The 52988-nt window shown below is 72.0% G+C and carries 55 protein-coding genes and 2 tRNA genes; 28 read left to right on the plus strand and 29 right to left on the minus strand.

All coding sequences use genetic code 11. The features are described 5' to 3' along the window. From PV410_RS39620 to PV410_RS39630, 3 genes are all read left to right on the plus strand, one after another. Positions 1-682 (plus strand): RDD family protein (locus PV410_RS39620; RefSeq protein WP_500331274.1); only part of this gene is annotated, 682 nt, incomplete at its 5' end. Between the two features lie 56 nt (positions 683-738). Continuing rightward, entirely contained in the window at positions 739-1422 is a 684-nt protein-coding gene (locus PV410_RS39625) for an RDD family protein (protein WP_500331276.1), read from the plus strand. Positions 1423-1502: 80 nt separating this feature from the next. After that, the gene (locus PV410_RS39630; protein ID WP_499512090.1) at positions 1503-2138 is read left to right on the plus strand and encodes an RDD family protein; all 636 of its coding nucleotides are present in this window, start codon (positions 1503-1505) and stop codon (positions 2136-2138) included. A gap of 75 nt (positions 2139-2213) precedes the next feature. On the opposite strand, the gene PV410_RS39635 is transcribed toward PV410_RS39630, so the two are convergent. After that, positions 2214-2495, minus strand: a complete 282-nt coding sequence (locus tag PV410_RS39635) for a hypothetical protein (protein WP_499512089.1) — start codon at positions 2493-2495, stop codon at positions 2214-2216. 356 nt (positions 2496-2851) lie between these two features. Between PV410_RS39635 and PV410_RS39640 the strand changes: the two genes are divergently transcribed. After that, complete coding sequence (locus PV410_RS39640) at positions 2852-5173, plus strand: immune inhibitor A domain-containing protein (RefSeq protein WP_500331278.1); 2322 nt, start codon at positions 2852-2854, stop codon at positions 5171-5173. Between the two features lie 75 nt (positions 5174-5248). Beyond that, on the plus strand, positions 5249-5566 hold the full coding sequence (locus tag PV410_RS39645; RefSeq protein WP_499512087.1) for a hypothetical protein: 318 nt from the start codon (positions 5249-5251) through the stop codon (positions 5564-5566). A 43-nt stretch (positions 5567-5609) separates the two neighbouring features. Here the strand turns inward: PV410_RS39645 and PV410_RS39650 are convergent, their stop codons facing one another. Both PV410_RS39650 and PV410_RS39655 read right to left on the minus strand, forming a co-directional pair. Continuing rightward, complete coding sequence (locus PV410_RS39650; protein ID WP_500331281.1) at positions 5610-6206, minus strand: isochorismatase family protein; 597 nt, start codon at positions 6204-6206, stop codon at positions 5610-5612. Between the two features lie 78 nt (positions 6207-6284). Next, positions 6285-7619, minus strand: coding sequence for a nicotinate phosphoribosyltransferase (locus tag PV410_RS39655; protein WP_499512085.1), 1335 nt, complete (start codon positions 7617-7619; stop codon positions 6285-6287). Positions 7620-7703: 84 nt separating this feature from the next. Here PV410_RS39655 and clpS point away from each other — a divergent pair, with 84 nt between their 5' ends. The 8 genes from clpS (at position 7704) to PV410_RS39695 (ending at position 13344) form a co-directional block, all read left to right on the plus strand. Next, positions 7704-8015 (plus strand): ATP-dependent Clp protease adaptor ClpS, encoded by a 312-nt coding sequence (gene clpS / locus PV410_RS39660; RefSeq protein WP_499512084.1) that lies wholly within the window; start codon positions 7704-7706, stop codon positions 8013-8015. A gap of 55 nt (positions 8016-8070) precedes the next feature. Beyond that, positions 8071-8637 (plus strand): DUF2017 domain-containing protein, encoded by a 567-nt coding sequence (locus PV410_RS39665; RefSeq protein WP_499512083.1) that lies wholly within the window; start codon positions 8071-8073, stop codon positions 8635-8637. A gap of 303 nt (positions 8638-8940) precedes the next feature. Further along, complete coding sequence (locus PV410_RS39670) at positions 8941-10377, plus strand: amino acid permease (RefSeq protein WP_500331283.1); 1437 nt, start codon at positions 8941-8943, stop codon at positions 10375-10377. A gap of 72 nt (positions 10378-10449) precedes the next feature. Further along, positions 10450-10875, plus strand: coding sequence for a M67 family metallopeptidase (locus tag PV410_RS39675; protein WP_500331285.1), 426 nt, complete (start codon positions 10450-10452; stop codon positions 10873-10875). A gap of 66 nt (positions 10876-10941) precedes the next feature. After that, positions 10942-11046 (plus strand): putative leader peptide, encoded by a 105-nt coding sequence (locus PV410_RS39680; protein WP_500331287.1) that lies wholly within the window; start codon positions 10942-10944, stop codon positions 11044-11046. Between the two features lie 61 nt (positions 11047-11107). Continuing rightward, on the plus strand, positions 11108-11413 hold the full coding sequence (locus tag PV410_RS39685; RefSeq protein WP_500331289.1) for a MoaD/ThiS family protein: 306 nt from the start codon (positions 11108-11110) through the stop codon (positions 11411-11413). Then, on the plus strand, positions 11413-12363 hold the full coding sequence (locus PV410_RS39690) for a PLP-dependent cysteine synthase family protein (RefSeq protein WP_499512078.1): 951 nt from the start codon (positions 11413-11415) through the stop codon (positions 12361-12363). Before PV410_RS39685 ends, PV410_RS39690 begins: the two co-directional genes overlap by 1 nt. 228 nt (positions 12364-12591) lie before the next feature. Further along, positions 12592-13344 (plus strand): MBL fold metallo-hydrolase, encoded by a 753-nt coding sequence (locus PV410_RS39695; RefSeq protein WP_500331291.1) that lies wholly within the window; start codon positions 12592-12594, stop codon positions 13342-13344. Between the two features lie 80 nt (positions 13345-13424). Here the strand turns inward: PV410_RS39695 and PV410_RS39700 are convergent, their stop codons facing one another. Next, positions 13425-14678 carry a PTS transporter subunit EIIC gene (locus PV410_RS39700; RefSeq protein ID WP_500331293.1) on the minus strand — a complete coding sequence of 418 codons (1254 nt, stop codon included), beginning with the start codon at positions 14676-14678 and terminating at the stop codon, positions 13425-13427. A 119-nt stretch (positions 14679-14797) separates the two neighbouring features. Continuing rightward, on the minus strand, positions 14798-16129 hold the full coding sequence (locus tag PV410_RS39705; RefSeq protein ID WP_500331294.1) for a PTS transporter subunit EIIC: 1332 nt from the start codon (positions 16127-16129) through the stop codon (positions 14798-14800). Between the two features lie 139 nt (positions 16130-16268). Between PV410_RS39705 and PV410_RS39710 the strand changes: the two genes are divergently transcribed. The 4 genes from PV410_RS39710 (at position 16269) to rdgB (ending at position 18424) form a co-directional block, all read left to right on the plus strand. Continuing rightward, positions 16269-16502, plus strand: coding sequence for a PTS sugar transporter subunit IIB (locus tag PV410_RS39710; protein ID WP_499512074.1), 234 nt, complete (start codon positions 16269-16271; stop codon positions 16500-16502). A gap of 99 nt (positions 16503-16601) precedes the next feature. Continuing rightward, entirely contained in the window at positions 16602-17348 is a 747-nt protein-coding gene (gene rph, locus PV410_RS39715; protein ID WP_500331297.1) for a ribonuclease PH, read from the plus strand. Between the two features lie 56 nt (positions 17349-17404). Beyond that, positions 17405-17800, plus strand: a complete 396-nt coding sequence (locus PV410_RS39720) for a hypothetical protein (RefSeq protein WP_500331299.1) — start codon at positions 17405-17407, stop codon at positions 17798-17800. Between the two features lie 15 nt (positions 17801-17815). Then, entirely contained in the window at positions 17816-18424 is a 609-nt protein-coding gene (gene rdgB, locus PV410_RS39725; RefSeq protein ID WP_500331301.1) for an RdgB/HAM1 family non-canonical purine NTP pyrophosphatase, read from the plus strand. 45 nt (positions 18425-18469) lie between these two features. Here the strand turns inward: rdgB and PV410_RS39730 are convergent. The 8 genes from PV410_RS39730 to PV410_RS39765 all read right to left on the minus strand — a co-directional run bounded on the left by PV410_RS39730 (position 18470) and on the right by PV410_RS39765 (position 24397). Continuing rightward, positions 18470-18545, minus strand: a tRNA-Leu gene (locus PV410_RS39730). 11 nt (positions 18546-18556) lie between these two features. Next, a complete protein-coding gene (locus tag PV410_RS39735) occupies positions 18557-19435 on the minus strand; it encodes an HNH endonuclease signature motif containing protein (RefSeq protein WP_500331303.1) in 879 nt (292 codons plus the stop codon). Beyond that, on the minus strand, positions 19436-20068 hold the full coding sequence (locus PV410_RS39740) for an HNH endonuclease signature motif containing protein (protein WP_500331305.1): 633 nt from the start codon (positions 20066-20068) through the stop codon (positions 19436-19438). It abuts the gene before it with no gap. Between the two features lie 134 nt (positions 20069-20202). After that, entirely contained in the window at positions 20203-21060 is an 858-nt protein-coding gene (locus tag PV410_RS39745; RefSeq protein WP_500331307.1) for a fumarylacetoacetate hydrolase family protein, read from the minus strand. A 55-nt stretch (positions 21061-21115) separates the two neighbouring features. Then, complete coding sequence (locus PV410_RS39750; protein ID WP_500331308.1) at positions 21116-21787, minus strand: YidC/Oxa1 family membrane protein insertase; 672 nt, start codon at positions 21785-21787, stop codon at positions 21116-21118. A gap of 101 nt (positions 21788-21888) precedes the next feature. Then, positions 21889-22197, minus strand: a complete 309-nt coding sequence (locus PV410_RS39755) for a DUF6412 domain-containing protein (protein ID WP_500331351.1) — start codon at positions 22195-22197, stop codon at positions 21889-21891. Positions 22198-22247: 50 nt separating this feature from the next. Beyond that, positions 22248-23015, minus strand: coding sequence for a class E sortase (locus PV410_RS39760; protein ID WP_500331309.1), 768 nt, complete (start codon positions 23013-23015; stop codon positions 22248-22250). Between the two features lie 74 nt (positions 23016-23089). Next, the gene (locus tag PV410_RS39765) at positions 23090-24397 is read right to left on the minus strand and encodes a DUF445 domain-containing protein (protein ID WP_500331311.1); all 1308 of its coding nucleotides are present in this window, start codon (positions 24395-24397) and stop codon (positions 23090-23092) included. A gap of 173 nt (positions 24398-24570) precedes the next feature. Between PV410_RS39765 and PV410_RS39770 the strand changes: the two genes are divergently transcribed. Then, positions 24571-25896, plus strand: a complete 1326-nt coding sequence (locus PV410_RS39770) for an SGNH/GDSL hydrolase family protein (RefSeq protein WP_500331313.1) — start codon at positions 24571-24573, stop codon at positions 25894-25896. A 25-nt stretch (positions 25897-25921) separates the two neighbouring features. Then, on the plus strand, positions 25922-27034 hold the full coding sequence (locus PV410_RS39775; RefSeq protein ID WP_500331315.1) for an aminotransferase class V-fold PLP-dependent enzyme: 1113 nt from the start codon (positions 25922-25924) through the stop codon (positions 27032-27034). Positions 27035-27121: 87 nt separating this feature from the next. Here PV410_RS39775 and PV410_RS39780 read toward each other — a convergent pair whose 3' ends face one another. Continuing rightward, positions 27122-27274 (minus strand): hypothetical protein, encoded by a 153-nt coding sequence (locus PV410_RS39780; protein ID WP_500331316.1) that lies wholly within the window; start codon positions 27272-27274, stop codon positions 27122-27124. A gap of 239 nt (positions 27275-27513) precedes the next feature. Here PV410_RS39780 and PV410_RS39785 point away from each other — a divergent pair, with 239 nt between their 5' ends. After that, on the plus strand, positions 27514-29745 hold the full coding sequence (locus tag PV410_RS39785) for a transglycosylase domain-containing protein (protein ID WP_500331318.1): 2232 nt from the start codon (positions 27514-27516) through the stop codon (positions 29743-29745). A gap of 73 nt (positions 29746-29818) precedes the next feature. Here the strand turns inward: PV410_RS39785 and PV410_RS39790 are convergent, their stop codons facing one another. From PV410_RS39790 to PV410_RS39800, 3 genes are all read right to left on the minus strand, one after another. Next, positions 29819-30139, minus strand: coding sequence for a DMT family transporter (locus PV410_RS39790; protein ID WP_089225959.1), 321 nt, complete (start codon positions 30137-30139; stop codon positions 29819-29821). Between the two features lie 100 nt (positions 30140-30239). Continuing rightward, positions 30240-30578, minus strand: a complete 339-nt coding sequence (locus tag PV410_RS39795) for a GroES family chaperonin (protein ID WP_026251892.1) — start codon at positions 30576-30578, stop codon at positions 30240-30242. Between the two features lie 10 nt (positions 30579-30588). Next, positions 30589-30912 carry a DUF3618 domain-containing protein gene (locus PV410_RS39800; RefSeq protein ID WP_361801395.1) on the minus strand — a complete coding sequence of 108 codons (324 nt, stop codon included), beginning with the start codon at positions 30910-30912 and terminating at the stop codon, positions 30589-30591. A 100-nt stretch (positions 30913-31012) separates the two neighbouring features. On the opposite strand from PV410_RS39800, the gene bcp reads away from it, so the two are divergent. Then, on the plus strand, positions 31013-31480 hold the full coding sequence (gene bcp / locus PV410_RS39805; RefSeq protein WP_500331320.1) for a thioredoxin-dependent thiol peroxidase: 468 nt from the start codon (positions 31013-31015) through the stop codon (positions 31478-31480). A 22-nt stretch (positions 31481-31502) separates the two neighbouring features. On the opposite strand, the gene PV410_RS39810 is transcribed toward bcp, so the two are convergent. Continuing rightward, entirely contained in the window at positions 31503-32150 is a 648-nt protein-coding gene (locus PV410_RS39810; protein ID WP_500331322.1) for a class F sortase, read from the minus strand. A gap of 4 nt (positions 32151-32154) precedes the next feature. Next, the gene (locus PV410_RS39815; protein WP_500331323.1) at positions 32155-33189 is read right to left on the minus strand and encodes a hypothetical protein; all 1035 of its coding nucleotides are present in this window, start codon (positions 33187-33189) and stop codon (positions 32155-32157) included. Positions 33190-33380: 191 nt separating this feature from the next. On the opposite strand from PV410_RS39815, the gene PV410_RS39820 reads away from it, so the two are divergent. After that, positions 33381-34160, plus strand: coding sequence for an HAD-IIA family hydrolase (locus PV410_RS39820; RefSeq protein ID WP_499512058.1), 780 nt, complete (start codon positions 33381-33383; stop codon positions 34158-34160). Between the two features lie 186 nt (positions 34161-34346). Further along, positions 34347-35753, plus strand: coding sequence for a hypothetical protein (locus PV410_RS39825; RefSeq protein WP_500331324.1), 1407 nt, complete (start codon positions 34347-34349; stop codon positions 35751-35753). Here PV410_RS39825 and PV410_RS39830 read toward each other — a convergent pair. Both PV410_RS39830 and PV410_RS39835 read right to left on the minus strand, forming a co-directional pair. Beyond that, a complete protein-coding gene (locus PV410_RS39830) occupies positions 35737-36687 on the minus strand; it encodes a hypothetical protein (RefSeq protein ID WP_500331326.1) in 951 nt (316 codons plus the stop codon). The two genes, PV410_RS39825 and PV410_RS39830, sit on opposite strands and share 17 nt — an antisense overlap. An 80-nt stretch (positions 36688-36767) precedes the next feature. Further along, entirely contained in the window at positions 36768-37952 is a 1185-nt protein-coding gene (locus PV410_RS39835) for an ROK family transcriptional regulator (protein ID WP_500331328.1), read from the minus strand. A gap of 47 nt (positions 37953-37999) precedes the next feature. On the opposite strand from PV410_RS39835, the gene PV410_RS39840 reads away from it, so the two are divergent. Next, positions 38000-39070 carry a Gfo/Idh/MocA family oxidoreductase gene (locus tag PV410_RS39840; protein WP_500331330.1) on the plus strand — a complete coding sequence of 357 codons (1071 nt, stop codon included), beginning with the start codon at positions 38000-38002 and terminating at the stop codon, positions 39068-39070. A gap of 75 nt (positions 39071-39145) precedes the next feature. Here PV410_RS39840 and PV410_RS39845 read toward each other — a convergent pair whose 3' ends face one another. The 3 genes from PV410_RS39845 to PV410_RS39855 form a co-directional block, all read right to left on the minus strand. After that, entirely contained in the window at positions 39146-39436 is a 291-nt protein-coding gene (locus tag PV410_RS39845; protein WP_500331332.1) for a hypothetical protein, read from the minus strand. Positions 39437-39564: 128 nt separating this feature from the next. Continuing rightward, positions 39565-39918 (minus strand): STAS domain-containing protein, encoded by a 354-nt coding sequence (locus PV410_RS39850; RefSeq protein WP_500331334.1) that lies wholly within the window; start codon positions 39916-39918, stop codon positions 39565-39567. Between the two features lie 155 nt (positions 39919-40073). Next, on the minus strand, positions 40074-40814 hold the full coding sequence (locus PV410_RS39855) for a GAF and ANTAR domain-containing protein (RefSeq protein ID WP_500331335.1): 741 nt from the start codon (positions 40812-40814) through the stop codon (positions 40074-40076). A 172-nt stretch (positions 40815-40986) separates the two neighbouring features. Here PV410_RS39855 and PV410_RS39860 point away from each other — a divergent pair, with 172 nt between their 5' ends. Beyond that, a complete protein-coding gene (locus tag PV410_RS39860) occupies positions 40987-42018 on the plus strand; it encodes a glycoside hydrolase family 6 protein (protein ID WP_500331337.1) in 1032 nt (343 codons plus the stop codon). Between the two features lie 21 nt (positions 42019-42039). Here the strand turns inward: PV410_RS39860 and glxA are convergent, their stop codons facing one another. The 5 genes from glxA to PV410_RS39885 form a co-directional block, all read right to left on the minus strand. Next, the gene (gene glxA / locus PV410_RS39865; protein WP_500331339.1) at positions 42040-43968 is read right to left on the minus strand and encodes a radical copper oxidase GlxA; all 1929 of its coding nucleotides are present in this window, start codon (positions 43966-43968) and stop codon (positions 42040-42042) included. Then, the gene (locus tag PV410_RS39870; protein WP_500331340.1) at positions 43965-45767 is read right to left on the minus strand and encodes a glycosyltransferase family 2 protein; all 1803 of its coding nucleotides are present in this window, start codon (positions 45765-45767) and stop codon (positions 43965-43967) included. The genes glxA and PV410_RS39870 overlap by 4 nt, the downstream gene beginning before the upstream one ends. Before the next feature lie 377 nt (positions 45768-46144). Further along, entirely contained in the window at positions 46145-48259 is a 2115-nt protein-coding gene (locus tag PV410_RS39875) for a SpoIIE family protein phosphatase (RefSeq protein WP_500331342.1), read from the minus strand. A 135-nt stretch (positions 48260-48394) separates the two neighbouring features. Continuing rightward, positions 48395-48467 (minus strand) — tRNA-Lys (locus PV410_RS39880). Continuing rightward, on the minus strand, positions 48430-48753 hold the full coding sequence (locus PV410_RS39885) for a LuxR C-terminal-related transcriptional regulator (protein WP_500331353.1): 324 nt from the start codon (positions 48751-48753) through the stop codon (positions 48430-48432). Before PV410_RS39885 ends, PV410_RS39880 begins: the two co-directional genes overlap by 38 nt. Between PV410_RS39885 and PV410_RS39890 the strand changes: the two genes are divergently transcribed. From PV410_RS39890 to PV410_RS39900, 3 genes are all read left to right on the plus strand, one after another. Next, complete coding sequence (locus PV410_RS39890) at positions 48665-48964, plus strand: hypothetical protein (RefSeq protein ID WP_500331344.1); 300 nt, start codon at positions 48665-48667, stop codon at positions 48962-48964. The genes PV410_RS39885 and PV410_RS39890 overlap by 89 nt on opposite strands. Before the next feature lie 246 nt (positions 48965-49210). Further along, on the plus strand, positions 49211-49495 hold the full coding sequence (locus PV410_RS39895) for a hypothetical protein (RefSeq protein ID WP_500331346.1): 285 nt from the start codon (positions 49211-49213) through the stop codon (positions 49493-49495). Between the two features lie 648 nt (positions 49496-50143). Next, positions 50144-52897 carry a S8 family peptidase gene (locus PV410_RS39900; RefSeq protein WP_500331348.1) on the plus strand — a complete coding sequence of 918 codons (2754 nt, stop codon included), beginning with the start codon at positions 50144-50146 and terminating at the stop codon, positions 52895-52897. The last annotated feature ends 91 nt before the right edge of the window (positions 52898-52988 follow it).

Below are 52988 nucleotides of genomic sequence, written 5' to 3' on the forward strand. Positions count from 1 at the left end.
CCCGCGCGCGCCGGATCCGGCACTGGACGCGCCGCGCCAGCGTGAGCTGTGCGGGCCGCAGCGGCCCGCTCCCGTCCCGGGGGCGCAGCAGGTGGACGACCTGGCCCGTCAGGTCCCGCCGCAGGGCGGGGAGGCCGCCGCCCCCGGGTCATGGCGGCCGGCGGCCGACGACCCGTCGGCCCCCGCGCGGCGGCAGGCGCGCCCCGCGTCGCCGGGGAGGCGCCTGGTGGCCCGGCTGATCGACAGCGCGGTGGTGGGCGCGGTCGTCGCGGCCGCCGCTCTGCCGCTGGGCACGGCGGCGTACGAGCACCTGCGCGACAAGGTGGACGCCGCCCGGCTGACCGGCGAGGAGGTGACGGTCTGGCTGGTCGACGGCACGACGGGGGTGCAACTGGGCATCCTCGCCGCCGTCGCGCTCGTCACCGGAGTGCTGTACGAGGTGCTGCCCACCGCCAAGTGGGGCCGCACCCTGGGCAAGAAGCTGCTCGGCCTGCGCGTGGTGGACGTCGAGAGCCGGTACGAGCCCGGCTTCGGGCAGGCGCTGCTGCGCTGGCTCACCCACACGGTGCTGGACGCGCTCGTGATCGGCCTCCTCGGGCTGGTGTGGTGCCTGTTCGACCGGCCGTGGCGGCAGTGCTGGCACGACAAGGCGGCACGCACCTTCGTGGCCCGCGACAGCTGACACCCGAACGGCCCCCGCCGGAGGCGCGGCCGAATCGTCCGGGTTTCACTCGGGGCATGAGCACCGACCAGCCCGAGGACCCGTTCGCCAAGCCGCCCCGGGAGCCGTCCGGGCCCGCGCAGCCGCCGCCCGGGCAGTCACCGCCGCCTGCGGAGCAGCAGCCGCCGCCCGGGCAGCAGCCTTACCCGCCGCCCCCGTACCAGCCCCCGCCCGGCGGCTCGCCCTACGACCAGCCGCCCCCGGGCTACGGCGGCGACCCCTACGCCAGTGGCCCGTACGGAGCGGGCGAGCCCGATCCCCTGGCCGGGATGCCCCCGCTGGCGCACCGGGGGCGCAGGCTGCTCGCGCGCATCGTCGACGGGCTGATCATCGGCATCCCGGTCTACGGCCTCACCGGGCTGATCTGGGACTACGACTACAACGCCACCGGCGCGGTGTTCTCCCAGGGCGTCATCTACGCCGTGATCTACCTGGCCTACCAGGTGTTCATGCTCACCCGTTCCGGGCAGAGCCTCGGCAAGAAGCTGCTCAAGGTGCGCGTCGGCATGCTCGCCGACGGCACCAATCCGACGGCCCCGGCGGCGCTGAAGCGGGAGTCGGTCTACTCCCTGGTGCCGATCATCCCGTGCTGTGGTGAGATCTTCTGGATCATCGAAGTGCTCTGGTGCACCTGGGACAAGCCGTACCGTCAGTGCCTGCACGACAAAGCGGGGCAAACCGTGGTGGTTTCGGTGGAGTAAGGCACGCTGTGGGGTGATCGTCGCAGGGCCGTGACCATCACCGTCTATGCGCCGTCATGCCCGGCTGATTTACTCACTCCATGAGTTCGAATCAACCGCCCGGCTACGGTTACCCGCAGGGCGGCTCGGGGGGCCAGGACCCGTACGGGCAGAACCCGTACGGACAGCAGCCGCACCCCCAGGGCCAGAACCCTTACGACCAGCAGCCGTTCCCGCAGCAGCAGTCGCCCTACGCCTATCCGCAGCAGGGGCCCGGATACGGCCAGATGCCGACGGACCCGGCCCTGGCGGGCATGCCCCCGCTGGCCGGCAGCGGCCAGCGCTTCCTCGCCCGGCTCATCGACGGCGGCATCTTCCTCGTCGCGCTCATCATCCTGATGGTCGCCACGAGCACCTCCTTCACGGACACCGGCGCGTTCCTCGGCATCGAGCTGCTCGTCTTCGCGGGCGCGTTCGCGTACGAGGGCCTGATGCTCCAGTCGACGGGTCAGACCATCGGCAAGAAGGTCATGAAGATCCGCGTCGCCAAGCTGGCCGACGGCAGCCCGCCCGGCAGTGCCGCCTGGGGCCGCGCGGCGGTCTACTCCTTCATCGGCATCGTGCCGTGCGTGGGCTCCATCCTGTCGCTGCTCAACGTCCTGTGGCACCTGTGGGACAAGCCGTACCGCCAGTGCTGGCACGACAAGGCGGCCAAGACCGTCGTCGTCCAGGCCTGACACCCGCACTGACGAAGACGACGGCCCCGGAGCGGATGCTCCGGGGCCGTCGGCGTGATCTGCGGGGGTGCGGGTTCAGCGCCGCAGCGAGTGCTCCCCCAGCCGGGGTTCGGCGGCGCCGCGGACGCGGGGTCGTGGCACCGGCTGCTGTACGGCGGGCAGTTCGCGCCTCGTGCGGCGCGTGCCGGCCGGGATCGCCGCCGTCACGGCGACCAGGACACCGAGCGTCAGTCCTGCCGCGGCGATGACCGCCACCGCGACGCCCGATCTCGCCTCGGAGAGCAGCAGCATCGCGAGGGTGGAGAGCACCACGGTCGCGGAACCGTAGGTCAGCTGGGCGGGGGTGGGACGTGGCATGGCTGATCCGTCCTCATATACGACGATTGTGGCGGAGCGTCGGCCAGGGCCGTCTTCCCGGTGGTTCAGACGTGGCACGCCAACCACCGACTCTACGGTGCGAGATGCCCGCACGGAACGCCCGGTAAGCGTGACCTAACCCACGGTGCGGAAGCACGGGGGGCGCACGGGGTCGCATCGCGATCTTCCCCGGGACGCAACGAACCTGCGGCGAAATGGAGTTGCGCAGACCGATGTGTCCGCTATGTGCAACGGATCGGTCGCTCACCGTACTTGTCGGTCATGGCCAAGTCAAGATCTGTCTTTTCATCCGTCACTCCGGTGCAATGGCTTCACCCTAGGGAGGTCAATACATCGTGATAAGCCAACGACGGACCATCAGATCCGCCGCTCTGGCCGTGGCGATCGCCGCAATAGGCGCCACCGCCTTCCCCGTCGCGGCAGCCCAGGCCGACCCGCAGGCCGGTCGCGTCGTGCGGCACGACCCGGCGAAGGCGGAGCGCGTCGAGCACGATCTGAAGGGCCCGCTGAGCGAGCGCCAGTCCGCCCAGCGCCAGCAGGCGATCGAGCAGGTCATCTCGGGCAAGTCCAAGGTCGAGGACCGCGGTGCCTCGGACGTGGTCAAGCTCGGCAAGAACAAGTACGTCGAACTCGGGCGCGAGAAGACCGACAAGATCTTCGTGATCCTCGCCGAGTTCGGGACCAAGACCGACCCGCAGTACGGCGGTACGGCCGGTCCCGCGCACAACCAGATAGCCAAGCCCGACCGCCGCAAGGACAACAGCACGGCGTGGCAGGCGGACTACAACAAGCAGCACTTCCAGGACCTGTACTTCTCCAAGGCCTCCGGCAAGGAGTCGATGGCGAAGTACTACGAGAAGCAGTCCTCCGGCCGCTACTCGGTCGCCGGCGAGGTCGCCGACTGGGTCAAGGTCGACTGGAACGAGGCGCGGTACGGCAGCAACAAGTGCGACACCTGCACCTGGAACCTCGTCGCGGACGCGGTGAACAAGTGGGTCGACGCGCGCAAGGCCGCCGGTGACTCCGCCGCCACGATCAAGGCGAAGCTGGCCGAGTACGACCAGTGGGACCGCTACGACTACGACGGCGACGGCAACTTCAACGAGTCCGACGGCTACATCGACCACTTCCAGATCGTGCACGCCGGTGAGGACGAGTCCGCCGGCGGCGGCGCCCAGGGCGAGGACGCGATCTGGGCCCACCGCTGGTACGCGTTCGGCACGGACGCCGGCGCCACCGGCCCGGCGGGCAACCTGCTCGGTGGCACCCAGATCGGCGACACCGGCGTCTGGGTCGGCGACTACACCGTCCAGCCGGAGAACGGCGGCCTCGGGGTCTTCGCCCACGAGTTCGGTCACGACCTCGGTCTGCCGGACCACTACGACACCACCAACACCGCCGAGAACTCCACCGGCTTCTGGACGCTGATGTCGTCCGGTTCCTGGCTCGGCACCGGCAAGGACACCATCGGCGACCTGCCCGGCGACATGACCGCCTGGGACAAGCTGCAGCTGGGCTGGCTGAACTACAGCACCGCCAAGGCCGGCAAGGTCGGGATCAGCACCCTCGGCGTCGCGGAGTACAACACCGCGAGGAAGCAGGGCCTGGTCGTCACGCTGCCGAAGAAGACCGTGACCACCGAGCTGGCGACCCCGGCCGAGGGCGCGAAGCAGTGGTGGAGCGGCAGCGGTGACAACCTGAGCAACACCCTCACCCGTGACGTCGACCTCACGGGCAAGACCTCGGCGAGCCTGTCCCTCAAGGGCTGGTACGACATCGAGGAGAACTACGACTACCTCTACACCGAGGTGTCCACCGACGGCGGCGCCAACTGGACCGCGATCGACGGCACCATCGGCGGCGCCCCGCTCCCGCGCGACGCCAGCGACAAGCCGGCCCTGACCGGCACCGCGGCCTCCTACCAGGACATGGTGCTCCCGCTGGACGCCTACGCGGGCACGTCGGTCAAGCTCCGCTTCCGCTACCAGTCCGACGGTGGCGTGGCCCAGAAGGGCTTCCTCGCCGACGCGATCACCCTGACCGCCGACGGGGCGACCCTGCTCAGCGACGGCGCCGAAGCCGGTGACAACGGCTGGACCGCGAACGGCTTCACGGTCAAGGGCTCCACGTTCTCCGAGGACTACGCGCAGTACTACATCGCGGAGAACCGGCAGTACGTCTCGTACGACACGACCCTGAAGGTCGGCCCCTACAACTTCGGCTGGGGTACCACCAAGGAGAACTGGGTCGAGCACTACGCGTACCAGAACGGCCTGCTGATCTGGCTGTGGGACACCTCGATGAACGACAACAACGTCAGCGCGCACCCGGGCGCCGGTCGGATCCTGCCGATCGACGCCCACCCCAAGGCGCTGAAGTGGAGCGACGGCACGCTGCAGCGCAACCGCGTGCAGTCCTACGACTCCACGTTCACCAAGGCCCGCACCGACGCCATCACCCTGCACAAGAACGGCGTCGCCACCAAGCTCCCGAGCCTGCCCGGCAACACGGTCTTCGACGACAAGAACTCCTACTGGTCCTCGGAGAACCCCACGGGCAGCGTGAAGGTGGCCCCGAGCAACACCAGCATCACGATCCTCCACGAGGCCCGGGACGGCAGCACCATCACCGTCCGGGTGGGTCCCTCCAAGAAGTGATCACGCTCCGCACGAAGTGACCTGATCGGCCCCCGTCCCCTGGTGGACGGGGGCCGATCTGCCGATCATGTGCTTATGGCCAGCGGCGGTTTCACCAGGCTTCCGAGCGGCGACGTCGTCGTGGCCCTCCGGTTGCCCTCGCCCGGCGGGGCCCCGGACGAGTACATCAGGGTCCTCGTCGTCTCGGCCAACCGCCAGCGCGCACTGACCCGCCTGCGGAACCTGGGCTTCCGGACCGTCCGTCTCGTCGGCAACATGGAGCCCCCCACGTCCGACGAGATCAACGCCGTCCTCCACCACCCCGACGGCCTCGTCTGGCGCCGCATCCCCTCGGCCCCCGCCGCCCCCTGGCAGTCCATCGCGGCGCTGCTGGGCCCGACGGTGCGCCGCTGAACCCGGGGTGCGGCCCCGGGGGCCGTCCTCCCGCCACCGGCCGTCAGGCCTGTCCGCGGACGACCGGCTTTCCGGACAGTTCGGCGCCGGCGGCGCGCAGCTCGTCCAGCGCCGACTCGGTCGTCCTCGCCATGACGCCCGCCGTCAGGTCGAGCAGCACCCGGGTGCGGAACCCCTCCCGCACGGCGTCCAGTGCGGTCGCCCGCACGCAGTGGTCGGTGGCGATGCCGACCACGTCGACCTCCGCCACCCCGCGCTCGCGCAGCCACCGGGCCAGCCCGGTGCCGTTCTCGTCGGCACCCTCGAAGCCGCTGTAAGCACCCGCGTACGCGCCCTTGTCGAAGACCGCCTCCACCGCGCCCGAGGCGACCGCCGGAGCGAAGTTGGGGTGGAAGCCGACGCCCTCGGTGCCGGCGGCGCAGTGCACCGGCCAGGTGTGGACGTAGTCGGGGTGGTCGGAGAAGTGGTCGCCGGGGGAGACGTGGTGGTCGCGGGTGGCCACGACATGCCGGTAGCCGGCCGTGGCGTCCCCGATGAGGTCGGTGATGGCGGCGGCGACCTCGGAGCCGCCGGCGACCGCCAGGCTGCCGCCCTCGCAGAAGTCGTTCTGCACGTCCACGACGATCAGTGCGCGGTGCATGGTGGTCGGTCCCTTCCGGTCGCTGTCGCTTCGACTGTAGTGAGCGGCGGCCCTGCCGCGGCAGGGCGCCCCGGCCGATCAGTGGGTGATGTACTCGGTGTGCAGCGCCGGCTCGCCGCGCGACAGCTGGGTCGCGGACAGCGGCAGGGCGGCGCGCGCCTCGATGTGGCGGGTGCGGGCCGCGTCCAGCGGCTCCCGGTGCACGGTCTCGCCGCCCAGCACCAGCGGCACCAGCAACTGCCGGTCCGCCAGCGGTCCCGGGACCGGTCCGGTGCCGATCACCTCGGCCTCGGCGACCCCGTCGGCGTCCAGCCGCCGGGCCGCCCACTTGCGTCCGCCGATGCTGGTCTTGCCGCCCATGGACTTCTTGGCGACGGGCACCAGGGGCGCGCCCGGGTCGTCGGAGGTGGCCCGGGCGACCAGCTTGTAGACCATCGAGCAGGTCGGCTGCCCGCTGCCGGTCACCAGGGAGGTGCCGACCCCGTACGCGTCGACCGGCGCCGCGGCCAGCGAGGCGATCGCGTACTCGTCCAGGTCCGAGGTCACCACGATCCGGGTGTCCTTCGCCCCCAGGTCGTCCAGCTGCTGCCGCACCCGGTGGGCGAGCAGCAGCAGGTCCCCGGAGTCGATGCGCACCGCGCCGAGCTCGGGCCCGGCGATCTCCACGGCGGCCCGGACGGCCGTCGCCACGTCGAAGGTGTCGACCAGCAAGGTGGTGCCCCGGCCGAGCGACTCGACCTGGGCGGTGAAGGCGTCCCGCTCGTCGTCGTGGAGCAGGGTGAAGGCGTGCGCGCTGGTGCCGATGGTCGGCAGGCCGTAGCGGAACCCTGCGGCGAGGTTGCTGGAGGAGGCGAAGCCCCCGACGTAGGCGGCGCGGGAGGCCGCCACCGCCGCCAGTTCGTGGGTGCGGCGGGCGCCCATCTCCATCAGCGGGCGGCCCCCGGCGGCCACGGCCATCCGGGAGGCGGCGGCCGCGATCGCGGAGTCGTGGTTGAGGATCGACAGCACCACCGTCTCCAGCAGAACCGCCTCGGCGAAGGTGCCCTCGATCCGCATGACCGGCGAGCCGGGGAAGTACACCTCGCCCTCGGGGTAGCCGAGGACGTCGCCGCGGAAGCGGTAGCCAGCCAGCCATTCCAGGGTGGGCGCGTCCACGACGCGCTCCCGTTCCAGGAAGGCCAGGATGCGGTCGTCGAAGCGGAAGTTCTCCACGGCGTCCAGTACCCGTCCGGTGCCGCACACCACCCCGTACCGGCGCCCCTCGGGCAGCCGGCGGGTGAACACCTCGAACACCGAACGACGGTGGGCGGCGCCGCTGCGCAGCGCGGCCTGCAGCATGGTCAGCTCGTACCGGTCGGTGAACAGCGCGGTGGAGGGGACGGTGACGGGCAGCCCCAGGTCTGCAGTGCTCATGTCCGAGGATGCTACCCCCAACTCTCGTCAGAGTGACGATTTCTCGGAGGGCCGGTTTCCCTGTCGGCACGGTCTGGTGACAGCATGGGTCCCGTGAGTGTCGCCCCCGCAGAGATCGAACGGACCGAGTCGAGCGAGGCCCCCTTCGAGGTGCCGTCCCCGGACGTTCCCTGGGTGACTGTCGTCCACAACGACCCGGTCAATCTGATGAGCTACGTGACCTACGTCTTCCAGGCGTACTTCGGTTATCCGAAGGACAAGGCCACCAAACTCATGCTCGACGTGCACCACAAGGGCCGCGCCGTGGTCTCCAGCGGCACCCGCGAGGAGATGGAGCGCGACGTGCAGGCCATGCACGGCTACGGGCTGTGGGCCACCCTGACGCAGGACCGCTGAGGCCGCGAGACCACCGAGAAGACCACCGAGCCCCTGAGGGACGGCTGATACCGACATGCCCGGCTACTTCCAGACCGCCGCCGCAGGCGGCGCCGCCGTCGCGCTCGACGAGGTCGAGATCTCCATCCTGCGCAGCCTGGCCGTGCAGCTCCTGGAGCTGATCGGCCCCGGCGACGCCGCCGACGGCGCCGAACCGGCCGACCCACTGGCCGAGCTGTTCGCCGAGGGCCCCACCCGGCCCCCGCAGGACCCGGCGCTCGCCCGGCTCTTCCCCGACGCCTACGAGGAGGAGGCGGACTCCTCGGACTTCCGCCGCTACACCGAGAACGACCTGCGCACCCGCAAGCGCGGCGACGCGCTCGCCGTCGTCCGCAGCCTCGACGCGCTGACCCCCGGCGGTGACGGGGGAGCGGTGCTCAGCCTCGACGCGGAGCAGGCGCGCCGGTGGCTCGGCACCCTCAACGACCTGCGGCTGACCATGGGGACCCGGCTGGAGGTCAGCGAGGACGAGGACAGCGAGCTGTACCGGCTGCCGGACTCCGACCCGCGCAAACCGCTCGTCATGGCCTACCTCTGGCTCGGGGCGCTCCAGGAGAGCCTCGTGGAGACCCTCATGCCGTGATCCGGGGGGCGTCCGTTCGCTCAGACGACGCTCAATTCCGGATAACGATCACGTCACCGCAGCGGACCGCATTCCCATTCGGCGCACCTTTTGTCCGCTTCTTCCTGTGCCATGTGCCACATTTGCGCTGCGTGCCCGGCGCACACCCCGTGATACGAATCCTCGACCACCGGCCGTGACGCCACCCCTGTCCCGGTCGGTCGCGTGGCCGGCTGACCCCGGCGTGCACCTCCACCATCCGGGGGGATCGGAACCCGATCCGGGCCGTCGCGGCCGGACGGGCATGGAGAAAGGCACAGCACCATGACCTCGACGCAGGTCGAGCAGTACGAATCCGGCGACGGCGCCACGGGGGCCGCGCCGGAAGAGGGCTACAAGCGGGGACTCAGCGCCCGTCAGGTCCAGATGATCGCCATCGGCGGCGCCATCGGCACCGGCCTGTTCTACGGGTCCAGCAAGGGCATCGCCGCCATCGGGCCCAGCCTGATCGCCTGTTACACGGCCGCCGGCATCGTGATCTTCTTCATCATGCGGGCCCTCGGCGAGCTCCTCACCTACCGCCCCACCTCCGGCAGCTTCGCCGACTACGCCCGTGAGTTCTTCGGGCCGTTCGCCGGCTTCGCCACCGGCTGGTCGTACTGGGCCCTGTGGGTCACCGCCTGCATGTCCGAGGTCACCGTCGCGGGTGCCTACATCAACTTCTGGTGGCCGTCGGTCCCCGTCTGGTCCACCGCCGCGGTCGCCCTCGTGGTGCTCTTCGTCGGCAACCTCGTCTCGGTCAAGATCTTCGGCGAGCTGGAGTTCTGGTTCTCCACGATCAAGGTCACCGCGATCGTCGCGATGATCGTCATCGGCGTCGGCATCCTGACCTTCGGCTTCTCCTCCGCCGGCGACACCGCATCCGTCACCCACCTGTGGGCCGACGGCGGCTTCGCCCCCAACGGCGCCTGGCAGGCCATGCTCGCCATGCAGGGCGTGATCTTCGCCTACCTCGGCGTCGAACTGGTCGGCATCACCGCGGGCGAGGCCGAGAACCCCAAGCAGACCCTGCGCAAGGCGATCAACACCCTGCCGGTCCGCATCGGCATCTTCTACGTCGGCACGCTGATCGTCCTGCTGTCGGTCTTCTCCTGGACCAAGTACACCGCGGGCGTCAGCCCCTTCGTCCAGGTCTTCGCCCAGGTCGGCATCCCCGGCGCCGCCGGGATCATGAACTTCGTGGTCCTCACCGCCGCCCTGTCCTCCTGCAACTCCGGCATCTACTCCACCGGCCGCATGCTGCGCGGCCTGGCCGTCAACGGCGAGGCGCCCAAGGCCGTGGCCAAGCTCAGCGACCGGCAACTCCCGCTGCCCGCGCTCGTCATGTCCACCCTCTTCATGGGCATCGGCGTCATCGTCAACGTCGTCTCCCCGGACAAGGCGTTCGTCTACATCACCTCCGTCGCCACCTGCGCCGGCCTGTGGACCTGGATCGTGATCCTCGCCGCGCACCTGCGCTACCGCGCCAAGGTCCGCGCCGGGCTGCTGCCCGCCGCCGACTTCCGGATGCCGGGCGCCCCGGTCACCAACTGGATCGCCATCGTGGCGCTGCTCTCCGTCGTCGTCCTCATGGCGACCGACGCAGACACCCGCCTCGGCCTGTACGTCTGGCTCGTCTGGTCGGCCCTGCTCGGCATCGGCTACGCGGTCCTCAAGCGGCGCACCCCCGGCGACCCCGCCCTGGCCCTCGCCCAGGAGTAGTCCCGGGCCCGGCGTCTCAGCAGGTGACCGCCGTACAGCCGTACGGCGGTCACCTTCTCTATCCTGACGACCATGCTGACCATCACCCGTGCCCTGCACGACGCCCTCGTCGCCCACGCCCGCGCCGACCACCCGGACGAGGCCTGCGGCGTGATCGCGGGTCCGGCCGGCAGCGGCCGGCCCGAGCGGCACATCCCGATGCTCAACGCGGCCCGCTCGCCCACGTTCTACGAGTTCGACTCCACCGACCTGCTCAAGCTCTACCGGGAACTCGACGACCGCGACGAGGAGCCGGTGGTCATCTACCACTCGCACACCGCCACCGAGGCCTACCCCTCGCGCACCGACATCTCCTACGCCAACGAGCCCGGCGCCCACTACGTACTGGTCTCCACCGCCGACACCGACGGCGCCGGCCCCTTCCAGTTCCGCTCGTTCCGCATCGTGGACGGCGAGGTCACCGAGGAGCCGGTGGAGGTCGTCGACCCGTCCATCTGAGACGCGACGGTCCGTATCCTGGGACGACCGTCTCTGGGGCCCGGGGGGAATCGATACGATGAGCCCATGGTTTCCCACGACGTGAGCAACAGGGCGCCGGGCACGCTGCTCGTGGCGCGGCTGCACGTCGACCTGTGCCGCCTCGCCAGCGCGGCATGTACGTGCGCCTGAGCACCGTCAGCCCGCGCAACCCCGCTTCCCGCCGTACTCACGCACCCACTGGAGCCGACGCATGGCCATCGAGGTCCGCATCCCGACCATCCTCCGCACGTACACCGACGGCGCCAAGGCCGTCGAAGGCAGCGGCAGCACTGTCGACGAACTCCTCGCCGACCTCGACACCCGCCACACCGGCATCCGCGAGCGCATCGTCGACGGCGGCGAGCTGCGGCGCTTCGTCAACGTTTACCTCAACGACGAGGACGTCCGCTTCCTGGACGGCATCGCCACCAAGCTCACCGACGGCGACAGCGTGACGATCCTCCCCGCGGTCGCCGGCGGCAGCGGCCTGCCGGCCGACCGCGTCGGCGAGCGCTGATGCGGTACGACAGCCCGCTGGCAGCCGTCGGCAACACCCCGCTGGTACGGCTGCCGCGCCTGTCACCCTCCGGCGAGGTGTCCGTCTGGGCCAAGCTGGAGGACCGCAACCCCACCGGCTCGGTCAAGGACCGCCCGGCGCTCCACATGATCGAGCAGGCCGAGCGCGCCGGCCGGCTCACCCCCGGCTGCACGATCCTCGAACCCACCTCCGGCAACACCGGCATCTCGCTCGCCATGGCGGCCCGGCTCAAGGGCTACCGCATGGTCTGCGTCATGCCCGAGAACACCTCGTCCGAGCGGCGCGAACTGCTCACGATGTGGGGCGCCGAGATCATCCCCTCCCCGGCCGCCGGCGGCTCCAACACCGCCGTCCGCGTCGCCAAGGAACTGGCCGCCGAGCACCCCGACTGGGTGATGCTCTACCAGTACGGCAACCCGGACAACGCCGGCGCCCACTACGCCACGACCGGCCCGGAGATCCTGACCGACCTCCCCTCCGTCACCCACTTCGTCGCCGGGCTCGGCACCACCGGCACCCTCATGGGCGTCGGCCGCTACCTGCGCGAGAAGGTCCCCGGCGTGCAGATCGTCGCCGCCGAGCCCCGCTACGACGACCTCGTCTACGGACTGCGCAACCTCGACGAGGGCTTCATCCCCGAGCTCTACGACGAGTCCGTCCTCACCACCCGCTTCTCCGTCGGCTCCGAGGACGCCGTCCGCCGCACCCGCGAACTGCTCCAGCAGGAGGGCATCTTCGCCGGTGTCTCCACCGGAGCCGCCCTCCACGCCGCCCTCGGCGTGGCCCGCAAGGCCGAACGCGCCGGGGAGCGCGCCGACATCGTGTTCGTCGTCGCCGACGGCGGCTGGAAGTACCTGTCGACCGGCATCTACACCGCCGCGTCCACCGAGGCGGCCGTCGCCGCCCTGCACGGCCAGCTCTGGGCCTGATCCTCCCCCCACGGCGCCCTCGCCCCGCCGGACTTCCGGCGACGAGGGCGCCGTACTGGTGATTCCGCCCACAACGGGGCTCCGCAGAGGAGCACGCGCACGCCGTGCGCCTTACGCTCAAGAGCACATGGCGGGTCGCTCCCGCCCCTCCCCCCTCCCCCTGCGGAGCGGGGGCGTCGTGGCGCGCCAACGCAAGACCCCCGGAACAATCCACGGAGGTTTCTGCACATGAAGCTCACCGTCGTCGGCTGCTCGGGGTCGTTCCCGTCCGCGGAATCGGCCTGCTCGAGCTACCTCATCGAGGCCGACGACTTCCGGCTGCTCCTCGACATGGGCAACGGCGCCCTCGGCGAGCTGCAGCGCCACTGCGGTCTGTACGACCTCGACGCCATCCTGCTGAGCCATCTGCACGCCGACCACTGCATCGACATGTGCGCCTACTTCGTCGCGCGCTACTACCGCCACGAGGGCGGCCCCGCCCACGCCATCCCCGTCTACGGGCCCGAGGGCACCGAACGGCGGCTGGCCAGCGCGTACGGGGACGTGCCCGACGAGAAGTGCATGAGCGAGGTCTTCGACTTCCGCACCCTCGAACCCGGCACCTTCCGCCTCGGCCCCTTCACCATCACCGCGGACGTCGTCAGCCACCCCGTCGAGGCGTACGGCTTCCGTGTCGAGCACGCCGGTCGCGCCATCACCTATTCGGGGGACACCGGTCCCTGCGACGCGCTGCTGACGCTCACCGAGGGCACCGACCTCTTCCTGTGCGAGGCCTCCTTCACGCACGGCAAGGAGGACATCCCCGACCTGCACCTCAACGGCCGCGAGGCCGGCCAGTACGCGGACCGCGCGGGCGCCGGGCGGCTGCTGCTCACCCACATCCCGCCGTGGACCGACCCGCGGACCAACCTCGAGCACGCCCGCGAGGTCTACGACGGCCCGGTCGAGGTGGCGAAGGCCGGAGCGGTCTACGAGGTCTGAGCGCCCCCGCCCGAAGCAGCACGAAGCCCCCGGAACCAGACCTTCGGTTCCGGGGGCTTCGTCGTGTGCCGCGCCGGGCGCTACGCCTTGACGAGGTCCTCGTTCTCCTCCTCGGGCTCGCGGCCCGGGGTGGGGAGGTTGAACTTGGTGATCGCGAAGCGGAAGACCACGTAGTAGATCACCGAGAAGACGAGCCCGATCGGGATGATCAGCCACGGCTTGGTCGACAGGTTCCAGTTGAGCAGGTAGTCGATGGCGCCGGCCGAGAACGTGAAGCCCGCATGGACGCCGAAGGCCCAGGTCACGGCCATGGACAGCGCGGTGAGCACCGCGTGGATCGCGTAGAGCAGCGGCGCGATGAACATGAACGAGAACTCGATCGGCTCGGTGACACCGGTGACGAAGGAGGTCAGCGCGAGCGAGATCATCATGCCCATGACGGCCTTACGGCGCTCCGGACGGGCCGTGTGGGCGATGGCCAGGGCGGCGGCCGGGAGGCCGAACATCATGATCGGGAAGAAGCCGGTCATGAACTGCCCGGCACCCGGGTCGCCGGCGAAGAAGCGGGTCAGGTCGCCGTGGACGACGGTGCCCGCGGAGTTGGTGAAGTCACCCAGCTGGAACCAGGCCACCGAGTTCACGAACTGGTGCATGCCGATCGGGATCAGCGCACGGTTGATCAGACCGAACAGCGCGGCGCCGACAGAGCCGAGACCGGTCATCCACTCGCCGAAGTTGCTGATGACCTCGCCGATGGGCTCCCAGACCAGACCGAAGAACACGCCGACCAGGACGCCGACGAAGGCCATGATGATCGGCACGAGGCGGCGGCCGTTGAAGAAGCCGAGCCAGTCCACCAGCTTCTTGCGGTGGTAGCGCTGCCACAGGACGGCGGCGAGCAGACCCATGATGATGCCGCCGAGCACACCGGGGTTGTTGTAGGTGGCGGGGATGTCCGCGCCGGCCTGGATCTTGGCCTCGGTGACCGGGAAGGCCTTCAGGACGTTGCTGTAGACCAGGAAGCCGACCAGTGCGGCGAGGGCCGTCGAGCCGTCGGCCTTCTTGGCGAAGCCGATGGCGACGCCGATGCAGAACAGCAGCGGCAGGTTGTCGAACACGGCGCCGCCGGCGGTGGCGAACACCGAGGCGACCTTGTCCCAGCCGAGGCCGTCCGCGCCGAAGACGTCGGGCTGGCCGAGACGGAGCAGAATGCCCGCCGCCGGCAGGACGGCGATCGGCAGCTGCAGGCTGCGGCCGACCTTCTGCAGGCCTTGGAAAAGGCCGGAGCCCCGCTTCTTCGCTGCGGGGGCCGCCGATGCGGTGGCGGTTGTCATGGGGGGTCCTCCTGGTCTAAACCACCGAGTGGTGTAGACCAGTATTAAATGTAAGCGACGCGTCAAGGAAAGGCTCCTCCGGTGTGGTCTAGACCACACTCCTGAGCGTGGCGCCCCCGCTACGCCTTGACGTTGCCCCGCTCCATCTCCTCCGCGACCTCCTCAGGCTCACGCCCCGGCGTCGCCAGGTCGAACCTGGTGATCACGAAGCGGAAGAGCACGTAGTACACCGCCGCGAAGACCAGCCCGATCGGGACGATCCACCAGGGCTTCGTCGCCAGGTGCCAGTTGATGACGTAGTCGATCAGCCCCGCCGAGAAGCTGAAGCCGTCGTGCACGCCCAGCGCCCACGTCACCGCCATCGACACCCCCGTCAGCACCGCGTGGACCGCGTACAGCGCCGGCGCGATGAAGAGGAACGAGTACTCGATCGGCTCGGTGATGCCCGTCACGAACGAGGTCAGCGCCACCGACAGCATCAGGCCCCCGACCTCCTTGCGGCGGCCCGGGCGGGCGCAGTGCGTGATCGCCAGCGCGGCGGCCGGCAGGGCGAACATCATGATCGGGAAGAAGCCCGAGGTGAACTGCCCGGCCGTCGGGTCACCCGCCAGGAAACGCGTGATGTCCCCGTGCACCACCGTCCCGTCCGGCTTGGTGAAACTGCCGAACTGGAACCACACGAAGACGTTGAGGAACTGGTGCAGCCCCACCGTCAGCAGCGCCCGGTTCGCCACGCCGAAGATCCCCGCCCCGTACGAGCCCAGGTCCGTGAGCCACTGGCTGAAGGCGGTGAGCCCGGCACCGACCGGCGGCCAGACGAACACGCACAGCACCGCGAAGACGATCGCGACGAACGCCATGACGATCGGCACCAGCCGGCGCCCGTTGAAGAAGCCCAGCCAGTCCACCAGCCTCGTGCGGTGGTAGCGCTGCCAGAAGAACGCCGTCAGCAGCCCGATCACGATCCCGCCGAACACCCCCGGGTTCTGGTACGCCGCCGGAGCCGCCGCCGACGGCGTCCCCGGGGGGATGCACGCCCCGCTGATGGTGCTCGTCGCCAGGAACTCCGTCCCCGGCGGGCAGTCCTGCGGGAACTGGTGCAGCACCCCGTAGTAGACGAGGAAACCCGCGACCGCCGCCAGCGCCGTCGAACCGTCCGACTTCTTCGCCATCCCGATCGCGACACCCACCGCGAACAGCAGCGGCAGCCCCAGCGAACCGTCCAGCAGCGCCCCGCCCGCGCCGTCGAAGACCCTCGCCACGTTGTCCCAGCCCAGGCCCTTCGGGCCGAAGACGTCGTCCTGGCCCAGCCGGTTCAGGATGCCCGCCGCCGGCAGCACCGCGATCGGCAGCTGCAGACTCCGTCCCATCTTCTGCAGGCCCTGGAACAGGACACCGCTCCACTTCCGGCTCGGACGCGGGGCGGCTGCGGCGGCGGCGTCCGGACCCATGGGACTACCTCCCGGCAGGTAATGTGGTGTAGACCAGTTGCGGCACGGCTGCGTCACCCATGCATCCCCGCAAAAGCGGTCCGCCACTGCATTACGGTGTGAAATCGGACCGAACGGCCGAGACCAACCAGGAGTACAGATGGCCAGCAAGGCAGAGAAGATCGTCGCCGGGCTCGGCGGACTCGACAACATCGAAGAAGTCGAGGGCTGCATCACCCGTCTCCGCACCGAGGTCAAGGACGCCTCGCTCGTCGACGACGCCGCGCTCAAGGCCGCCGGAGCGCACGGCGTCGTCAAGATGGGCAACGCGATCCAGGTCGTCATCGGCACCGACGCCGACCCCATCGCCGCCGACATCGAGGACATGATGTGACCCCGCGCTGACCGCCGGGGCCACCCCCACCTCACCCGCAAGGGGCCCGTTCCCGGACCGGCACGGGCCCCGGGACGCGCTACGACTAGGCTCGACGCCATGTCTCGTATCGACGGCCGCACCCCCGAAGAGCTCCGCCCCGTCACCATCCAGCGCGGCTGGAGCAAGCACGCCGAAGGATCCGTCCTCGTCTCCTTCGGCGACACCAAGGTCCTCTGCACCGCATCCGTCACCGAGGGCGTCCCCCGCTGGCGCAAGGGCAGCGGCGAAGGCTGGGTCACCGCCGAGTACGCCATGCTGCCCCGCGCCACCAACACCCGAGGCGACCGCGAGTCCGTCCGCGGCAAGATCGGCGGCCGCACCCACGAGATCTCCCGCCTCATCGGCCGCTCCCTGCGCGCCGTCATCGACTACAAGGCGCTCGGGGAGAACACCGTCGTCCTCGACTGCGACGTCCTCCAGGCCGACGGCGGCACCCGCACCGCCGCCATCACCGGCGCCTACGTCGCCCTCGCCGACGCCGTCACCTGGATGCACGGCCGCAAGCTCGTCCGCGCCAAGGCCCAGCCCCTCAGCGGCACCGTCAGCGCCGTCAGCGTCGGCATCATCGACGGCGTCCCCATGCTCGACCTCTGCTACGAGGAGGACGTCCGCGCGGAGACCGACATGAACGTCGTCTGCACCGGCGACGGCCGCTTCGTCGAGGTCCAGGGCACCGCCGAGGGCCAGCCCTTCGACCGCAAGGAACTCAACAGCCTCCTCGACCTCGCCGTCGCCGGCTGCGCCGAACTCGACGCGCTCCAGCGCGCCGCCCTCACCGACCTCGAACAGATCACCAAGAACTGACAAAGAGCACGTCTGCAAAACGCAACCCGAGGACGGCGCGGTGCGTATGTAAAGGTATGCACCCACGCACCCGCCGCCTCGCGGCGCTCGCCACCGCGGCCGCCCTCGGCACCACCGTCCTCATCGGCTGCAGCGCCGTCGACGCCGTCGACAAGGCCCTCGACTGCGCCAACGTCGCAGCCCAGGTGGCCACCGACGTCCAGAACCTGCAGAACGCCGTCAGCAACGCCGGCAACAGCCCGCAGGACGCCGCCAACGCCCTCGACCAGATCGCCGCCGACCTCGCCGACCTCGGCGACAAGACCGGCAACGCCGACGTCAACACCGCCGTCGACGACCTCCAGCAGGCCGTCGAGAATGCACAGAAGGCCGCCGAGAACGGAGACGTCCCCGACATCACCCCCGTCGCCGACGCCGCATCCGAACTCTCCAAGGTCTGCACCCCCGGCTGACGGGATAATCGGACCATGCCGCACACCCGCCTGGTCCTCGCCACCCGCAACGCCCACAAGGTCGCCGAACTCCACGCCATCCTGGCCGACGCCGGACTCGGCGTGGAGCTCGTCGGCGCCGACGCCTACCCCGCGATCCCCGACGTCCGCGAAACCGGCGTCACCTTCGCCGAGAACGCCCTCCTCAAGGCCCACGCCCTCGCCCAGGCCACCGGCCTCCCCGCCGTCGCCGACGACTCCGGCCTCTGCGTCGACGTCCTCGGCGGCGCCCCCGGCATCTTCTCCGCCCGCTGGGCCGGCAAGCACGGCGACGACCGCGCCAACCTCGAACTCCTCCTCGCCCAGCTCTCCGACATCGACACCCCCCACCGCGCCGCCCACTTCATGTGCGCCGCCGCCCTCGCCCTCCCCGACGGCACCGAACGCGTCGTCGAGGGCCGCCTCCTCGGCACGCTGCGCTTCGAGCCCCACGGCGCGAACGGCTTCGGCTACGACCCGATCCTCCAGCCGCTCGGCGAGTCCCGGACCTGCGCCGAACTCACCGCGGAGGAGAAGAACGCCATCAGCCACCGCGGCCTGGCCTTCCGGGGCCTGGTGCCGGTGGTGCGGGAACTGGTGGGGTGACATGACGAGGGGCGCGACATCTTGGAGATGTCGCGCCCCCGGCGGTGGGCCCGGTGGGACTCGAACCCACGACACACCGGATCTAAACCGGCGTCCTCTTGGCCAGCTGGGATACGGGCCCGCGGCGCCACTCTACTTGGTGGGGGAGCCCACCTGCGCGGGTACGGTGCCGGAGACTGCGCGGCCCGCGAAGCCGGCGGTCTGGCTGTGGCACGAGGGGCACAGATATCGGAGGTTGCCGATCCGGTTGTCCAGTCGGTCGCCGTTGACGTGATCGATCTCGAGCGTGATCGTCAGCCCCTGCCATGCCGGGCCCGTGCCGCAGGCACCGCATTCATAGGGCACGCCCTTCTCCTGGAGCGCGCGGTGCAGCATGCGCCGACCGGTACGCGGGCTGCCGGGGGCGAGCAGCCGCAGGATCTGCTTTGCCGATTTGCGGCGCGTGGAGGGGACGCCGCGAGCGTGCGCCTGACCCGTGAAGTGCGCCGTCGACAGCCCCCGCTCCGAGATGAGGCTCTTGAGCCGCCTCCTGGTCGTCCCGTTGTCCGGCAGGTCCAGGAGGCGAACGACGCCCGCGAGGCTCGTCGACCCGGCGACGGCCGCACACAGCCGGTGCACGTCGATGGGCCGTTGTTCCTTGGCGACCGGTCGCGCGAAATGGGAGGTGTCGATCCCGAAGTGGGCGAGTCGGCGCTCGATGTGCCGGTAGGCACTGTCGTACGGAGGCACGTCAAGGTGTTCCAGGATTTCGCGGATGGACCGGCAGCGGGCCGCGGCATCCTCCAGGACCGACCTCGTGTACCTGCGGGCTGGTCTGCTGGGCAGCGCTTCGTCGACGAAGTGTTCCGTGTCGATGCCGTAGTGCCGGAGTCGCTCCTTCAGGTAACCCAGCGGGCCGCTGCCGAGGGGTTGGCCGAGGCGCGTGAGCATGTCCACGAGACTGCGGGACCGGGCAGCGCAGGCCGTGAGCGAGGTGCGGGTGTAGCCCGGACTGTCGTAGAGACGGGACATCTAGCGCACCGCCCCACGGCGCTTGCGGCCCCGGTAAGTGTCGGTGGCCGCGTGGCAGTTCGGGCAGAGCAACCGCAGGTTCTCAGGCCGGTTGTCCCACCAGTCCCCGTTGATGTGGTCGACCTCCAGGCGCAGTGGCGCACCGTTCCACACCGGTCCGGTGCCGCACATCGCGCACAGGTCCTTGAGCCCTTGGCGGAGCAGGTGTCTGCGCAGACGGTCGCTCTGGATCCGCCCGTCGTTCGGTGTGCCGAGTACCAGTCGGTCGCTCAGTGACCGCCTCGGGCGGCGGGCACCGCTGTTCGGCGTGAAATGTGAGGTGTCGATTCCCAACCGCGCGATGCGGCGCCCGATGTGCGCCTGATTGCCGCCGACCGGACTGACGCCCAGGCGTCTCACGACCTCGGCGATGCTGGTCGACTCGCCAACGACGGCGCGCAACCGGCGTTCGGTGTGGCGGATTCCCTCGGGCTCGAAGTGCGAGCAGTCGACGTCCCAGGCGCTGATGAGCTTGCGCAGGTAGGCGCGGCTGCCGTTGGTGGGCGTTCCCCCGAGCCTGGTGATCACGTCGGAGAGCGACCTGCATTGGGCGGCGGCCTCTTCGAGGAGTTCGCGTGTGTATCTCGCAGTCACATATCCCCTATGCGATCGTGTGTTGCACTTTCGCACGTTTTAACGACCCGTTCGTACGACGGTTACGCCGACCGGGATACGCCGAAGGGCGCCCGGAACGACACACCGGGCGCCCTTCGGCGGGGGAGGTTGGGCTACGCGTCCTTGAGGACCTGGCGCTGGTGGCCGAGGCCGTCGATCTCGAGCTCGACGACGTCGCCGGCCCGGAGGTAGGGCTTGGGCTCGGGGCGGCCGAGGGCGACGCCGGCAGGGGTGCCGGTGTTGATGACGTCGCCGGGGTAGAGGGTCATGAACTGGCTGACGTAGCGGACGACTTCGGCGACCGGGAAGATCTGGTCGGCGGTGCTGCCGTCCTGCTTGAGGTCGCCGTTGACCCACAGCCGCAGGCCCAGGGCCTGGGGGTCGGGGATCTCGTCGGCGGTGACGAGCCAGGGGCCGAGGGGGTTGAAGGTCTCGCAGTTCTTGCCCTTGTCCCACTGGCCGCCGCGTTCGATCTGGAAGGCGCGTTCGGAGACGTCGTGGGCGACGGCGTAGCCCGCGACGGCGGCGAGGGCCTCGGTCCCGTCGGCCGCGTAGCGCAGTTCGCGGCCGATGACGACGGCGAGTTCGACCTCCCAGTCGGTCTTGAGGCTGCCGCGGGGGACGAGGACGGTGTCGTCGGGGCCGACGACGGTGTCGGGGGCCTTCATGAACAGGATGGGCTCGTCGGGGACGGCGGCGCCGGTCTCGCGGGCGTGGTCGTGGTAGTTGAGGCCGATGCAGACGATCTTGCCGATGCGGCTGAGCGGGGGGCCGACGCGCAGGTCCTCGGGGTCGAGGGCGGGGAGGGTGCCGTCGGCGGCCGCGGTGCGGATGCGGGCGAGGGCGTCCGCGTCGGCGAGCAGGGGGCCGTCGATGTCGGGGGTGAGGGAGGACAGGTCGCGCAGGGTGCCGTCCTGGTCGAGCAGGGCCGGGCGTTCGGCTCCGGCGGGGCCGACTCGCAGCAGCTTCACAAGACTCTCCGGGTGTGGTCGGGGGTGGTGGTCGTGGCCGAGGTCATGTCCGGGGTCATGTCCGATGGGGGCGGTCATCGGAGGTCTTGGTTGATCCTCCAGCGGCGGGGGTGGCGTCCGCAACCCCTTGACCATGGTGTGGACGGTGCAGCCAGGCGCGTTCGGCGGCGGTCCAGGCGGTCGAGGTGGCGATGTAGAGCCCGGCGGCCGGGGGGACGATCGCGGCGGTGACGAGGGTGCCGAAGGAGAGCAGCGGCAGGTGCTTGGCGAGGCCCTGGGCGTCGGGGGCGGCCTTGCGGGCGCGGCGGTAGGACCAGAAGGCGACGGCGGCGACCACGACGAGGATCGCGACGTGGAGGGCTCCGGCGCGCTCGTCGCCGATCCGGGCGGCGGAGGAGGCCTGGTAGAGCACGAAGAAGGCGGGGAGTTGGAGGAGCGTGGGGAGCATGCCGGCGAAGGGGGAGGAGCCCTCGTCCGCGTAGAGGTCGGTCAGTGCGCGCTGGAGTTTCTGCGGGTCGCGCCCGTGCTTGCGGCGCAGTTCGGCGACGCGCGGGGCGAGGGCGGCGCGGGTCTTCTCGCCGCGGGCGGCGGCGCGGGCGAGCGGGTGGAGGGCGAGCCTGACGAGGACGGTGAACAGGACGATCGCGGCGGCTGGCGCGGCGGCGGGTCCGGTGAGGGGGGTGAGGGCGTGGGTGAGGGTGAGCAGGAGGTGCGTGAACACGGACATGGGGGTGGGACCCTCCGCGGGTGTCGTCGTGCCGGTGGGGGTGGGCGCGGCGTGACGGGGCGCGGTGGGGCAGCGGGTGCCGGGGTGCGGTGGCGTTGCCCCTAGGCGGCCGTCGGGAGGGGGCGGCCGGGGGCCCTGGGGCGTGGGCGGCCGGAGGCGTCGGGGTCGCGCTGGGGGAGGAAGGCGGTGCGGCGTTGCCGGTCGCGCAGCGCGGTGCGGACGCGTCCGCGGGGTACGGGTGGTGCCGTGGCCGTGAGGCGGAGGGCGCTGCCGAGCAGGAGGGCGACGGCGGCGGTGGTCGCGGCGGCGGCGACGGCGGTGGTGAGGCCGGTGTGGGTGAGCAGCAGTGCGGTGAGGAGGAGCAGGAGTGCGGCGCCGTGCAGGCGTGCGGCCGCGGCGGTCCTGCGGATCACGTGGGCTGCTCCTTCCGTTCGTTTCGCAGGGGATGACGAACGGGGGGTCAGCGTGGTTCCGCGGCGGCGAGTCCGCCCCAGACGACGAGGCGGTGGGTGGAGGTGAACTCGGGGGTGCAGGTGGTGAGGGTGATGTAGCGGCCGGGTCCGGTCATGTGCCGGCGGGGGTGGACGGTGCTGTGGGGGACGGGGGCGATGACGGTGCCGTCGGAGGGGGTGGTGCGGGGGACGGTCTGCTGGACGACGTAGGTGTAGCGGGTGGTGGCGGTCTCGACGAGGAGGGTGTCGCCGGGGCGGAGCCGGTCGATGCGGCGGAAGGGTTCGCCGTGGGTGTTGCGGTGGCCGGCGAGGGCGAAGTTGCCGGGCTGTCCGGGGCCGGCGGTGTGCGGGTAGTGGCCGGCGTATCCGTGGTTGAGGACCTTGGCGCGGCTGATGCCTTCGGCGATGGGGGCGGTGACGCCGATGCGGGGGATGCGGAGCACGGCGTAGGCCTGGGAGGGGCGTGGGCCGGCGGTGGCGTTCCCGGTGCGGGTGGTGGTGCCGTTGGCCTGGGAGCGGTTTGTGGGTGCGGTACCGGCGGCGACGGCGGCCGTGGATTCCTCCGATGTATCGGAGGTGTCGGCGTCGTCCCACTGTCGTTCCAGGGCGGTCACCCGGTGTGCGGCGGCGGATTGCGCCCGCAGGTTGGTCCACCACAGTTGATGGGCGACGAGCAGCAGGAGGACGGCGCCGAGGGTGAGGGCGGCTTCGCCGGCGCCCCACAGCGCGCGTCCCTGCCAGCGCAGCGGGGCGTGGGCGTGGGCGTGGGTGGGCATGCGGGCACGGTAGATGACGCAGCGTCAGATTCCCAGGGTCGCGGCTGGGCCCGCTGCCCCGCCCGCGGGCTCCCTCACCCGGCCAGGAGCCGGGACACGCTGTAGATGGCCAGGCCCGCCAGGGCGCCCACGACGGTGCCGTTGATCCGGATGAACTGCAGGTCGCGCCCGACGTTGGCCTCGATCTTGCGGGTGGTCTGCTCGGGGTCCCAGCCGGCGATGGTGTCGGTGATCAGCGCGGTGATCTCGTCGCGGTAGGTGGTGACCACGTACGTGGCGGCGTCCTCCAGCCAGCCGTCGATCTTGGCGGTCAGCCGGGGGTCCTCGGTCATCCGCGCCCCCAGCGACAGCAGTGAGGCACGGGCCCGCAGCCGCAGCTCGCTGCGCTCGTCCTCGGCGGCGGCGACGATCATGCCGCGGACCGAGCCCCACGCGGACTCGATGAGTTCCTGGACCTCGTTGCGGGCGATCAGGTCCTTCTTGAGCCGTTCGACGCGGGCCCGGGTGTCCGGGTCGGACTGCAGCTCGAAGGCGAAGTCGGCCAGGAAGCGGTCGATGGCGCCGCGGGCGGGGTGCTCGGGCATGTCCCGCATCTCGGCGGTGAAGCGGACGAGTTCCTTGTAGACGCGTTCACCGACGCGGCGGTCCACGAAGCGCGGTGTCCAGCCGGGGGCGCCCTCCTGGACGGCGTGCATCACCGAGTCGGAGTGCTCGACCAGCCAGTCGTGCGCCCGGACGCAGACCAGGTCGACCACCCGCCGGTGCCCGCCGTCGGCGACGACGCGCTCCAGCATCTTCCCTATCCCCGGGGCGATCTCCTGGGCGTCCGCGCGCCGGGTGATGGCCTCGCCGACCACCGCCTGGACGTCGGAGTCGCGCAGCACGGTCAGGGCGCCGCGCAGCGCCGCGGCTCCCTGCTCGGTGACGCGGTCGGCGTGTTCGGGGTGTTCCAGCCAGGCGCCGAGCCGCCGGGCGATGCCGACCTTGCGCAGCCGGGTGCGGACGACCTGCGGGGACAGGAAGTTCTCGCCCACGAAGTCGCCGAGGGTGCGGCCGAGCGCGTCCTTCTTGGTGGGGATGATCGCGGTGTGCGGGATGGGCAGGCCGAGCGGCCTGCGGAAGAGCGCGGTCACCGCGAACCAGTCGGCGAGGGCACCGACCATGCCGGCCTCGGCGGCGGCCGCGACGTAGCCGGACCATCCGCCGGCTCCCGCCGACTCGGCCCACTTGGCCAGCACGTAGACCGCGGTGGCCACCAGCAGCAGGCCGGTGGCGATCACCTTCATGCGTCGTACGCCCCGCCGCCGGCCCTCGTCGGCGGGGCTGTATGAGAACGCCGGAGTCGGGTCTTGGTCCGATCCGGTCACCGGGGCCGTTTCCATCCGTCGTATCCACTCCTTCCGCGTATCGTCCACACCACACTCTTCGAGTGGAACGAACAACGAGTTCCCGGCGTCCGACAATGCAGACGGGCAGGCCCGACGTCTCCATGGGATCATGGCGGCAGCGGATCGCGCCGGTTTCCCGCCCTTTGATCCCAGGAGTGAAGCACCGCATGGCCAGATCGACGGGTTATGCACTGCTCGCCGGAATTGTCGCGCTGGTCGCGGTCATCTCCGCCGCGATCTTCGTCACCGTCAGCCGCGCCGACGGCTCCGGCCGCTCCGGGCAGGACACGGTGGGGGCCGGACTCCCGGGTGTCCCCAACCAGGCCGCGCCCGCGGCGTCGGGTGCGTGGGTGGGCACCTGGTCGACGTCTCCCGTCGGGGGCGAGCCGAACAGGCCGGACGGCTACGCCGGGTGGTCGATCCGCAACGTCGTGCACACCAGTGTCGGCGGCACCTCGGCGCGCGTCCACCTCTCCAACCTCTTCGGCCGGTCGTCCCTGCTGATCGGCCGGGCGACGGTCGCCGTCGCGGCGGACCCGGGGTCGCCGGCGGCGGCGGACGGCACGATGCGGTCGCTGACCTTCGGCGGGCGGACGTCGGTGCGGATCCCCGCGGGCGGCGAGGTCGTCAGCGATCCCGTCCAACTGGCCGTGCCGCACGCGACGGACCTGCTCGTCACGACGTACACGCCGAAGGCCTCGGGCCCGGTGACGTACCACCCGCGGGCGCAGCAGACCTCGTTCATGGCGGCCGGTGAGCGCACCGCGCGGACCGACGGTTCCGGGTACACCACCTTGACCCCCTACTGGCGCTACGTCACGGGGGTCGACGTCTTCACGCGGCAGGCGGCCGGGTCGGTGGTGCTGTTCGGCGACTCGATCACCGACGGCATCACCTCCACCTCCGGCGCGAACCACCGCTGGCCGGACCGCCTGGCGACGCGGCTGCGCGGCTCGGGGGACCGGGGGCTGCGGCTGGGCGTCCTCAACCAGGGGATCAGCGGCAACCGGGTGCTGCGCGACGGCGAGAACGGCGGCAATCCCAGCGGCCTGAGCCGCCTCGACCGTGACGCGCTCTCCCAGGCCGGCGTCCGCACGCTCGTCGTCGAGCTGGGCATCAACGACGTCATGCGACCGCCGCAGCGGACCGGCGCGCAGGAGATCCTCTCCGGGCTGCGGGAGATCGTGGCGCGCGGTCATGAGCGCGGGCTGCGGGTGCTGGGTGCCACGCTGACCCCGTGCGGCGGCCACCCCGGCTCCAACACGCACACCGAGGCGGTGCGGCAGCAGGTGAACGCCGCGATCCGGGCGGGCACGGTCTTCGACGAGGTGATCGACTTCGACCGGGCGCTGCGCGACCCCGGCCGCCCCTCCGCGCTGCTGCCCGCCTACGACTCCGGCGACCATCTGCACCCCAGTGACGCCGGCTACCTGCGCATGGCGGAAACTGTGGAGTTGTCGCTGCTCAAGGGCGGCGCGGCGGCCAAGGTGTGACGAGTACGGACGGACGGCGACACCCATGACGGAGCACACGGGCGGTCTGCCCGGTTACGCGGAGCACTTCAGCGAGCCCGAGGGCTACCTGGACTTCGCCCGCTACGGTCCGCCCTCGCGGGACGTCCTCGACGCCACGGCGGCCGCGCTGGCGGCCTCCGCTGAGGCCGACCACACCACCGTCAACGACCTGATGCGGGCCGAGCCGCGCGCCCGGGCCGCGGCGGCCCGTCTGGCGGGTACGGACACCGGGCACGTGGCGCTGCTGCCCAACGCCTCCACCGGGATCTTCCACGCCGCCTTCGGCGTGCCCGGCGGCACCGTCCTGGTGCCCTCGGCCGACTTCCCGGCCAACCACTACCCGTGGCGGCGCACGGCCGCCCTCGGCCGGGCGGTGCCGCGCTGGCTGGACGGCGCGCCGACCCCGGACGCGGTGCGCGAGGCGCTGACGGACGACGTGGTGGCGGTCTCGATCAGCGCCGTGGACTTCCGCACCGGCTACCGGGCCGACCTCGCGGCGCTGCGCGAGGTGATCGGCGACCGGCTGCTCGTGGTGGACGCGATGCAGGCGTTCGGCGTCGTCGAGCAGCCGTGGCAGGCGGCGGACGTGGTCGTGGCGGGCGGCCAGAAGTGGCTGCGGGCCAGCTGGGCGACCGGGTTCGCGGCGCTGTCGGACCGGGCCCTGGAGCGGCTTGAGCCCACGCTGACGGGATGGACCGGGGTCGAGGACGTCGCCGTCTTCGACGACACCGAGCACCCGGTCGCGCCGGACGCGCTGCGCTGGAGCATCACCAATCTGAGCCCGGTGACGGCCGCGGCCTTCGCGGCGGCGCTGGAGCTCGTCGAGGGTGTGGGGGTGGCCGCCGTCGAGGCGCACGTCGCGCGCCGGGTCGACGAGCTGATCGACGTGGTCCGCTCGGCCGGCGGGCAGGTGCTGTCCCCGGTGGCCCGCGCCGAGCGGGCGGGCATCGTGTCCTTCGCGCTGCCGGACGTGGACCCGGACCAGATCGCCAAGGCGCTGCACGCGCACGGGGTCACCCCTTCGGTGCGGGCGGACTCCGTCCGGCTGTCGGCCCACGCGTCGACCACGACGGGCGCCGTGGAGCGTGTACGCGCCGCACTGGCCTCGCTGCGCTGACCGGCCGCGCCTGGCCGGTGCGGACGTACGTCAACGTCATGGACGGGGCGTAGCCCCCCTCGTGGGGCGTTCGTGCCGGAGGGCGAGCTAGGTGTATGCGGTGATGGAGCCGAAGGCAGTGTCGGTGAGGACGCCGGCCGCGGGGGCCACGCGGTAGGTGGCGTGGCGCCGGAAGCCGTCCGCCGCCACGGTCGCGCACAGGAGCGTGGTCCCTCCTCCCGGTGCGGGGAACGGCTCCACCCGCTGGCGCGCAAGCGCCCGGTCTTACGCGCGGTGACCGCCGGGTGCCGCGGAGTTTTCACCCGCCGGGGTGGTGGGCGTCACGCTTTCGGCCTGTCACAGGCTTGTCACGGATGCGCCGCGATGACCCCATTTGTCCAGATGGTGGGAGAGTGTCCGGCGGGCCGTACGGCACGATTGACCCAAGATGTTCCGCCGGCGGCACAACCCTCGGCGGCCGCGGAGGAGTCAGTACAGACATGAGCAGCAGCAACGCTTCCCCCGGCGGCTGGGAGAACCGGCCTTCCGGCAAGAAGCCGAAGCGCACCGGTGCCCGCAGACTGATCCCGAGCTGGCGCGCGGTGCTCGGCGCGTTCCTGTTGGTCGTGCTGGCGTGCGCGGGGGCGTTCATCATTGGCTACCAGCTGGTCGACATCCCCAAGGCGAACGCGGGTGCGGTCGCGCAGAGCAACGTCTACCTGTACTCCGACGGCACCCAGCTCGCCCGGGACGGTGCGGTCAACCGCGAGAACGTGGGCCTGGACCAGGTGTCCGAGGTCGCCCAGCACGCCACGCTGGCCGCCGAGGACCGCAACTTCTACCACGAGTCCGCGATCAGTCCGAAGGCGATGCTGCGCGCGGCGTGGAACACCGTCACCGGCAAGGGCAAGCAGTCGGGTTCGACCATCACCCAGCAGTACGTCAAGAACTACTACCTCAACCAGGAGCAGACGGCGGTCCGCAAGGCCAAGGAGTTCTTCATCGCGATCAAGCTGGACCGCGAGAAGACCAAGGAGGAGATCCTCGAGGGCTACCTCAACACCAGCTACTACGGCCGCAACGCCTACGGCATCCAGGCCGCCGCCCAGGCCTACTTCGGCAAGGACGCGGACGAACTCGACGCCGCCGAGGGCGCGTACCTGGCGACCCTGCTCAACGCGCCCAGCGAGTACGACATCGTGGCCCACCCGGAGAACAAGGCCAAGGCTCAGGCGCGCTGGGACTACGTGCTGGACGGCATGGTCAAGGAGGGCTGGCTGAGCGAGGGCGAGCGCGCCGGGCTGAAGTTCCCGACGCCGCAGAAGGCCAAGGCCGCCACCGGGATGTCCGGCCAGCGCGGCTACCTGGTCGAGGCCGTCAAGGACTACCTGTACGGGGCCGGGATCCTGGACGAGGAGACCTTGCGCTCCGGCGGTTACCGGATCACCACCACCATCGACCGCAAGAAGGAGAAGGCCTTCGTCAAGGCGGCCGAGGAGCAACTCCTGGACAAGCTGGACCCGAAGAAGCACCCGGTGGACAAGTTCGTGCGGGTCGGCGGCGCGTCCATCGACCCGGCCACGGGCAAGGTCGTCGCGATGTACGGCGGCGTCGACTACACCAAGCAGTTCGTCAACAACGCGACCCGCACGGACTACCAGGTGGGCTCCACCTTCAAGCCGTTCATCTTCGCCTCCGCCGTCCAGAACGACTCCACCACCCAGAGCGGCCGGCGCATCACCCCCTACACCGTCTACGACGGCCGGAACAAGCGCGAGGTCATCGGTCCCGACGGCCCCACCGGTTACGCCCCGGGCAACGAGGACGGCGTCTCGTACGGGTCGATCACGGTCACCAACGCCATGGACAAGTCCGTGAACTCGGTCTACGCCCAGATGGCGCAGGACGTCGGCCCGGGCAAGGTCAACGACACGGTGCGGGCGCTGGGCATGCCGGAGAAGGTGAAGCTGGTGACCACCCCGGCGATGGCGCTCGGCACGATGACGGCGAGCCCGCTGGACATGGCGCAGACGTACGCGACGCTCGCCAACCACGGCCGCTACGTCCCGTACACCATGGTGGTGAAGATCACCAAGAACGGGCACGACGTGCAGCTGCCCACGCGCCGGCCCACCCAGGCCGTCCACCGCGAGGCCGCGGACACCACGACCTCCATCCTGCGTTCGGTGGTCCGGGGCGGCACCGCCACCGCGGCGCAGGCCGCGGGCCGGCCCGCCGCGGGCAAGACCGGCACGGCGGAGGAGGACAGGGCCGCCTGGTTCGCCGGCTACACCCCGGACCTGGCCACCGTCGTCGCCGTGATGGGCCAGGACTCCCAGACCGGCGCCCAGAAGAAGCTCTACAACGTCACGGGACTGCCCCGGGTCAACGGCGGCGGCTACCCCACGCAGATCTGGGCCCAGTACACGGCCGACGCGCTGGAGGGTAAGCCGGCGAAGAACTTCAAGCTGCGGCTGGAGCCCGGTGCCCAGGCCCCGCCGACCTCCGCCCCGCCGGCCACCTCCGCCCCGCCCACCACTTCGGCCCCGCCGACGACCTCGGCCCCGCCGGAGTCCTCCGAGCCGCCCGGCACGGAGGAACCGCCCACCAGCGAGGCGCCGACCGAGCCCAGCGGCCCGGCCAGCCCCGGCGAGGACGGCGGCACCGAGGGCGGCGGACTGCCCATCGGCGGCCTGGACGGCGACCCCGGCGGCGGGGACGACTTCCCGTAGACACGGGGCCGGGCGCCGCCGGGGTTCCCCCGGCGGCGCCCGGCGTGGCCCGGTGCGGCCTGGTCAGCGCAGGTCAGTGCCCCGAGGTCGCCTTCAGGCCGACCACGGACACCAGCAGCAGGCAGATGAAGAAGATCCGGGCGGCGGTCGCCGGCTCACCCAGCACGACGATGCCGAGCACCGCCGCGCCGGCTGCCCCGATCCCGACCCACACCCCGTAGGCGGTGCCGATCGGCAGCGTCCTCGCCGCGTACGACAGCAGCAGCATGCTCGCCACGATGCCGAGCCCCGTGCCGACGCTGGGCCACAGCCGGGTGAAGCCGTCGGTGTACTTCATGCCGATCGACCAGCCGACCTCGAGCAGGCCGGCGGCACACAACAGGACCCATGCCATGACGGGCACCTCCACGATCCTCAAGGGGTCAGAAGGCGTCGTCTTTGCATGGGCCCTGGTACGGCGCGTCTCGTCAGGGGACGAACACGACGATAACAAATCAGAGGTAGAGGCCGGTGGAGTCCTCCGAGCCCTGCAGCCGCTCCGCCGCCACCGCGTGCAGGTCCCGCTCACGCATCAGCACGTACGCCGTGCCGCGCACCTCGACCTCGGCCCGGTCCTCCGGGTCGAAGAGCACCCGGTCGCCGACCTCCACGGTCCGTACGTTCTGTCCCACCGCGACGACCTCGGCCCAGGCGAGCCGCTTGCCGACGGCCGCCGTGGCGGGGATCAGGATGCCGCCGCCGGAGCGCCGCTCACCCTCGGGGACGTCGGAGCGCACCAGCACGCGGTCGTGCAGCATGCGGATGGGCAGCTTGTCATGCGTATTCGAACTCACAGGTACGACGTTACCGGCGTCGCCGGCGCAGTGAGAGCCCGGCCACCACGGCGACCAGCGCCACCGCCGCCACCGCGACCGGCACGATGCGCTCCACGCGCGGCGCGCCGTCCTCCGCCACGAAGTGGCCCCGCAGCTCGGTCACACCCCGGTTGACCGCCACGTACGCACGGCCCGCGGTGCGGTCCACCGCGGAGGCGACCTTCGCCTTGGCGTCCGCCGCGATCGTGCTGGGGTGCACCCGCACCGCGATCTCGTCCAGCGTCGCGGCGAGCGCCTGCCGCTTGAGGGCGATGTCCGCCTCGATCTGAGCAGGACTCCTGCCATCCGACACTGCTCCGCCTCCATCGTCCTTGTCGACCGGTACCGTGCAGACAGTCTGTCAGCCCGTCCGTGCCGATGCCCGTCGGCACCCCGAATCGGAGAACTGCACCATGAGCGAGCGCCTCCAGCCCGGCGACACCGCCCCCGCCTTCACCCTTCCCGACGCCGACGGCAACGAGGTCTCCCTCGCCGGCCACGCGGGTCGCAAGGTCGTCGTGTACTTCTACCCGGCCGCCCTCACGCCCGGTTGCACCAAGCAGGCCTGCGACTTCACCGACAACCTCGACCTGCTCGCGGGCGCCGGCTACGACGTCATCGGGATCTCGCCCGACAAGCTGGAGAAGCTGGCCAAGTTCCGCGAGAAGGAGTCCCTGAAGGTCACCCTGCTCGCCGACCCCGACAAGTCGGTGCTGGAGGCGTACGGCGCCTTCGGCGAGAAGAAGCTGTACGGCAAGGTGGTGACCGGGGTGATCCGCTCCACCGTCGTCGTCGACGAGCAGGGCAAGGTCGAGCACGCCTGGTACAACGTCAAGGCCACCGGCCACGTCGCCAAGCTCATCCGCGATCTGGGCATCTGACGCCCCGTCGGGCCGGGGCCGGTCACGCCCGGGTGTGCGAGCCGGTCAGCGCCGCGTACACCACGACGTTCGCCGAGTAGGACTGGGTGGCGTGGTCGAAGGTGCCGCCGCAGGTGATCAGCCGCAGCTCGGGGCGGACTCCCGAGCCGTACACCCGGTCCGGGCGGAAGCCCGTCTTGTCGACGATCTCCACGCCCTCGACGGCGAACTCGGCGACCGAGCCGTCCGAGCGGGTGACCTCCACCAGGTCGCCCTGGGTGACGGTGCTCAGGGCGTAGAAGACCGCCGCCTTGGTGCGGGTGTCGACGTGCCCGACGATCAGCGCCGCCCCCGCGTCCCCGGGGGCGGGACCGCGCCCGTACCAGCCGGCCACGTTCGGCGTGGTGAACGGCGGCGGGTCCACCGCGCCGTCGGCGGTGAGCCCCCGTTCCACCAGCTTGGCGTGGATGCCGGCCGAGGGGATGTCGATCCGCAGGGGGCGCGCCGGGGACAGCGGCGTGTGCGCCGCGTAGACCTGGGCGGGCCGCCCCGCGGCTGCGGCGTCCGCGGTCGCGGCGGTCGCGGGGGCGCCCGACCCGGAGCCCGGTGGGCCCGGGTGGACGTATCCCCTCAGCCACGCCGCGCCGAGCACCACGATGGTCGCGAGGGTCGCGACAGTACGTCCCTGCACCGGGTCAGTCCCGGGTGCGGCGACGGTGCACGACCAGTCCCGCGGCCCCTGCCACGGCCAGGACCCCGGCCGCCACGATGCCGGGCACGCCCGCCGGCTGCTGCTCCTCCGCCGCGGCCGGGTGCGCCGCCATGGCGCCGCCGCCCGCGGGGACAGGAGCGGACGGGAAGCCGGAGGCGGCCTCGGTGACCTCCAGCGTGCCCTCGTGGGACTTGCCGTCGCAGGTGATGGAGACCCGGTAGGAGCCCGGGGTCAGCCCGGATCGGACCACGGCGGAGGCGTACATCCCGCCGTCGCTGGCCGGGGCGAGTGTGACCGGGGTGACGAACGCGGAGGAGCTGACGGTGCCGGTCTTGGCGCGGTCGCACTGGTCGGTGCGGACGTCGACGTCGCCGCCGGGACCGGCCGTGCCGGGGGTGATCTTCACCGGGCCGCTGCCGACGCCCCCGACACCGCCGACGCCTCCGACACCGCCGACGCCTCCGACACCGCCGACGCCTCCGACGCCGCCGACGCCTCCGACGCCTCCGACGCCTCCGACGCCGCCGATGCCCCCGGTGCCGCCGGTGCCTCCGGTGCCGCCGGTGCCTCCGGTGCCGCCGTCGTTGTCGGGGCCGTTGTCCGAGCCGTTGTCCCCGCGGTCGTCGTCGTCCCGACCGGAGTCGTCGCGTCCGGAGTCGTCACGGCCGCCGTTGTCGCGGCCTGAGTCCTCGTGGTCGTTGTCGCTGTTGTTGTCGCCGTTGCCGCGCCCGCTGTCGTCGTCATCGTCATCGTCGTTGTTGTTGTTCTGCCGGCCGTTGTCCTGGCCGTCGTCGTCGCCCTTGTTGCCGAACTGCAGGAGGGGGTTGTTGCTGCCGCCGTCCTGGTCCCCGTCACCCCCGCCTCCGCCACCTCCGCCGCCTCCGCCGAACTGGAACGAGGTCCCGCTGGAGTCGTCCGGTCCGTCGTCGGCCACGGCGGCGGGACCGCACAGCGCGATCAGCGTCGCCGCCGCGGCGGCGCACAAGGGAACGCGGGCGGCTCCCATGACAGAGCCCATGATCACAACCTCCACTCAACCGGGCTCACGTCGTCGGATTGGTCGGCCCCGGTGTTTCGAAGGTCCCTTCCCGCGCGGGCCCTCGCATGCGGTGGTGGTCCGGACGGGTCGGGGGGTCGCCCGGACCGGGGACAAGGGCGGACGCCGCGCGCATGTGCACAGGTCACCCGGCCGGACTAGAGTCCGCAGCCATGACAGCGCGCAAGCCCATCGAATCCTGGCTCACCGACATGGACGGCGTCCTGATGCACGAGGGCATCCCGGTGCCCGGCGCGGACGCCTTTATCAAGCGGCTGCGGGACTCGGGCCGCCCGTTCCTCGTCCTGACGAACAACTCGATCTACACACCCCGCGACCTGGCGGCGCGGCTCAGCCGCATCGGCCTGGACGTGCCGGCCGAGAACATCTGGACCTCGGCGCTGGCCACGGCCCGCTTCCTGGACGACCAGCACCCCGGCGGGACGGCGTACGTGATCGGGGAGGCCGGCCTCACCACGGCCCTGCACGACGCGGGCTACGTGCTGACCGACCACGAGCCCGACTTCGTGATCCTGGGCGAGACGCGGACCTACTCCTTCGAGGCCCTCACCAAGGCCATCCGCCTGATCAACGCGGGGTCCCGGTTCATCGCCACCAACCCGGACAACACCGGGCCCTCGCCCGAGGGGGCGCTGCCCGCCACCGGCTCGGTCGCCGCCCTGATCACCAAGGCGACGGGGAAGGACCCGTACTTCGTCGGCAAGCCGAACCCGCTGATGATGCGCACCGGCCTCAACACCATCGGCGCGCACTCGGAGACCTCCGCCATGATCGGCGACCGCATGGACACCGACGTGCTGGCGGGCCTGGAGGCCGGGATGCAGACCTTCCTGGTGCTGACCGGCCTGACCAAGGCGGGCGACATCGACCGCTTCCCCTACCGGCCGACCACCGTCGTGGACTCCATCGCGGACCTCGTCGACCTCGTCTGACGACGGTGCGCCCCCGGCCGCGACCGGCCGGGGGCGGTGGCACCCTCCACGATCCGGTGCGGCCGCACGGTGACGCCGCGCCGCGGGACGTTCACCGGATGATCATCCGCCGGGCGGCGGGAGTTGGGGGCGGCGGAGCAGGCTCTCCCCCGCATTTCCTCAGCGATCTTGGAAGGGCGTCCACCGATGCTGTCCCGCACCCGCACGGCCACCCTCGTCCCCGGCGCGGTCGCCACCGTGCTCGCCGCCACGATGGTGCCGCTCCTCGGCACCCCGGCGGGCGCCGCCTCGTACGGCACCCCGACGATCTCCCTGTCCGCCTCCTACCTCTCCGGCGCGGTCGGTGCCACCGCCGACCCCACCGTCACGGTCGCCGTCGCGCAGAGCGGCGCGGACGCCTCGGCGCTCACCGTCGCCGCCTCCGCCAGCACCAGGACCTCGGTCGCCGGCACCGGCGACGTGACCGTCACGGGTACGGGCGGCAGCCGCACCCTGGCGGTCGCCCCCCGCGCCCGCGGCTACGCCGACCTGACGGTCAAGGTGACCGGCCTCGGCGGCAAGACCGCCACCAAGACGCTGCACTTCGCCGCCTCCGCCGCCGTCACCCACGCCGCCGACACGCGGTACACCACCGGCTCCAGCGACGCCTCCGCCGCCGTGGACGTCGGCGGCGGCTACATGGTCGTCGCCGACGACGAGAGCAACGTGCTGCGGCTGTACCGGCGCGACGGCTCCGGCGCCCCCGTGCGCACCTGGGACATCGGCTCCAAGGCCGGCGCCTCCTCCGAGATCGACATCGAGGCCGGCACCCGGGCGGGGGACACCATCTACTGGACCGGCTCCATGGGCAACAACAAGGACGGCGAGGTGAAGGCCGACCGCTCCACGCTCTTCGCCACCACCGTCACCGGCAGCGGCGCCGACACCCAGCTGACCGTCTCCGGCTACTACGAGGGCCTGCGCGCCGACCTGATTGCCTGGGACAAGGCCGGCGGCAACCGCTACGGCTTCGCCGCGGGCGCCGCCTCCGGTGAGATACCCAAGGCCATCGACGGCTTCAACGCCGAGGGCATGGAGTTCGCCCCCGGCTCGACCAGCACCGCCTACATCGGCTTCCGCGCGCCGCTGGTGCCCCCGGCCTCCGGCGGGAAGGCGCTGCTGGTGCCGGTCACCAACCTCGACAAGCTGGTCGGCGGCAGGCCCAACACCTCCGTCCACGCCACCTTCGGCACCCCGGTCACCCTCGACCTCGGCGGCCTCAGCGTCCGTGACATCCGCCGCAACGCCGCCGGGCAGTACCTGATCCTGGCCGGTTCCTGGGCCGCCGACGACAACAGCGACCCGTACGCCCTCTACTCCTGGGACGGCAACGCCGGCAGCACGCCCGTCAAGCTGCTCGACCTGCCCACCTCCGACCCGGGTGCCTGGGAGGCCATCGTGGACGTCCCGGACCTGACCGCGGCCGGTGCCCGGGCGCAGCTGATGACCGACAACGGCGCCGCCGACCTCTACGGGGACGGCAAGGAGGCCAAGGACCTCAGCCACCCCGAGTGGCAGAAGTCCCGCAGCACCTGGTTCACCCTCGGCGGCTGAACCGCAGGGCCGCACCGCCCATGACCAGCAGCACCCCGGCGCCCGTGAGCATCAGCGCGGGCGCCCGGTGCTGTTCGCCCGTGGCGGCCAGACGCGGTGGGGTGCCCGGTGCGCTGCCCGGGGCGGTCTCGTCGCCCTTGCCGGGTACGGGTGCCGGCCCGGATCCCGTACCGGGACCCGTACCCGGTCCGGTGCCCGGACCGGCGCCCGGCCCGGCGCCCACGGAGGGATCCGGTGCCGGGGACCCGCCCGGGCGCGTGCCCGGCCCGTCACCCGGTCCGGTGCCTTCCCCGCCGTCCCCGCCGTCCCCGCCTTCGCCGCCGTCCGGCTGCCCTTCGTCTTCCGGCCGGCCGGGGCGCGGGGACTGCGGCCCGGCCGTGGCGTCCCGGTGGGGGACGACGTCGAAGTCGTAGCCGGCGGACTCCCCGACCCAGTCGCCGTCCGTGCCGCGACGCTCCATGATCGTGGCCGAGGCCGTGACACGCCCGGCGGGCGTGGGCGCGGTGAAGCGCAGCCGCAGGGCGATCGCCACCTTGCGGCGCGACGGCAGTGTGGTGCCCGGCCCGTCCTTGCCGCCCACCACGGCGATGTTCTCGTCGTTGTCCGTGCGCTCGACGGCCACCGGCCGCCACGAGCGGTCCCGTGCGCTCCGCGATCCCGCGACGGGGGCCGGCACCCGGTACTCCAGGCGGATCTGATCGGGCGCCAGCTTCCGTCCGCGGTCGACGAAGACGAGGACCGGGTGCACGTCGCGCAGCGGCCCGCTCGACGTGTTCTCCAGTTCCACCCGGAACTCCTCGGGCCCGGCCCCCGCCGTGTAGGTGTGGGGGCCGCCCAGCAGCCGGGCGGTGACCGGGAAGGGCTCCGCGGCCGACTGGGGGGCCGCCGCCACGACCGCTGCCGCCGCGACGGCCAGAGCGCTGCACCACCTCATGGGCAGCGAAGCTCTCACGGTCATCCGCTGATATCACCGCGCGACGCGGCGACGGCCCGCCCCCGCACCCGTACGGGCGGCTAGCCGACCGCCGTCTGGCCGAAGAGCGGCGCCAGCGCCAGCAGCGCGGCCCCCTCGGCGACCACGCGCCGCCCGGCCGCGGCGACGGTGACGGGCACCGTGCGGCCGGCCGCGCGCAGGGTGCGCGGGTCCATGGCGGCGGCCACCTCGCGCGCGAAGAGCGCGGGGTCCGCCAGCACGGTGCGGCCGCCGAGCACGACCCGGTCGATGTCCAGCAGGGAGACCAGGTTGGCGGCGCCGACGCCGAGCAGCCGCGCGGCCTGCGCCGTGTCGCCGCGGCCGACGGCGGCCAGGCACAGCGCCTCCAGGCAGCCCCGGTTGCCGCAGGCGCACACCGGGCCGTCCAGGGCGACCGCCTGGTGGCCGAACTCGCCCGCGCCGGTGCGGGCGCCGCGGTGCAGGGTGCCGTCGAGCACGAGGCCCGCGCCGAGGCCGGTCCCCAGGTGCAGGTAGCCGAACGAGTCCCCGGCACCCCGGCCCGCCCCCGCGCCGTGTGCACCGTCCGCGCCGTCCCGGTCCCCGTCCACGTCCACGTCCCCGCCGGGCGGTAGCACGGCGAGGGCCGCCGCGTTGGTGTCCTTGTCCAGCACGACGGGCAGCCCGAGGCGTTCGGCCAGCGCGTCGCGCAGCGGGTAGCCGTCCCATCCCGGCAGGCCCGTGACGCGGTGCAGCACCCCCGCGGTGTGGTCGAGCGGGCCCGGGCAGGCCAGCCCGGCGCCGAGCACCGCCCCGTCCGCGCCGGGCGTGGCGCCGACGGTCTCCCGGACCAGTCCCGCCACCGCCTCCAGCACCTCCCCGGCCGGGCGCCGCAGGTCCAGGGGGACGGTCCCGGCGTCCACCACGCCGCCCGCCAGGTCGGCGAGCACCACCGTCAACTCGTCGCGGTCCAGGTGCACCCCCACGGCGTACCGGGCGCGGCGCGCCAGCCGCAGCAGGGTGCGCGGCTTGCCGCCGGTCGGGGCGCCGCGCCCCGCCTCGTCGACCAGGCCGTCCGCCCGCAGCCGTGCGGTGATCTTGCTGACGGCCTGGGGGGTGAGCCCGGTGCGCTCGGCCAGTTCCAGGCGGCTGATGCCGGCGCCCCCGCCCACGGTCGCCGTCCGCAGCAGGCCCAGGACGAGAGCGGCGTTGTGGCTGCGCAGCGCGGGCAGGTTGGCCCCGGAGAATCCCCTGTTCACATCTCCCATTGTCAGCTTCGCTTGCGCTTTGGCAACAGCGTTGCTTAAGTGGTGCCATGGCTCCCGCACCTCTTCGCGTCGGGCTGGTCGGCTACGGTCTGGCCGGCTCGGTCTTCCACGCCCCGCTGATCTCCACCACCGACGGCCTCGTCCTGGACACCGTCGTCACCGGCAACCCGGAGCGCCAGGCGCAGGCACACGCCGAGCACCCGGACGTCCGCATCGCCGGTCACCCGGACGAGCTGTGGAAGCGCGCCGGCGAGCTCGACCTGATCGTCCTGGCCTCGCCGAACAAGACCCACGTCCCGTTCGCGACCGCCGCGCTGGAGGCCGGACTCGCGGTCGTCGTCGACAAGCCGGTGGCCGGCACCGCGGCCGAGGCGCACGCCCTCGCGGACCTCGCCGACGAGCGCGGCCTGCTGCTCTCGGTCTTCCAGAACCGCCGCTGGGACAACGACTTCCTCACCCTGCGCGGGCTGCTGGAGCGCGGCGAACTGGGCGAGGTGTGGCGCTTCGAGTCCCGCTTCGAGCGGTGGCGGCCGAGCCTGAAGGGCGGCTGGCGCGAGTCCGGCGACCCCGCCGAGATCGGCGGCCTGCTCTACGACCTCGGCAGCCACCTCGTCGACCAGGCGCTGACCCTCTTCGGGCCCGCCGTCCACGTGTACGGCGAGCTGGACGTGCGACGGCCCGGCGCCCAGGTGGACGACGACGCCTTCGTGGCCGTGACCCACGCCGGGGGCGTCCGCTCCCACCTGTGGATGAGTGCCACCACCGCCCAGCTCGGCCCCCGCTTCCGGGTGCTCGGCAGCGCCGCCGGATATGTCAAGCACGGCCTGGACCCGCAGGAGGCCGCGCTGCGCGACGGCGCCCGCCCCGCCACCGGCGCCGTGTGGGGCACCGAACCGGAGGCCGAGTGGGGCGTGCTGGGCGCCGGTGACGAGGTGCGCCCCGTGCCGACCGTGCCGGGCGACTACCCCGCGTACTACGTCGCCGTCGCCGCCGCCCTGCGGGACGGCACCGCGCCGCCGGTCACCGCCCGCGAGGCCGCCGACGCGCTCACGGTCATCGAGGCGGCCGCCGTCTCGGCCCGCGAGGGGCGGACCGTGCGGCTCACGCCGAAGGCCTGACCCCAGGCTCTTCCCCGGGGCGTACAGCGCCCGGCCCGCGGTCCGCTCCTCCCGGAGCCGCCGGCCGGGCGCTCCTCACCCTCGGGCGCCGGGACCGCGGGAGTGGTCCGGTGCGTCAGGGGAGAGACGGTGGACCCGCCCCGGGCCGTCCGGCGGCTCCGCAGGCACGCCGACGGACACGGTGGGCGCGAGGACGTAGCCACGGGCGACCCCGACCGCCGCCCAGGCCACCCGTGTCGCCGACGCGCCGTACGCCAGGACTTCCGGCACCGCCGCGCGCCCCAGGGGCGAGGTCCAGGAGACGTCGGGTGCGGATCTTCGCGGATCGGACAGGGACAGTCGTGAGGAGGCCGCGAGCTTGGCCATGGCCGGACCACGTCCTGGAGGCGTAGGAAACACTTCCGGCGACCGGGGTCCTGGGCCGCCCTGTCAGGCTAGGACACCTGAACGCGGCCGGGCTAGGGCGTGTTGGGGGCGCGCGTTCGGGGTGCGTGTCAGTTCGTGGGCTCCGGCCAGTCCGGCAGGATCGTGAAGCACCGGGTCAGCCGGGTCGCCCGAAGCGTGCGCAGCGTGAACTCGTCCCGGCACACCAGCCGTACCCGACCGGAGTGCTCCTCGGCGCGGCGCCGGGCGCGCACCAGCGCCGACAGGCCGCTGCAGTCGATGAACTCCACCGGCCGCAGGTCCACCACGATGTCCGGGCGGTCGGCCCCGGTCAGCGCGTCGAGGGCGGCGGACACCCCGGGCGCGGTGAGCGCGTCCACCTCGCCGCCGAGCGTCACCAGGGTGCTGGACCCGTCGGTGCGCCGGTCGATCCGGGGCATGGTGTCTGTGGCGTCGTCGGACATGGGACGTCTCCGGGGACGGGAGCCTGGCGCAAGCGGCACGGGGACGGGAACGGGACAGGACGCCACCGGGGTCCGGGGTGGTGGGCCCAGCCTATGCCCGACGCGCCGTCGCCGGCCCGGCCGAGGACGAACCCGTGACGTCCCCTGCCGGCGGGTCAGTCACCGGCCCCGCGCAGCGCGTCGGAGTCCACCGTGCCCGCCACGACACCCCGGGCCAGTACCGCGAGCCGCACCCGGTGCGTCCGCGCGTACCGCCGCAGCGCCGTGAACGCCTCGTCGACGCCGACGCCCCAGCGCTCCGCCAGGACGCCCTTGGCCTGTTCCAGGACGACCCGGCTGTCGAGTGCGGCCTGCAACTGGGCGGCCAGCGCCTCCTGCCGCTGCCGGGCCCGTTCCTGGAGTATCCCGATGGCGGCGGCGTCCGCGAAGGCCCGGGCCAGCGCCACGTCACCGCCCGGGGGATCGCCGGGCACCCCGCGGAACAGGTTCAGCGCGCCGATCACCTCGGCCCGGCGCCGCAGCGGCACGGCGTACGTCGCGTGGAAGCCCCGGTCGCGGGCGAGCGGGGCGAAGCGCGGCCAGCGGTCGTCGCAGCGCGCGAGGTCCGGGGCGGTGACCACGTCCGAACCCCGGTAGCAGTCCAGACAGGGCCCCTCCTCCCGCTGCCGGCGCAGGAGTTCGCCCGCGCCGCCGCAGCCGGCCGCGGTCCGCAGCTCACCGCGCCCGTCGTCCAGCAGCAGTCCGGCCGCCGTGACGTCCAGCAGCTCCACGCAGCGGTCGGCCACCCGCTCCAGGAAGACGCCCACGTCGAAGTCGCCGTCCAGGGTGTCGGCGAGGTCCACGAGGACCTCGGCGAGCCGCAGCTCGCGCGCACGGTGCGTCGGGTGCTCTGTCACGTCCGGCTCCAGCCCTCGGCGGACACGGCTTCGCCGGGGGATTCTGCCATGGGGAGCAGACGCGGCATTCGACGGAAAAGACACCGACTGCCCTGATCTGAGGGCCCGTTGACCGTTCGGTATGTCAGGATTGGCGGCGACCGGTCTCGTCCCGCCATCCAAGGGGGAGTGGATGTTCGGCACCAACACCGGCCCGCTGCGCAGGGCGGCCTGCGCCGTGTCCGCCGCCGGACTGCTCTCCGTGGCGCTGGGCGGCTGCTTCGGCACCGGCAAGCCCGGGGGGAGCCAGGACAAGGGCGGCGGCAGCAGCCCCGGGAGCACCGCCGGTGCGCCGTTCTGGGTCAACCCGGATACGGCCGCGGCCCGTCAGGCGGCGCAGTGGCGCCGGGAAGGCCGGGAGGCCGACGCCGCGCTGCTGGAACGGATCGCAGGCCGGCCCGTCGCCGAGTGGATCGGCCAGGACCACGCACAGGACCGGGCCAGGGGCTACACCGAGGCCGCCGCCCGCGACGGCCGGACGCCCGTGCTCGTGCTCTACAACATCCCGCACCGCGACTGCGGTCAGTACTCCCAGGGCGGCGCCGCCGACGGCGCCGCCTACCGTGCCTGGATCGACGCGGTCGCCGCCGGCATCGGTGAGCGCGAGGCGCTGGTGGTGCTCGAACCGGACGCCCTCACCCACATCGTCGACGGCTGCACGCCCCGCGAGTTCCAGGAGGAGCGCTACGCCCTGCTGACCCACGCCGTGGACACCCTGGGCGCGCTGCCCCGCGTGCGGGTCTACCTCGACGCCGGCAACGCCGGCTGGGTCAGCGACCCCGCCCGCCTGGCCGGCCCGCTGCGGGCGGCCGGCGTCGCCGCGGCGGACGGCTTCGCCCTCAACACCTCGAACTTCTACAGCACCGCCGCGAACACCGCGTACGGCAGGAAGCTGTCCGCGCGGCTCGGCGGCAAGCACTTCGTCATCGACACCAGCCGCAACGGCCGCGGCCCCCTCGACGGCGCCCACGACGAGGCCTGGTGCAACCCGCCCGGCCGCGGTCTGGGCACCCCGCCCACCACCGACACCGGTGACGAACTCGTCGACGCCTACCTGTGGATCAAGCGTCCCGGCGACTCCGACGGCACCTGCAAGGGCGGCCCGCGGGCGGGTGACTGGTGGCCGGAGTACGCCCTGGGACTGGCCCGGCGCGCGGCCTCCTGACCGCCCGCCGGGCCCCTCCCGTCAGGTCACCCGCACCCAGCGCGCCTGCGACGGCGTGCCCTCGTCGTCGGTGACGACCAGCATGTACCAACCCGGCGGCACGATCGACGGGTCCTCGGGGACGGTCACGCTCACCGACCCCTCGCCGCGCTCCACGTCCAGCGCGATCGACCGCTGCTCCACGTCGGTGGCGTGGGTGACCGCGCTCGGCCGCATCAGCCGTGCCGCCTTGATGCGCTGCGCGTGCGCGGCCCGGAAGGTGGCCGTGCCGCCGCGCCGGAGGGCTTGCGGGCCCGCGCCGAGCGAGGGCCGGGAGTCCCGGTAGCGGTACGCCGGGGTGTAGACCTCGATCCGCTGCTCGAAGAAGCCCGGCTTGGTGTCGGCAGGGTCCCCGAAGAGCGGGTTGGACCCGAAGACCGCCACCCGGCCGTCGGGCAGCAGCAGCGCCTCGGAGTGGTAGTTGCGGCCCACCGACGGGTCGGCGGCCTCCCGGAAGGTGTCGTCCGCCGGGTCGTAGATCTGCGCCCGCAGGATGTCGCTGCCGCCGCGGCCCCGGTAGTCGCGGGAGCCGCCGGTGGTGAACACGGTGTCGTCCGGCAGGATCACCGTGTTCAGGTAACGGGTGGGCTCGGGCAGGTCGGGGCCCGTCGTGTACCGCGGGTCCGCGGCGTCCAGGTCCACCACGGCGGTGCGGGTGGTCGAGGAGTGCGACTCGCCGACCCCGCCGCCGCCCAGCACCATCACCTTCTGGTCCTGCGCGGGCGGCAGCAGCACCGAGCCGGCCGTCTCCAGGTCCTCGGCGTGCTCCAGCCCGGGGACCTCGGTGAAGCGGTTGGTGCGCAGGTCCCATACGCCCGGGACACGGCCCTCGTCGGCCGGCCCGTACCCCGCGTTGGCGCCCGAGTAGAAGATCTTCCCGCCCTTCATCAGGAAGAGCGCGGGGTAGGTCGGGAAGTAGCGCTCGCCGGTGTACGCCCACGTCCGGGTCTTCGGGTCGTAGACCTCGTTCTTGCCCGGGACGACCTGCCCGATGTCGTCCAGCCCCGAGACGGAGAGCACCCGGCCGTCGGCGAGGGTGACCAGCGTCGGGTACCAGCGGGCCTCGTTCATCGGGTCGACCGGGACGTAGGCCTCGGCCACCGGGTCGAACTCGTAGGTGTTCTTGATCCCCTGGAAGTCCTTCTTGTCCAGGCCGAGCTTGGTGGCCAGCCCGTAGAGGTTCTCCCGGTCCTCGCCCTCCAGGCCCCGGATCCCGTACTGCGCGGCGGTGTTGACGATGCCCTTCTCGCCCTTGACCAGCGACTGCACGAACACCCGTGCCTCGCTCGCGGTCACGGTGACCTTGCCGGTCCTGGCGTCGACGGTCTTCCTGGCGCGGGGCACGTTGACGGGGAACTCCGACCGGAAGGCCCGGCCGTTCTCGTCGTTGACGAAGACCGTGCCCTCGGGGAAGGTCCGCGGCTTGTCCGGGTCCTCGTTCTTGATGAGCATCGCGCCGCCCGCCCGGTCCACGGCCTCCTTGAGCTTCTCGTAGCGGGCGGTGCCGCCGGCCACCAGCAGCGTGCCGTCGGCCAGCTGGGTGTGCCCGGCGCAGAACATGTCCTTGGGGGTGTCGATCTCCTTGAAGGTGTTCTCCACCGGGTCCCAGAGCACGCTCTTGAAGGACTTGGCCTTGAAGTTCCGCTCGTCGTTGCCGGAACCGGCGATCAGCAGCACCTTCCCGGTGCGCAGCAGCGCCGCGTGGATGGCGTTGACGCGGAACTCCTCGGGCACCTCGACCAGGTCCCAGTGGCCGTACGCGGCCTTGTACCCGGGCTGGTTGATCTTGTAGTCGTGGTACTTCTCCGTCGAGTAGCCGTAGATCGCGGGCGCGTTCATCCCGGCGAGCACCCCCACGGCCGTGCTCCCGACGGCGATCTTCCGCAGTCTGCGGCTGGGTCGGTAGCTCATCGGGTGGCGCTCCTGGAACGGACGAGGGACAGGGACCAGACGGCGATCGGTGCCAGGGCCAGGACGAGGGCCAGCGTCGCCCACGTGCGCATCGCCACGTGGGTGTGGCCGTTGAAGAAGCTGGCGGCGAGCGAGCCGCCGAAGACGAGCAGCCAGAACAGGTGGACGCGGAAGGTGGACAGCAGCCGGTCGGGGCTCGCGGAGTCCCCCTTGGGGGTGACCACGAACCTGCTCTTGCGCCGCAGCACCGCGTCCATCAGCGAGCGGGCGTAGATCGGCGCGGACAGCGCCGACATCACCATGCCCGCCGCGCCCGAGGAGCCCTCCGGCTCGTGGGGGCTGACGTTGTGCCGCCGGTTCCACACGTACAGGCCGATCTGCAGCGCGGCGGCGTCGCTGTAGAGCATCATCCAGACCTCGGAGTCGATCTGGATGCCCGAGGCGCCGAGCCCGAGGAACAGCGCGCAGCTGAGGCCGCCCAGGAGCCAGTTGACCGCCGTCATCGGGTAGTAGACGACCATCAGCGTGTAGTTGAGCAGGCGGCCGGGGGAGAGGGCGAACGGCACCTTCCAGAACTGCTTGATGAGCGTCTCGTAGGTGCCGCGGCTCCAGCGCAGCTGCTGGGTGAAGAAGTCGGTCCAGGATGACGGTCCCTCGCCGACGGCGAGGACGTCCGGGGTGTAGACCGAGCGCCACTTGCGGCCGGTGGCGGGGTTGCGGTGCCGGTGCAGTTCCAGCCCGGTGGCCATGTCCTCGGTGATGGAGTCGTACAGCCCGCCGATGCTTCTGATGGCGCTGATGCGCACCGCGTTGTTGGTCCCGACGAACATGGGGGAGCCGTAGGCGTTGCCGGCCCGCTGGATGAGCGCGTGGAAGAGGAACTGCTGGCTCTCGGCGGCCTTGGTCACCGCGCTGTCGTAGTTGCCGTAGACCTGCGGGCCGACGACGAAGGCGACGTCCGGGTCCCGGAAGTAACCGAGCATCCGCTCCAGGAAGTTGGGGAGCGGGACGTGGTCGGTGTCGACGGAGGCGAAGACGTCGTAGTCGTCGCCGTGGGCGTCGAGCCAGGCGTTGTAGTTGCCGTGCTTGGTGCGGGCGCGGAAGGCGCCGCTGGGCCGGTTCCACCGCTCCACGCCCTTGCGGGTGAAGTGGCGTACGTTCAGGCGCTCGCACAGGCTCTTGACGTCGGGGTCGTCGCCCTCGTCCAGGAGCCAGATGTGCAACGTGCCGCGGTGGCGCAGACGGACCGCGGCCTCCAGGGTCGCCCGCACCATCGCCAGGGGCTCCTTGCCCGGGACGAAGGTGGTCACGAAGGCGACCTTGCTGCCCTTCTCGGGTACGACGGGTACCGGATCGCGTGCGACGAGCGTCGCGTGGGCGTTGGACGTCACGTTGATCAGCCGGAAGAGCTCGATCAGGCCGATGGATATGAGCATCACGGCGTCGGCGGCGACCAGCCAGCCCGGCGCGTGCTCCCGGCGGGTCCAGTGGGCCGGCTGCATCAGCCAGGCGAGCAGCACCGCCGAGAGCACCGGGGCCGCGCCGAGCAGCAGCGCCGCGCGGATCCGGTGGGGTTCCTCCGCGAGCAGGCTGCGGTACTTCACCCGGTACGGGACGCCGGGTTCCGGCTCGGTGAGCGGGCCGGCGAGTCTGCTGTAGTGCTCGTAGTCGTACCGGGGCGCCACTGCGCCGGGTTCCGGCCGGTACGGGCCGGGACGGGACCGCCGGGGTATGACGGGCACGGGCGTGCCGGCCCGAGGGTCGGTCGTGTACTGCTGGGCGCCGGGTGTCGGCGGCATGTGGATGCTCCCCCCGAAGCATGTCGCGCCGCTGTCGCGGCGGTGTTGGCGCCCCGGGCGCTGCGGCCCCCCGCCTCCGGGGCATGCGTGGGCGTTCTGTGGCCTCCGGGTCGCGTGAGGCCGGCTATGACTCGTCAACGACCGGACGACCGTGAGGTAACGCCTGAATCCACCCCTCTCGCCCCCGGGGCCCTCCCCTGGGCCCGCACACGGAAAAGCCGCCGGAATCCGACCCGTTGGCTCACCGGTGAGGGCGCATGGGTCCGGTTGGCGCATGGATGTCCCGCGGACCCAGCGTCCCGGAATGCCCGTCTTGATGGCAAGGCGCGAAACGAGTTGTTAACAGGCCGTATGAGCGATTTGGTCCGGTTGTCGGCTCACAGCTCGGCGGAGGCCTCGTCCTCGGCCGCGGGCGTCCCCATCCGGGCCAGCAGCAGGGCGACGTCGTCGTCGGGGGACTGCAGCTGGGCGCCCAGCACGACGTCGCAGGTGTCCTCCAGCGAGCGGCGGCGGCTCTTGAGCTTGAGGACGCGCATCAGCGTGCGCAGCCCCACGTCGATCGACTGCCGCCGGTCCTCGACCAGCCCGTCGGTGAACAGCGCCAGCAAGGTGCCCTCGGCGAGCTTCCGCTCCACCGTGTGGAAGCGGATCCCCCCGACGCCCAGCGGCACCGCGTTGGGCAGGTCGATCAGCTCGGCGCGGCCGCCGGGCGGCACCAGCACCGGCGGCAGGTGCCCGGCGGTGGAGAACTGGCAGCGGCCCGTCGCGGGGTCGCAGACGGCGTAGACGCAGGTGGCGATGAAGTCGCCCTCGGCGCTGCCGGTGATGTTGTCGAGGTGCGCCAGCACCTCGTCCGGCGGCAGGTCGAGCCGGGCGAAGGCCCGGGTCGCCGTGCGCAGCTGGCCCATGATCGCCGCCGCGTGCAGGCCCTTGCCCATCACGTCCCCGACGATCAGCCCGACCTTGCCGTCCCGCAGCTGCAGGACGTCGTACCAGTCCCCGCCGACCTCCCGGACGGCGGGGATGTAGCGGGCGGAGATCTCCATCCCGTCCACGCGTGGCGGCTCGTGCGGCAGCAGGCTGCGCTGGAGGGTGAGCGCGGCGTTGCGCTCACCCGCGTAGAGCCGCGCGTTGTCGATGGATATCGCGGCGCGGGCGGCCAGCTCCACCGCCAGCGTGCGGTCCTCGTCGTCGAAGGGCTTCTGGTTGCGGGTGCGGAACATCCCGACCGCCCCCAGCACCTCGCCGCGGGCGATGAGCGGCGCGGCGAGGTACGAGTGCGCACCCGCCCGTTTCAGCTGGGCGGCGGCCCGGTCGTCGCGGGCTATGCGGCGCAGCATGCGGCTGCTCACCCGGTGCACGACCACCGGCTGGCCCTCCCGCACGGCCTTGGTGATCAGCCGGTCGTCCGCGTACCGGGCCAGCTCCCCGACCGGGTCGACGGCGCCGATCGCCTCGCTGGACTCGGCGGCCGCGACCGCCAGCGCCCGGAACTCGGCCGACTGCTGGGCGCGCACCTTGGGCACCGGGCCGCCGCGCAGCACCTCGTCCAGCACGTCGACGGTGGCGATGTCGGCGAGCGTGGGCACCACCACCGAGGCCAGTTCCCTGGCGGTCTGCTGCAGGTCCAGCGTGGTGCCGATCCGGGTCCCCGCCTCGGCGATCACCGCGAGCCGGCCACGGGCCTCGGCGATCTCCTCGGCCGCCTGGTGGCGCTCGGTGAAGTCCGCGATCGACGCGGCCAGGCCCAGCACCCGCCCGGTGGGGTCCTGGATCCGGTAGTACGAGATCGACCAGGCGTGGTCGTGCTCCTGGTCGGCGTACGTCCTGACCACGGTGTCCAGGTCCAGCAGCGGCTCCCCGGTCTCCAGCACCTGCCGCATCCGGGCCTCGATCGTCCGGAACTCCGCCCCCGGCGAGATCTCGCGCACCCGGCGCCCCAGCATGGCCGCCGCGGGCAGGCCGTGCAGCTCCTCCATGGCCCGGTTGACGCGCACGATCCGCAGGTCCGTGTCGAAGACGGCCAGCCCGATCGGGGACTGGTCGACGAGGCTGCTGGACAGCGCCATGTCCGTCTCCACGCGCCGCACGGTGGAGAGGTCCGCGCCCAGGCCCAGCGCGTAGACGCCGCCGTCCACGTCGTGCATCCGCATGTTGCGGAACTCCACGTCACGGGTCGTGCCGTCGGCGTGCACGATCGGGAACACGCCCTGCCAGATGGCACCAGCCCTGACCTGCTTGAACAGCTCGGTGACCAGCTCCAGCTTGTCGGGCGCCACCAGCAGCAGGCCGGCGTTCTGGCCCAGGGCCTCTTCCGCCGAGTAGCCGAACAGGCGTTCGGCCTCCGGGCTCCACAGCACGATGTGGCCGGTGCGGTCCAGCACCATCGCCGCCACCTGCAGCAGGTCGAGCAGGCCTCCGGGCGAGGCGGCCCCTGGACTCGGCCGGGCCTCCCTGCCCGTGCCGGGCGGCGGCGGATCGTGCTCGCGCATGGCCTCCTCGTGAGCCCCCGTAGAGCTCTCACATCATCGTTAGGGGATATTTTCGCACTGAGTCACCCTGGGCGCCGTCCTTCCCCCACAAAGGGGCGAGGGCGCCCTTCCCGAAGGAAGGACGCCCTCACATTGTGCGCCGCCAGGGACTCGAACCCCGAACCCGCTGATTAAGAGTCAGCTGCTCTGCCAGTTGAGCTAGCGGCGCTCACCGACAGAGAGGATCCTACCTGACCAGTGGCGGTGCTCCCGACCACCTCGTCCAGGAGCGCGGGGTCGTCGTCCAGCCAGCCGAGGCGGACCATCTTCACCCCGGCCTGGAACCGGCTGTCGGCCCCTATCTGCTGCATCAGCTCGGCCACTATCCGCCGCACCGTCCGGTCGGACAGGCCCAGCTTGCGGCCGATGGCCTCGTCCGTCAGCCCCGAGGCGAGCAGCCGGACGACCTCGCGGTGCCGTGCGGCGGGCGCGGCGCCGACGTCGTCGGTGAACAGGTCCGAGGCGGCCGCCCAGCAGTGCTCGAACATCTGGCGCAGCACGGCCACCATGGCGGGGCTGCGCAGGACCATGGCAGAGCCCTCGACCCCCTCGCCGGCCCGGTCGTCCAGGCCCAGGGCCGGTACGACGGCGAGCGTGTGGTCCACGATGATCAGCTTCATGGGCAGCGTCGCGGCCGTCCGCACCTCGCCGCCGTCGTTGGCGTAGGTCCGCAGATGGGCGCGGACGTTCGGCACGGCCGCCGCCGTCGCGAGGTAGATCGACCGCTGCCTGACCCCGCGGTTGAAGAGTTCGCGGTTGCGGTCGTCGGCCTTGAACAGGGGGATCTCCCCCGGCACGGTCGGGTGCATCGAGAGGATCTCGGTGGTGGCGGTGCTGGCCCCCTCGTCGAGGATCGCCGCTATCTGTGCCGGCTGGGCGGCGACCTCGATCCGGGCCTCGGCCAGGTGCCGCATGTGCACTGGCTGGAACTCGCCGGCCACCTGGCTGAGCGCGGCGTGCGCGTCGGTGATCGTCCTGACCAGTTCCTCGGTGCGCCGCCGGCTGCCCTCGACCAGCTGGGCCATCGCCGTGGCGGGCGAGTGCACCGACCAGCCGCTGCGGGAGGAGGGGAACCTGGTCGTGAGGCCGAAGGACGCGAGGGTATGGAGGGCGTCGTCGAGTTCGGCACGGGACCAGCCGGTGAGCGAACACACGCTTTCCGGCGTCCAGTCGGCGTCCGCCAGCGCCAGGGCGTAGAGTTCCTGCGCCCGGGCGCGCAGAAGGTCGTCGTCGGTCACTGCACGCACCCCCAATGCTTCACGTCACCCCCGGCTTCGATCAGGTTAAGGGGCGGGGCTCGTGTATGGACCCTTCGGGGCCCATCCGGTCCCATGTGTCCGCATAGGGCCATGTCCGAATCCGGAACGTGAAAACTACAGACCAGCGGCTTGTGATCCGACAGAATTCAGTCAGCCGTACGGTTCCTCCAGACCGGAGTAGCGCCCTCGGCCCCGCAAAACCCCAGCTCACACCTCCTGGACAGGTCTGCCATGTCATCGATTCGCCGCAACGTCATTCGTGCCGTAGTGGGTGTCGTAGCCGCCGTCTCATTGGGGCTGATCGGAGCGGCCACGGCCTCCGCCCAGCCCATGCCGGGTGACCTCACCTGGGCGGTAGCCAACGACCTCACCTGGTAAATCAGGCGGGCAGTACCCCCAAAGACAACAACACCCCCCAAATAGCCACACCCCCTCCCCCCACGCTGATGGGCCCGGCATACCTCCCCCCTCTTGCCGGGCCCCTCAGCATGCCCGCGTGCAGGAGGAGGCGGGTATCCGCCACGGCGGATTCACGCCGCACGGAAGCGGTGCGCAAGCGGTTGCGGCACCGGTAGACCTCCTGTGCATGACATTCGCCCACCCCCCAAGTGCCCGAGACGCACGACCCGTTCGGGCTGCCCGTCATGCCCTGCTGACCGCGACCGCCACCGCGTGCGCGCTGGTCGGCGGCACCCTCGTGCTGCCCGCCCCGACCGCCGCGGCGGTCCCGGTCAAGGACCCGGCCGCGTCGGTGCCGCGCGCCGCCGCCCACGACATCACCCTCGTCACCGGTGACGTCGTGCACTTCACCGACCGGCCCGGTACCGCGCAGGACACCGTCACCGTGGACCGCCCCGAGGGCGCGACCGGGGGCGTGAAGATCCAGCAGAGCGGCGGCCGCCTCTCAGTGGTCCCCGACGAGGCCGAGGCCCTGCTGACCGCGGGCAGGCTCGACCGCCGGCTGTTCGACGTGACCACGCTGGTGGCGATGGGGTACGACGACACCCGCACCGGCGGGGTCCCGCTGATCGCCACCTATCGGGGCGGCGTGACGGCACCCGCGGGCAGCACGGTCGAGCGCCGTCTGCCCAGCATCGACGGTGCCGCGCTGCGGGCCGCCAAGGCCACCGCCCGCACCTTCTGGAAGGACGTCGCCGGCACCGCGCCCCGGGCCCGGTCGCTGGACGGGGGCGTCGAGAAGCTGTGGCTGGACGGCCGGGTGGAGGCCGACCTCGCGGAGTCCGTGCCGCAGATCAACGCCCCGCAGGCGTGGGCGGAGGGCTACGACGGCACCGGGCGGAAGGTCGCCGTGCTCGACACCGGCGTGGACGACACCCACCCGGACCTCAAGGGGCGGATAGCCGCCGAGCGGAGCTTCGTACCGGACCAGGCGGTCGCCGACGGCAACGGCCACGGCACGCACGTCGCGTCCACGGTCGCGGGCGACGGCTCGACCTACCGAGGCGTCGCGCCCGGCGCCGAACTGCTGGTGGGCAAGGTGCTCTCCGACGAGGGCTACGGCGAGGACTCCTGGATCATCGCGGGCATGGAGTGGGCGAAGGCCCAGGGCGCCGACGTGGTGAGCATGAGCCTCGGCTCCCAGGTGCCGGACGACGGGACCAGCCCCATGGCCCAGGCCGTCGACACGCTGTCCGCCGACGGTGGGCCACTCTTCGTCATCGCGGCGGGCAACTCCTACGGGGAGTTCACCATCGGGGCGCCCGGCTCGGCCGCGTCCGCCCTGACGGTCGCCTCCGTCACCAAGTCCGACGAGCGCTCGGACTTCTCCAGCATGGGCCCGCTGACCGGCAGTTACGGCCTCAAGCCGGACATCTCCGCGCCCGGTTCCGACATCACCGCCGCCAAGCCCGGCGGCGGGTACCAGACGATGTCCGGGACCTCGATGGCCACCCCGCACCTCGCCGGGGCGGCGGCCGTCCTCAAGCAGCGCCACCCCGACTGGTCCGGGCGGCAGCTGAAGGACGCGCTGATGAGCTCGTCCACGCCGCTCACCGGCTACACCCCCTACCAGCAGGGCACCGGCCGGGTGGACGTGCTGAAGGCCGTCGACGGCACGGTCCAGGCCACCGGTTCCGTCGCGACCGCCTTCTACGACTGGCCGCACGGCGCCGACGACCCGGTCGCCACCCGCACCGTCACCTACCGCAACACCGGCACGGAGGGCGTCACCCTCGACCTGGCGACCGACGCCGACGCGGCCGCCTACACGCTCTCGGCCCCGTCGGTCACGGTTCCCGCCGGGGGCACCGCCGACGTCACGCTGCGCCTCGACCCGTCCGCGGTGGAACCCGCCACGACCTTCTCCGGCCAGGTCCTGGCCACCGACCGGGCCACCGGCACCCTCGTGGCGCACACCGGTTTCGCCCTGGTCAAGGAGCAGGAACTCTACGACTACACGGTCGAGCTGAAGGACCGGGACGGCAAGCCCGCCTCCGGCACGGTGTACCTGGGCGTGGAGAACGACTTCTACCAGTACCAGTACGCCGTCGACGGCCGGCGCACCCTGCGCCTGCCCCCGGGCACGTACACCGCGTACACCTACATGGACGTCCCGGGCGACCAGCCGGACTCGCTGGGCCTGGCCTTCCTGTCCGCGCCGCGTACGGTGCTGGACGAGCCGGCCACCGTCTCGCTCGACGCGAGCAGGGCGCGGACGATCAGTGCGTCCGTGCCCAAGGACACGGCGGACACGCAGCGGCAGATGGACTTCGCGGTGGTCTCCGCCGCCGGCGGGGTCGTCCGCAGCGGCTACCAGGTGCCCCTGAAGTACGACACGCTGTGGGCCCAGCCGACCGGCAAGGTCACCGGCGCCTCCATGAGCTTCTCCACCCGCTGGCGGCTGGCCGAGAAGCAGGTCGCCGTCGACTCCGTGGACGACCTCGTCGTCCAGGCCGGCAGCACCCTGCGGGAGGGCAGGCGCGAGCTCGCCACGGTGTACGCGGGCCATGGAGCGGCCGCCGACTACGCCGGACTGGACGCGAAGGGCAAGGCCGTCGTGGTGGACCGCTCCGACACGGTCGCCCCGGCCGACCGCGCGGCCGCGGCGGTGGCCGCCGGTGCCGCCCTGCTGATCGTCGTCAACGACGGCGACGGCAGGCTCAGCGAGTACTACGGCGAGGCCGCCGGGCTGCCCGTCGTCTCCGCCATGCGCGGCGACCGCGAGCGCGTCCTGCGCAAGAGGGTCACCGTCACCCAGCGCGCCCACGGCCGCTTCCTGTACGACCTGGTCTCCCAGCACGACGGCGCCATCCCGGACCGCTCCCTGGCCTACGCCCCGGACCCGGACCGCGACCTCGCCCGGGTCGAAGCCACTTACTGATCGTTTCAGAATGAAGGTCGGAGTCGTCGGAGGCAGATGATGCTGCAGGCGAGTTCCAGGAGGCCCTGGTGGAGGTCGGCGCGGCGTTCGT

It is taken from the genome of Streptomyces sp. PA03-5A (assembly GCF_033792725.1).
Classification (GTDB): domain Bacteria; phylum Actinomycetota; class Actinomycetes; order Streptomycetales; family Streptomycetaceae; genus Actinacidiphila.

What these genes read in the sequence shown, in the direction of transcription:
- PV410_RS39625 (WP_500331276.1), top strand. Translation starts at nt 739, where the DNA reads ATGAGCACCGACCAGCCCGAGGACCCGTTCGCCAAGCCGCCCCGGGAG.
- PV410_RS39630 (WP_499512090.1), top strand. Translation starts at nt 1,503, where the DNA reads ATGAGTTCGAATCAACCGCCCGGCTACGGTTACCCGCAGGGCGGCTCG.
- PV410_RS39635 (WP_499512089.1), bottom strand. Translation starts at nt 2,495, where the DNA reads ATGCCACGTCCCACCCCCGCCCAGCTGACCTACGGTTCCGCGACCGTG.
- PV410_RS39645 (WP_499512087.1), top strand. Translation starts at nt 5,249, where the DNA reads ATGGCCAGCGGCGGTTTCACCAGGCTTCCGAGCGGCGACGTCGTCGTG.
- PV410_RS39650 (WP_500331281.1), bottom strand. Translation starts at nt 6,206, where the DNA reads ATGCACCGCGCACTGATCGTCGTGGACGTGCAGAACGACTTCTGCGAG.
- PV410_RS39655 (WP_499512085.1), bottom strand. Translation starts at nt 7,619, where the DNA reads ATGAGCACTGCAGACCTGGGGCTGCCCGTCACCGTCCCCTCCACCGCG.
- clpS (WP_499512084.1), top strand. Translation starts at nt 7,704, where the DNA reads ATGGGTCCCGTGAGTGTCGCCCCCGCAGAGATCGAACGGACCGAGTCG.
- PV410_RS39665 (WP_499512083.1), top strand. Translation starts at nt 8,071, where the DNA reads ATGCCCGGCTACTTCCAGACCGCCGCCGCAGGCGGCGCCGCCGTCGCG.
- PV410_RS39670 (WP_500331283.1), top strand. Translation starts at nt 8,941, where the DNA reads ATGACCTCGACGCAGGTCGAGCAGTACGAATCCGGCGACGGCGCCACG.
- PV410_RS39675 (WP_500331285.1), top strand. Translation starts at nt 10,450, where the DNA reads ATGCTGACCATCACCCGTGCCCTGCACGACGCCCTCGTCGCCCACGCC.
- PV410_RS39680 (WP_500331287.1), top strand. Translation starts at nt 10,942, where the DNA reads ATGGTTTCCCACGACGTGAGCAACAGGGCGCCGGGCACGCTGCTCGTG.
- PV410_RS39685 (WP_500331289.1), top strand. Translation starts at nt 11,108, where the DNA reads ATGGCCATCGAGGTCCGCATCCCGACCATCCTCCGCACGTACACCGAC.
- PV410_RS39690 (WP_499512078.1), top strand. Translation starts at nt 11,413, where the DNA reads ATGCGGTACGACAGCCCGCTGGCAGCCGTCGGCAACACCCCGCTGGTA.
- PV410_RS39695 (WP_500331291.1), top strand. Translation starts at nt 12,592, where the DNA reads ATGAAGCTCACCGTCGTCGGCTGCTCGGGGTCGTTCCCGTCCGCGGAA.
- PV410_RS39700 (WP_500331293.1), bottom strand. Translation starts at nt 14,678, where the DNA reads ATGACAACCGCCACCGCATCGGCGGCCCCCGCAGCGAAGAAGCGGGGC.
- PV410_RS39705 (WP_500331294.1), bottom strand. Translation starts at nt 16,129, where the DNA reads ATGGGTCCGGACGCCGCCGCCGCAGCCGCCCCGCGTCCGAGCCGGAAG.
- PV410_RS39710 (WP_499512074.1), top strand. Translation starts at nt 16,269, where the DNA reads ATGGCCAGCAAGGCAGAGAAGATCGTCGCCGGGCTCGGCGGACTCGAC.
- rph (WP_500331297.1), top strand. Translation starts at nt 16,602, where the DNA reads ATGTCTCGTATCGACGGCCGCACCCCCGAAGAGCTCCGCCCCGTCACC.
- PV410_RS39720 (WP_500331299.1), top strand. Translation starts at nt 17,405, where the DNA reads ATGCACCCACGCACCCGCCGCCTCGCGGCGCTCGCCACCGCGGCCGCC.
- rdgB (WP_500331301.1), top strand. Translation starts at nt 17,816, where the DNA reads ATGCCGCACACCCGCCTGGTCCTCGCCACCCGCAACGCCCACAAGGTC.
- PV410_RS39735 (WP_500331303.1), bottom strand. Translation starts at nt 19,435, where the DNA reads ATGTCCCGTCTCTACGACAGTCCGGGCTACACCCGCACCTCGCTCACG.
- PV410_RS39750 (WP_500331308.1), bottom strand. Translation starts at nt 21,787, where the DNA reads ATGTCCGTGTTCACGCACCTCCTGCTCACCCTCACCCACGCCCTCACC.
- PV410_RS39760 (WP_500331309.1), bottom strand. Translation starts at nt 23,015, where the DNA reads ATGCCCACCCACGCCCACGCCCACGCCCCGCTGCGCTGGCAGGGACGC.
- PV410_RS39765 (WP_500331311.1), bottom strand. Translation starts at nt 24,397, where the DNA reads ATGGAAACGGCCCCGGTGACCGGATCGGACCAAGACCCGACTCCGGCG.
- PV410_RS39770 (WP_500331313.1), top strand. Translation starts at nt 24,571, where the DNA reads ATGGCCAGATCGACGGGTTATGCACTGCTCGCCGGAATTGTCGCGCTG.
- PV410_RS39775 (WP_500331315.1), top strand. Translation starts at nt 25,922, where the DNA reads ATGACGGAGCACACGGGCGGTCTGCCCGGTTACGCGGAGCACTTCAGC.
- PV410_RS39785 (WP_500331318.1), top strand. Translation starts at nt 27,514, where the DNA reads ATGAGCAGCAGCAACGCTTCCCCCGGCGGCTGGGAGAACCGGCCTTCC.
- PV410_RS39790 (WP_089225959.1), bottom strand. Translation starts at nt 30,139, where the DNA reads ATGGCATGGGTCCTGTTGTGTGCCGCCGGCCTGCTCGAGGTCGGCTGG.
- bcp (WP_500331320.1), top strand. Translation starts at nt 31,013, where the DNA reads ATGAGCGAGCGCCTCCAGCCCGGCGACACCGCCCCCGCCTTCACCCTT.
- PV410_RS39815 (WP_500331323.1), bottom strand. Translation starts at nt 33,189, where the DNA reads ATGGGCTCTGTCATGGGAGCCGCCCGCGTTCCCTTGTGCGCCGCCGCG.
- PV410_RS39820 (WP_499512058.1), top strand. Translation starts at nt 33,381, where the DNA reads ATGACAGCGCGCAAGCCCATCGAATCCTGGCTCACCGACATGGACGGC.
- PV410_RS39825 (WP_500331324.1), top strand. Translation starts at nt 34,347, where the DNA reads ATGCTGTCCCGCACCCGCACGGCCACCCTCGTCCCCGGCGCGGTCGCC.
- PV410_RS39830 (WP_500331326.1), bottom strand. Translation starts at nt 36,687, where the DNA reads ATGAGGTGGTGCAGCGCTCTGGCCGTCGCGGCGGCAGCGGTCGTGGCG.
- PV410_RS39835 (WP_500331328.1), bottom strand. Translation starts at nt 37,952, where the DNA reads ATGGGAGATGTGAACAGGGGATTCTCCGGGGCCAACCTGCCCGCGCTG.
- PV410_RS39840 (WP_500331330.1), top strand. Translation starts at nt 38,000, where the DNA reads ATGGCTCCCGCACCTCTTCGCGTCGGGCTGGTCGGCTACGGTCTGGCC.
- PV410_RS39845 (WP_500331332.1), bottom strand. Translation starts at nt 39,436, where the DNA reads ATGGCCAAGCTCGCGGCCTCCTCACGACTGTCCCTGTCCGATCCGCGA.
- PV410_RS39850 (WP_500331334.1), bottom strand. Translation starts at nt 39,918, where the DNA reads ATGTCCGACGACGCCACAGACACCATGCCCCGGATCGACCGGCGCACC.
- PV410_RS39860 (WP_500331337.1), top strand. Translation starts at nt 40,987, where the DNA reads ATGTTCGGCACCAACACCGGCCCGCTGCGCAGGGCGGCCTGCGCCGTG.
- glxA (WP_500331339.1), bottom strand. Translation starts at nt 43,968, where the DNA reads ATGAGCTACCGACCCAGCCGCAGACTGCGGAAGATCGCCGTCGGGAGC.
- PV410_RS39870 (WP_500331340.1), bottom strand. Translation starts at nt 45,767, where the DNA reads ATGCCGCCGACACCCGGCGCCCAGCAGTACACGACCGACCCTCGGGCC.
- PV410_RS39875 (WP_500331342.1), bottom strand. Translation starts at nt 48,259, where the DNA reads ATGCGCGAGCACGATCCGCCGCCGCCCGGCACGGGCAGGGAGGCCCGG.
- PV410_RS39890 (WP_500331344.1), top strand. Translation starts at nt 48,665, where the DNA reads ATGGCCTCGTCCGTCAGCCCCGAGGCGAGCAGCCGGACGACCTCGCGG.
- PV410_RS39895 (WP_500331346.1), top strand. Translation starts at nt 49,211, where the DNA reads ATGTGCACTGGCTGGAACTCGCCGGCCACCTGGCTGAGCGCGGCGTGC.
- PV410_RS39900 (WP_500331348.1), top strand. Translation starts at nt 50,144, where the DNA reads ATGACATTCGCCCACCCCCCAAGTGCCCGAGACGCACGACCCGTTCGG.